Origin of the sequence: Pedobacter sp. MR2016-19, assembly GCF_014947265.1 — a bacterium.
In the GTDB taxonomy this organism is placed as follows: domain Bacteria; phylum Bacteroidota; class Bacteroidia; order Sphingobacteriales; family Sphingobacteriaceae; genus Pedobacter.
The window spans coordinates 57,672-115,342 of the sequence record NZ_JADCNK010000009.1; the positions used below are offsets into that span (position 1 = coordinate 57,672).

At 38.2% G+C, this 57,671-nt stretch carries 51 protein-coding genes (2 of these 51 cut by a window edge); 17 read left to right on the forward strand and 34 right to left on the reverse strand.

Annotated elements, in window-relative coordinates; genetic code table 11:
* On the reverse strand, window positions 1-118 hold the beginning of the coding sequence (locus tag IM793_RS25060) for a helix-turn-helix domain-containing protein (protein WP_193422127.1). The gene continues 2,162 nt to the left of window position 1, outside the view; 118 of the gene's 2,280 nt are visible here — the first part of the coding sequence; its start codon is at window positions 116-118; its stop codon lies off the left edge, out of view.
* A gap of 390 nt (window positions 119-508) precedes the next feature.
* On the opposite strand from IM793_RS25060, the gene IM793_RS13370 reads away from it, so the two are divergent.
* Together IM793_RS13370 and IM793_RS13375 are read left to right on the forward strand one after the other, a co-directional pair.
* On the forward strand, window positions 509-2,092 hold the full coding sequence (locus IM793_RS13370) for a peptide chain release factor 3 (protein WP_121287591.1): 1,584 nt from the start codon (window positions 509-511) through the stop codon (window positions 2,090-2,092).
* A gap of 160 nt (window positions 2,093-2,252) precedes the next feature.
* Complete coding sequence (locus IM793_RS13375) at window positions 2,253-3,233, forward strand: thiol-activated cytolysin family protein (protein ID WP_193422129.1); 981 nt, start codon at window positions 2,253-2,255, stop codon at window positions 3,231-3,233.
* Between the two features lie 17 nt (window positions 3,234-3,250).
* Here the strand turns inward: IM793_RS13375 and IM793_RS13380 are convergent, their stop codons facing one another.
* Window positions 3,251-4,297, reverse strand: coding sequence for a YafY family protein (locus tag IM793_RS13380; protein WP_193422131.1), 1,047 nt, complete (start codon window positions 4,295-4,297; stop codon window positions 3,251-3,253).
* Between the two features lie 1,068 nt (window positions 4,298-5,365).
* On the opposite strand from IM793_RS13380, the gene IM793_RS13385 reads away from it, so the two are divergent.
* The 4 genes from IM793_RS13385 to IM793_RS13400 all read left to right on the forward strand — a co-directional run bounded on the left by IM793_RS13385 (window position 5,366) and on the right by IM793_RS13400 (window position 9,775).
* Window positions 5,366-6,463 carry a slipin family protein gene (locus IM793_RS13385; protein WP_193422133.1) on the forward strand — a complete coding sequence of 366 codons (1,098 nt, stop codon included), beginning with the start codon at window positions 5,366-5,368 and terminating at the stop codon, window positions 6,461-6,463.
* 62 nt (window positions 6,464-6,525) lie between these two features.
* Entirely contained in the window at window positions 6,526-7,287 is a 762-nt protein-coding gene (locus tag IM793_RS13390; protein WP_193422135.1) for a nucleotidyltransferase domain-containing protein, read from the forward strand.
* On the forward strand, window positions 7,277-8,338 hold the full coding sequence (locus tag IM793_RS13395; RefSeq protein ID WP_193422137.1) for a DNA polymerase beta superfamily protein: 1,062 nt from the start codon (window positions 7,277-7,279) through the stop codon (window positions 8,336-8,338). Before IM793_RS13390 ends, IM793_RS13395 begins: the two co-directional genes overlap by 11 nt.
* Window positions 8,339-8,350: 12 nt before the next feature.
* Entirely contained in the window at window positions 8,351-9,775 is a 1,425-nt protein-coding gene (locus IM793_RS13400) for an RtcB family protein (protein WP_193422139.1), read from the forward strand.
* A 404-nt stretch (window positions 9,776-10,179) separates the two neighbouring features.
* On the opposite strand, the gene IM793_RS13405 is transcribed toward IM793_RS13400, so the two are convergent.
* From IM793_RS13405 to IM793_RS13490, 18 genes are all read right to left on the reverse strand, one after another.
* Window positions 10,180-10,386 (reverse strand): DUF2683 family protein, encoded by a 207-nt coding sequence (locus tag IM793_RS13405; protein ID WP_193422141.1) that lies wholly within the window; start codon window positions 10,384-10,386, stop codon window positions 10,180-10,182.
* A 185-nt stretch (window positions 10,387-10,571) separates the two neighbouring features.
* Complete coding sequence (locus IM793_RS13410; RefSeq protein ID WP_193422143.1) at window positions 10,572-11,423, reverse strand: hypothetical protein; 852 nt, start codon at window positions 11,421-11,423, stop codon at window positions 10,572-10,574.
* A gap of 70 nt (window positions 11,424-11,493) precedes the next feature.
* Entirely contained in the window at window positions 11,494-12,747 is a 1,254-nt protein-coding gene (locus tag IM793_RS13415) for a pyridoxal phosphate-dependent aminotransferase (protein ID WP_193422145.1), read from the reverse strand.
* Between the two features lie 265 nt (window positions 12,748-13,012).
* Window positions 13,013-13,186, reverse strand: coding sequence for a hypothetical protein (locus IM793_RS24810; protein ID WP_227256250.1), 174 nt, complete (start codon window positions 13,184-13,186; stop codon window positions 13,013-13,015).
* Window positions 13,186-13,374, reverse strand: a complete 189-nt coding sequence (locus IM793_RS13425; protein WP_193422146.1) for a hypothetical protein — start codon at window positions 13,372-13,374, stop codon at window positions 13,186-13,188. The genes IM793_RS24810 and IM793_RS13425 overlap by 1 nt, the downstream gene beginning before the upstream one ends.
* Window positions 13,375-13,394: 20 nt before the next feature.
* Window positions 13,395-14,726 (reverse strand): argininosuccinate lyase, encoded by a 1,332-nt coding sequence (argH, locus tag IM793_RS13430; protein WP_193422147.1) that lies wholly within the window; start codon window positions 14,724-14,726, stop codon window positions 13,395-13,397.
* Between the two features lie 217 nt (window positions 14,727-14,943).
* Window positions 14,944-16,020 (reverse strand): M20 family metallo-hydrolase, encoded by a 1,077-nt coding sequence (locus IM793_RS13435; protein ID WP_193422148.1) that lies wholly within the window; start codon window positions 16,018-16,020, stop codon window positions 14,944-14,946.
* Between the two features lie 118 nt (window positions 16,021-16,138).
* Complete coding sequence (proC, locus tag IM793_RS13440) at window positions 16,139-16,951, reverse strand: pyrroline-5-carboxylate reductase (protein ID WP_193422149.1); 813 nt, start codon at window positions 16,949-16,951, stop codon at window positions 16,139-16,141.
* Window positions 16,952-17,378: 427 nt separating this feature from the next.
* On the reverse strand, window positions 17,379-18,209 hold the full coding sequence (argB, locus tag IM793_RS13445; RefSeq protein WP_193422150.1) for an acetylglutamate kinase: 831 nt from the start codon (window positions 18,207-18,209) through the stop codon (window positions 17,379-17,381).
* 94 nt (window positions 18,210-18,303) lie between these two features.
* Entirely contained in the window at window positions 18,304-19,275 is a 972-nt protein-coding gene (locus IM793_RS13450; protein WP_193422151.1) for an acetylornithine carbamoyltransferase, read from the reverse strand.
* Between the two features lie 85 nt (window positions 19,276-19,360).
* Entirely contained in the window at window positions 19,361-20,491 is a 1,131-nt protein-coding gene (locus IM793_RS13455) for an aspartate aminotransferase family protein (protein WP_193422153.1), read from the reverse strand.
* Window positions 20,492-20,522: 31 nt separating this feature from the next.
* Window positions 20,523-20,894: a four helix bundle protein gene (locus tag IM793_RS13460; protein ID WP_183767535.1), complete on the reverse strand. Its 372-nt coding sequence runs from the start codon at window positions 20,892-20,894 to the stop codon at window positions 20,523-20,525.
* Window positions 20,895-20,935: 41 nt separating this feature from the next.
* The gene (gene argC / locus IM793_RS13465; RefSeq protein ID WP_193422155.1) at window positions 20,936-21,919 is read right to left on the reverse strand and encodes an N-acetyl-gamma-glutamyl-phosphate reductase; all 984 of its coding nucleotides are present in this window, start codon (window positions 21,917-21,919) and stop codon (window positions 20,936-20,938) included.
* A gap of 2 nt (window positions 21,920-21,921) precedes the next feature.
* Window positions 21,922-22,449: an N-acetyltransferase gene (locus tag IM793_RS13470; RefSeq protein WP_193422157.1), complete on the reverse strand. Its 528-nt coding sequence runs from the start codon at window positions 22,447-22,449 to the stop codon at window positions 21,922-21,924.
* Window positions 22,385-22,735 (reverse strand): cupin domain-containing protein, encoded by a 351-nt coding sequence (locus tag IM793_RS13475; protein ID WP_193422159.1) that lies wholly within the window; start codon window positions 22,733-22,735, stop codon window positions 22,385-22,387. Before IM793_RS13475 ends, IM793_RS13470 begins: the two co-directional genes overlap by 65 nt.
* Window positions 22,736-22,829: 94 nt before the next feature.
* Window positions 22,830-24,020, reverse strand: a complete 1,191-nt coding sequence (gene argG / locus IM793_RS13480) for an argininosuccinate synthase (protein WP_193422161.1) — start codon at window positions 24,018-24,020, stop codon at window positions 22,830-22,832.
* Between the two features lies 1 nt (window position 24,021).
* Window positions 24,022-24,723, reverse strand: coding sequence for a GNAT family N-acetyltransferase (locus IM793_RS13485; protein WP_121287544.1), 702 nt, complete (start codon window positions 24,721-24,723; stop codon window positions 24,022-24,024).
* 364 nt (window positions 24,724-25,087) lie between these two features.
* Window positions 25,088-25,630: a hypothetical protein gene (locus tag IM793_RS13490; RefSeq protein WP_193422163.1), complete on the reverse strand. Its 543-nt coding sequence runs from the start codon at window positions 25,628-25,630 to the stop codon at window positions 25,088-25,090.
* Window positions 25,631-25,902: 272 nt separating this feature from the next.
* Between IM793_RS13490 and IM793_RS13495 the strand changes: the two genes are divergently transcribed.
* Entirely contained in the window at window positions 25,903-26,604 is a 702-nt protein-coding gene (locus IM793_RS13495; RefSeq protein WP_193422164.1) for a DUF4397 domain-containing protein, read from the forward strand.
* Between the two features lie 119 nt (window positions 26,605-26,723).
* On the opposite strand, the gene IM793_RS13500 is transcribed toward IM793_RS13495, so the two are convergent.
* From IM793_RS13500 to IM793_RS13515, 4 genes are read right to left on the reverse strand one after another with little or no spacing between them, the layout of a single operon-like run.
* The gene (locus tag IM793_RS13500) at window positions 26,724-27,707 is read right to left on the reverse strand and encodes a DUF5007 domain-containing protein (RefSeq protein WP_193422166.1); all 984 of its coding nucleotides are present in this window, start codon (window positions 27,705-27,707) and stop codon (window positions 26,724-26,726) included.
* A gap of 17 nt (window positions 27,708-27,724) precedes the next feature.
* Entirely contained in the window at window positions 27,725-28,411 is a 687-nt protein-coding gene (locus tag IM793_RS13505; protein WP_193422168.1) for a hypothetical protein, read from the reverse strand.
* A gap of 27 nt (window positions 28,412-28,438) precedes the next feature.
* Window positions 28,439-29,956, reverse strand: coding sequence for a RagB/SusD family nutrient uptake outer membrane protein (locus IM793_RS13510; protein WP_193422170.1), 1,518 nt, complete (start codon window positions 29,954-29,956; stop codon window positions 28,439-28,441).
* Between the two features lie 12 nt (window positions 29,957-29,968).
* Window positions 29,969-33,178 carry a SusC/RagA family TonB-linked outer membrane protein gene (locus tag IM793_RS13515; RefSeq protein WP_193422172.1) on the reverse strand — a complete coding sequence of 1,070 codons (3,210 nt, stop codon included), beginning with the start codon at window positions 33,176-33,178 and terminating at the stop codon, window positions 29,969-29,971.
* A 479-nt stretch (window positions 33,179-33,657) separates the two neighbouring features.
* Between IM793_RS13515 and IM793_RS13520 the strand changes: the two genes are divergently transcribed.
* The 5 genes from IM793_RS13520 to IM793_RS13540 all read left to right on the forward strand — a co-directional run bounded on the left by IM793_RS13520 (window position 33,658) and on the right by IM793_RS13540 (window position 40,459).
* The gene (locus IM793_RS13520) at window positions 33,658-36,075 is read left to right on the forward strand and encodes a TonB-dependent receptor (RefSeq protein WP_193422174.1); all 2,418 of its coding nucleotides are present in this window, start codon (window positions 33,658-33,660) and stop codon (window positions 36,073-36,075) included.
* Between the two features lie 66 nt (window positions 36,076-36,141).
* The gene (locus IM793_RS13525; protein ID WP_193422176.1) at window positions 36,142-36,852 is read left to right on the forward strand and encodes a DUF4198 domain-containing protein; all 711 of its coding nucleotides are present in this window, start codon (window positions 36,142-36,144) and stop codon (window positions 36,850-36,852) included.
* Between the two features lie 76 nt (window positions 36,853-36,928).
* Window positions 36,929-38,134 (forward strand): PepSY domain-containing protein, encoded by a 1,206-nt coding sequence (locus IM793_RS13530; RefSeq protein WP_193422178.1) that lies wholly within the window; start codon window positions 36,929-36,931, stop codon window positions 38,132-38,134.
* A gap of 23 nt (window positions 38,135-38,157) precedes the next feature.
* The gene (locus IM793_RS13535) at window positions 38,158-39,096 is read left to right on the forward strand and encodes a DUF6607 family protein (RefSeq protein ID WP_193422180.1); all 939 of its coding nucleotides are present in this window, start codon (window positions 38,158-38,160) and stop codon (window positions 39,094-39,096) included.
* Window positions 39,097-39,319: 223 nt separating this feature from the next.
* Window positions 39,320-40,459, forward strand: coding sequence for a M28 family metallopeptidase (locus tag IM793_RS13540; protein WP_193422182.1), 1,140 nt, complete (start codon window positions 39,320-39,322; stop codon window positions 40,457-40,459).
* Between the two features lie 89 nt (window positions 40,460-40,548).
* Here IM793_RS13540 and IM793_RS13545 read toward each other — a convergent pair whose 3' ends face one another.
* From IM793_RS13545 to IM793_RS13555, 3 genes are all read right to left on the reverse strand, one after another.
* Entirely contained in the window at window positions 40,549-41,235 is a 687-nt protein-coding gene (locus IM793_RS13545) for a bifunctional 2-polyprenyl-6-hydroxyphenol methylase/3-demethylubiquinol 3-O-methyltransferase UbiG (protein ID WP_193422184.1), read from the reverse strand.
* A gap of 173 nt (window positions 41,236-41,408) precedes the next feature.
* A complete protein-coding gene (locus IM793_RS13550; protein WP_193422186.1) occupies window positions 41,409-42,809 on the reverse strand; it encodes an MBL fold metallo-hydrolase RNA specificity domain-containing protein in 1,401 nt (466 codons plus the stop codon).
* Between the two features lie 63 nt (window positions 42,810-42,872).
* Entirely contained in the window at window positions 42,873-43,100 is a 228-nt protein-coding gene (locus tag IM793_RS13555) for a YtxH domain-containing protein (RefSeq protein ID WP_121287508.1), read from the reverse strand.
* 79 nt (window positions 43,101-43,179) lie between these two features.
* Between IM793_RS13555 and IM793_RS13560 the strand changes: the two genes are divergently transcribed.
* Window positions 43,180-43,806: an HAD family hydrolase gene (locus IM793_RS13560; protein ID WP_193422188.1), complete on the forward strand. Its 627-nt coding sequence runs from the start codon at window positions 43,180-43,182 to the stop codon at window positions 43,804-43,806.
* A 276-nt stretch (window positions 43,807-44,082) separates the two neighbouring features.
* Here the strand turns inward: IM793_RS13560 and IM793_RS13565 are convergent, their stop codons facing one another.
* Window positions 44,083-45,696 (reverse strand): DUF6600 domain-containing protein, encoded by a 1,614-nt coding sequence (locus IM793_RS13565; protein ID WP_193422190.1) that lies wholly within the window; start codon window positions 45,694-45,696, stop codon window positions 44,083-44,085.
* A gap of 278 nt (window positions 45,697-45,974) precedes the next feature.
* Here IM793_RS13565 and IM793_RS13570 point away from each other — a divergent pair, with 278 nt between their 5' ends.
* Both IM793_RS13570 and IM793_RS13575 read left to right on the forward strand, forming a co-directional pair.
* Window positions 45,975-46,676, forward strand: coding sequence for an SAM-dependent methyltransferase (locus IM793_RS13570; protein WP_193422192.1), 702 nt, complete (start codon window positions 45,975-45,977; stop codon window positions 46,674-46,676).
* A 256-nt stretch (window positions 46,677-46,932) separates the two neighbouring features.
* A complete protein-coding gene (locus IM793_RS13575) occupies window positions 46,933-47,112 on the forward strand; it encodes a hypothetical protein (protein ID WP_090765130.1) in 180 nt (59 codons plus the stop codon).
* A 180-nt stretch (window positions 47,113-47,292) separates the two neighbouring features.
* On the opposite strand, the gene IM793_RS13580 is transcribed toward IM793_RS13575, so the two are convergent.
* Complete coding sequence (locus IM793_RS13580; RefSeq protein ID WP_193422194.1) at window positions 47,293-47,610, reverse strand: hypothetical protein; 318 nt, start codon at window positions 47,608-47,610, stop codon at window positions 47,293-47,295.
* Between the two features lie 306 nt (window positions 47,611-47,916).
* Between IM793_RS13580 and IM793_RS13585 the strand changes: the two genes are divergently transcribed.
* Window positions 47,917-48,675 (forward strand): M57 family metalloprotease, encoded by a 759-nt coding sequence (locus IM793_RS13585; protein WP_193422196.1) that lies wholly within the window; start codon window positions 47,917-47,919, stop codon window positions 48,673-48,675.
* Between the two features lie 71 nt (window positions 48,676-48,746).
* Here IM793_RS13585 and IM793_RS13590 read toward each other — a convergent pair whose 3' ends face one another.
* The gene (locus IM793_RS13590) at window positions 48,747-49,436 is read right to left on the reverse strand and encodes an NAD-dependent epimerase/dehydratase family protein (protein WP_193422198.1); all 690 of its coding nucleotides are present in this window, start codon (window positions 49,434-49,436) and stop codon (window positions 48,747-48,749) included.
* 139 nt (window positions 49,437-49,575) lie between these two features.
* Between IM793_RS13590 and treF the strand changes: the two genes are divergently transcribed.
* Entirely contained in the window at window positions 49,576-51,150 is a 1,575-nt protein-coding gene (treF, locus tag IM793_RS13595) for an alpha,alpha-trehalase TreF (protein WP_193422200.1), read from the forward strand.
* A gap of 130 nt (window positions 51,151-51,280) precedes the next feature.
* Here treF and IM793_RS13600 read toward each other — a convergent pair whose 3' ends face one another.
* The 4 genes from IM793_RS13600 to IM793_RS13615 all read right to left on the reverse strand — a co-directional run.
* Entirely contained in the window at window positions 51,281-52,789 is a 1,509-nt protein-coding gene (locus IM793_RS13600; protein ID WP_193422202.1) for a RagB/SusD family nutrient uptake outer membrane protein, read from the reverse strand.
* An 18-nt stretch (window positions 52,790-52,807) separates the two neighbouring features.
* A complete protein-coding gene (locus IM793_RS13605) occupies window positions 52,808-55,834 on the reverse strand; it encodes a SusC/RagA family TonB-linked outer membrane protein (RefSeq protein ID WP_227256251.1) in 3,027 nt (1,008 codons plus the stop codon).
* 109 nt (window positions 55,835-55,943) lie between these two features.
* Window positions 55,944-56,309, reverse strand: coding sequence for a hypothetical protein (locus IM793_RS13610; protein WP_193422204.1), 366 nt, complete (start codon window positions 56,307-56,309; stop codon window positions 55,944-55,946).
* A 557-nt stretch (window positions 56,310-56,866) separates the two neighbouring features.
* Window positions 56,867-57,671: the 3' portion of a S9 family peptidase gene (locus tag IM793_RS13615; protein ID WP_227256252.1), read on the reverse strand. 1,331 nt of this gene lie beyond the right edge of the window; 805 of the gene's 2,136 nt are visible here — the last part of the coding sequence; its start codon lies off the right edge, out of view — the gene reads right to left on this strand; its stop codon occupies window positions 56,867-56,869.

Here is a 57,671-nt window from a genome sequence, read left to right on the forward strand (position 1 = left end):
GCAAAAAAGTTGTTTTACCTGTTCCGGCTTTTCCGGTCAAGAAAACGTGTTTTGAGGTATAATTAACAAATTTAGCCGCAATTTCTGCGGGCATAGAAGTTTCTTCCAAAGTAGGCATCGGCAGTAAAATTTTAGTTAGCAATAAACGGAGGGATGAATAAAGCTAAACATTTTAGCACAAAACTAAAGAATGATTGATGATAAATTTTAATTTTTGGTCGATAATTTTTAAGTTTAAGCCAACAGCTTCACCAAAGAAGTCAAGTTTTAAAAACTTGACTTCTTTAAATTTCAGGCTATGGCAGGACTGCAATAACAAAAGAAGCGCTACAACTGCTTTTCAAAAAAACATATATCCAACCCAACAATAAAACAATACAACAACCTAACAATTAATGATAAAGCTTTTTATTATCTTTGCGTCCTGATGAAACAACAATATTCAAATCTTATCGCTGTTAAATTCCTTTAACCAGGTTTCATCATCTTTTACACCCAAAATTTTATTATGCTTAACCCTGAAATAGAAAAACGTAAAACCTTTGCCATTATTAGTCACCCCGATGCAGGTAAAACCACGCTGACAGAAAAGTTTCTGCTTTTTGGTGGTGCCATTAACACTGCAGGTGCGGTAAAAAGAAATAAGGCGAACCAGAGCAATACCTCCGATTTTATGGAGATTGAAAAACAGCGTGGTATCTCGGTTGCGACTTCGGTAATGGGTTTCGAATACAGCGGTAAACGTATCAATATTCTGGATACACCTGGTCACAAAGATTTCGCGGAAGATACTTACAGAACTTTATCGGCTGTGGATAGTGTGATTTTGGTGGTAGATTGTGTAAAAGGTGTGGAGGAACAGACTGAAAAACTGATGTCGGTTTGCCGTATGCGTAATACTCCGGTAATCATTTTTATCAACAAAATGGACCGTGAAGGTAAAGAGGCTTATGATTTATTGGATGAAATTGAAGAAAAATTAAATATCAGCCTATGCCCGCTTTCATGGCCTATTGGCCAGGGACATACCTTTAAAGGCGTTTACAGCATTTACAACAAACATTTAAATTTATTCAATTCCGACAAAACTAAAGTAACCGATTCGGTTGTGGCGGCAAGCGATTTAAATGACCCTTCTTTATTAAATTACCTGAAAGAAAACGAAATCAATACGTTGAAAGATGATGTTGAATTAGTTGACGGTATCTACGGCAAAATTGATAAAGATTTATATACCGATGGTTTGGTTGCACCAGTATTTTTTGGCAGTGCGATTAACAACTTCGGGATCAAAGAACTTTTAGATACATTTATCGATATTGCGCCAAGCCCACGTCATAGAGAAGCGGAAGAACGTGATGTATTGGTAGATGAGAAAAATTTTAGTGGCTTTGTGTTTAAGATCCACGCCAATTTAGACCCAAAACACCGCGACAGGATTGCTTTCTTAAGGATCTGTTCCGGCAAGTTTGAACGCAATAAATTCTATTATCACACCCGTCAGGATAAGAAATTAAAATTCTCTAACCCGATGGATTTTATGGCCAATGAGAAAAGTATTGTTGAAGAGGCCTGGCCGGGCGACGTAGTGGGTTTATACGATAGTGGCAACTTTAAAATTGGCGATACTTTAACCGAAGGTGAAAAACTGCAGTTTAAAGGCATCCCTAGTTTCTCTCCATCTATCTTCAAAGAGGTAGAAAATATGGACCCAATGCGCACCAAACAATTGGAAAAGGGTATTGAACAGCTAACCGATGAAGGAGTTGCACAGTTATTTGTGATGCAACCTGGAAACAGGAAAGTAATCGGTGCAGTTGGTGAACTTCAGTTTGAGGTAATCAATTTCAGGTTAGAGCACGAATATGGTGCAAAATGTCGTTTCCGTACCTTGAGCTATACCCGTTCGAGCTGGGTAACATCTACAGACAGAAAGAAACTGGATGAATTTGTAAAACGTAAACAACAGCACATCGGTTTCGATAAAGAAGCCAACCCGGTTTATCTGGCCGATAGTGAGTATATGATTAATTTAACAAAACAGGATTATCCTGATATCGAATTCCATAAAACGAGCGAGTTTAAAAGCTAATTCAAGATTGCCGGAAGAGCTTTTAATAACAACATAAACCTTGCTGGTTTTTCAAAACCTGCGAGGTTTATTTGTTTACGCAATGGCAACACAATCATAACCTAAAAACAACTTCCCGAACCTAAAAACTGTGTAGATTCGGGCGTTTACACTTAGCTTGATGAAAAATAAAATAAATTACTTTTTGGCTGTATCTATGCTTTTATTTGCTGTTTCCTGTAAGAAAACTAACGATACAATTCCTGCTCCTGTTCCCGATCCTGTCATCCCTACCGAAATAGACAAAACAGAAAGTTTAACCTGGGAGTTCAATTCTTTTATTGTTGATGACAGTAATGTAGCACAGATATTTCCCGGGGCAATATTTAACATCAAAAAAAACGGGAACGATCTTCAATTCGTTTCCCTAAAAGATAAATATACTCAATTACCCATAACGGCATCAACCTCAATTACTGGCACGGCAAACAAATTCTTTAACGATATTCCGTCTGCCGAAAAGATTTCTGCTTATACAAAAAATCTGGTCTTCAAAAATACCTCTGAAAGCCAGGCTTATTCGGAACAAGAATTTAAGGATTATAATGTAGTAAAATACTTCCTTTCAAACAATGAAGATGTAAAAGCAATCTTTGAAAAAATCGGAATCACTACATCCACCAGGATCGCCAAAAAGCATGCTACTTATTTTTTCTCCAATAATGGGAAATTTTCGCTTGATATGAACCTTCCCGGTAAAACAGAATTGTTATCTGTAGAAGATGCAGCCAAAATTAATGAAACAAACAATGCGTATTACATTAATAGTGTTGTATATGGCAATAACACCTTGATTTTAGCAGAAGCCGATGCCGATTTTGCCGCATTGAAAACTGCACTAAAAGCCGTGCTTTTAAAACAGGAGTTAACATCCGCACAAATTCAATCTTTAAGCACAGCAAAAGTTACTTTTTATGCCAGGGGAGGAAGCGAAAAGTCTTTTATCAGGATTGCTAAAAATCTGAACGAGATCAAAGCACTGGTGCAGGAATTTGAGGCATTTAACAATACAGCTATTGCTTATCCCGTATCTTATTCATTACACTCGGTGAAGGATTTTACCTTGTTTAAACATCAGATTACGGTTAACATTATTAATTAACGGTTAATGTCCGAATCTTAGGGGTTCAATATTTCGGCATTTGTACTTTCTTTCATTGCGTATTGCTTATAAGTTTGCGCCAATCTTCTTTTAATTTTCGAAATCAACAATCTTGGGGAAAGCACCTTAACACACTCACCAAAGCCCAGAATTTCACGCTCCAGTTCGTAGTTCAAAACCACATCAATCCTAAACGTTGTTGTTTTGTCGTTTTTACTTAACACCACCTGCGAAGAATGTAAAGGCTTGGTAACCACATAAGGCGCATGGTCATTGGTAAATTCCAGGATGACCTTTTGAGCCCGGTCGCTTTCATTTTTGGTTACCCCGATTAAATCATCGTAATAGCGGTCGAAATCTACCCCTCTGTAAGCAATGAATTCTTCATTGGGCAGTTCCTGAAATTCTATGATTCGATCTAGAGCTAAGTTTAAGATTCCTGATCTTTTTTTTGCTTTACAGATCAAAAACCATCTGTTTCTGTACTCTTTTAACAGATACGGAAAATAAATCCCCTGTTGCGATTGTTGCGCCTTGAACGATTTATATTCAATCAATAACGAACGTTTATTTAAAACTGCCTGGTAAAGTGGTGGAATACATTCCAATCCTTTTACCAACTTATTACTCTCCAACTGGATGTTATTACCGCTTTGTTTGGTTGATTTATAAAGGTTATTTTCCAAACGGGCAATCATATCGCTCATTTCGTCGAAATAATTAAAAGCATTAAATTGTTTCAGTACACCAACAATTTCTTTCATCTTATCTACATCAGCGTTATTGATCGGCGCTTTGGTAATACTGAAACCAGCATCCTCGTAAGCATAAAAGCGTTTATCCTTCACTACTATTGGTGCATTGTAGCCCAACTTATCGCTTCGCATCAGTTGGATATCCGCCTGGATGGTCCGCTTGCTTACTCCTGAGGTAATGCCTTCGAGTTCGTAGAGGGTTGTGGACACCTTTTCTATAAGGTCCTCCAACGTCCATTTACGAAAACGGTTTTTCAAACAATCGTCGATGGTTTTATACCGGATAAGTGCTAATTTATTTACTGCCATTTTTAATCAATTTGAGTTTCAAGCTAAAAATCTGATCGGAAAACTTAACTAAATATAGCAAAGCATTTATCATCTACGCAATACAACTGCGTAATTGGAGGATAAAAGAAATAATATAATGGAAAAATTAAATTTATCGCCCTAATTATCAAACAATTGATCCATTCAAGGCAAAATAAATTTTACTACGCAAATCAGCCGCGTAGTGGTAGTGGCATCTTTGTAATGTCGCCAGTCGATAATAAAGTTCTTTGAAAAATATTAATAATAAATAACTGATTTACAATACAATTAAACTGTTTCAATAATACGCGCTCTCCGCCATGCTGATCAATTAGAACAGCAAAACATGAAGCCCCTGTTCCGGATATGCGGAACAGGATTAACGGCGGCAATTAAATAGTTTAGGTAAATCAGTATATATAAAGAAATTCCGATGAATAATCGGAATGGCAATACTAAATAAAACTTATCCATTGTTGTGGGTTTCAAAATAGCCCCAAAGTATTCGGGCAATTTGCGTAGAATATGCTGACAAGAATTATGATAGACTGTCTAAACACGTTGTGTGTCGTGGGTTCGAATCCCACTTCCGAGCAATCGGAATAATTCAGGGGTAGAATAACAACACCAAAATGCAGGTTCGAATCCTGCTTCCAAATATCACTTGGAATAGCAAAATGGTAATGCAATGGACTTAGGATCCATCTAAAAAGAAGGGTAACTTTTCAAACCGCCCACCAGAATAAGCGTTGTGCAACCGCATTTGGCTTTATGATTTTTAGAAATCCAAAAAGCAAATCTGCATTTGCTCAGTGAGAATCAGTGCAACAAGAAGAGATTTAAAAATCAAACGGGTTAAATCGAGAAGGAAAAATGCTCCAAGGGAGTATAAAACCGATAAGACAAGCCTCCTTTCATTTTTCAACAAAGCTTGATAAACTTTTACTTCCGCAAAAAACAGGTAAATGTTCTTGTGCAACGCTTTTGAAAGAATAAATAATTAAACATACTCATTTAAGTCCTCCCTTTTAGGAAAGGATTTAGGTGGAACTAAAACCATAAAACATGAAAAGAGTAACCATTAACACCAATTATGTTGGATTGGTGTTTAAAAAAGGAAAATTAAAAAACGTTTTAACCGCAGGAACTTACTGGTTAGGTTTTGGCGAAAGCATGACATTGTACGATATGGCTAAAGAGTACTATTACTCAATTGCCGAATTGGATATTTTGCTGGAAAATGCAGACTTTGTGAATTTGATTCACTTAGTAAGCGTTGCCGACAACGAATTGGTCTTGGTTTACCAAAACAAAAACTTTAAATCTGTTTTAACCGCTGGCAGACATTCCATCTGGAAAGGTTTATCAGAATATACCTTCGTTAAGGTAGACATCAGTAACATCAAAATTGATGAAAACATTGATAAAAATTTATTAGAGAAAGCGCCATTATTAAATTACATCAGAGCCTATAAGGTAGAATCTTTCGAAAAGGCCTTGTTATTTATCGATGGTAAATTTGAAAGCGTATTGGAAGCCGGAAACTATGTTTACTGGAAAAACAGTACCACCATTCAAGTTTTGAAAACCGATATGAGGCAATTAAATATGGAGATTATCGGACAAGAAATCTTAACAAAGGATAAAGCACAATTGAGGGTGAATTTCAGCACTCAATATAAAGTTGATGACATCATCAAAGCCTTATTGGAGAACAAAGAATTCGAAAAACAATTGTATATCACCATGCAATTGGCATTAAGAGAATCTATTGGCCTTATGACTTTTGACGAATTGATGGAAAGCAAAGAAAAAATTGCAGAAATGGTAATGGCCATCACTTTGGATAAGGTTGAAAACTTAGGTGTAAAATTAACGAACTGTGGTGTTAAAGATATTGTTTTACCTGGTGACGTTAAGGAGATTATGAACCAGGTTTTAGTTGCCGAAAAAAGGGCACAAGCCAATATCATTACCCGAAGAGAAGAAACGGCCTCGACCAGAAGTTTGCTGAATACTGCTAAATTGATGGAAGACAATAACATGTTGTATAAGTTGAAAGAGATGGAATACGTGGAGAAAATCGCGGAGAAAATCAATAACATCAGCTTATCGGGCAGTGGACAAATTGTAGATCAATTGAAACAGATCTTCGTAAAATAAATTAAATTTAGAAACCCCTCGGTTAGGTGAATGTTGCCTGCCGGGGATTAATTAAGAATGAAATGAAAACTACCATAATAAACAGGCTTGCAGAAATCGAACGATCAAATGATATCAAAATATTATTTGCCTGCGAATCGGGAAGTCGCGGATGGGAATTTCCATCACCAGACAGCGATTTTGATGTTCGCTTTATTTATGTTCGCCCGCTTAACTACTATCTTTCTGTTTCAGAAAAGGATGATCAATTGGGTTTTCCGATCAACGACGAACTTGATATTTACGGTTGGGATATAAAAAAGGTACTTAAACTTATCCGGAAATCGAACACTACTCCTTTCGAATGGCTGCAATCGCCTATTATATACGGAGAACAAGATGATTTTAGAAACGAACTATGGACATTGTGCCAGTCTTATTTTTATAGAAAAACGAATATTAATCATTATTTAGGAATAGCACATAGTGCATTGGATACGATAATAAATGGTGACGAAATTAAGATCAAAAAACTTTTTTATGTGCTGCGACCTTTACTTTCGGCAAAGTGGTGTTTAGAGAAAAATGCGATTGCTCCAATGACCATTGGTCCACTTTTAACCTTAATGCCAGAGTATCTTCAATCATCGGTTAAAGATCTGATTGTACTAAAATCTACTTCTGCAGAGGGATTTATCATCCAAATAGACCCCAACTTGCGCAGTTATATTGATGATGAATTTAAAAGCTGTACTGAAGGGGCTAAAGATCTGCCAAAAGAAAGTTTTGATACCGAAATGCTCGATACCTTTTTTAGAAATACAATAAGCCGTTATGACGATTAAAGATTTAAAGGATCAGAACCTACTTTTGTTTGAATGTTTAAGCGGTAGCAAAGCTTACGGATTGGATACGCCACAGTCAGACACTGATATTAAAGGAATATATTATATGCCAAAAGACATGTTTTTTGGATTGAGATATATCCCTCAAATCAGCAATGAAAGCAACGACGAAGTATATTATGAAATCGGTCGGTTTGTTGAGTTATTGATCAAGAACAACCCGAATATTGTGGAAATTTTAGCTACTCCAGAACAATGCATTTTATATAAGCATCCCATAATGAATAGACTAAATATCGATATGATTTTGTCGAAACTATGCAAAGATACCTTTGGTGGATATGCTTTAACACAGATCAGAAAAGCAAAAGGACTTAATAAAAAAATTTTAAATCCAATGCCAAAAACGAGAAAAACGGTCTTGGATTTTTGTTTCATTACAGAGAATTATTCATCGGTTAAAGCGAATACATGGCTTAAAAAACACAATATTTCTAAAGCGGATTGCGGCTTATCGAAAATTCCAAATGCGAAAAACCTTTATGCACTATTTTATGATGCAGAAAATAAATTTGGCTACAAAGGGATTGCAAATAAGGAGACGGCTAGTGATGTATCAGTATCCTCTATACCTAACGGAGAAAAAGAAATTGGGTATTTGTTTTTCAATCAGGATAGTTATTCCTCCTATTGCAAGGAACATAACGAATATTGGGAATGGGTAGAAAAGCGGAATGAAGAACGCTATAAGTTAAATAAGACACATGGCAAAGATTATGACGCGAAAAACATGATGCATACCATAAGGCTTTTGCAAGTGGCACTAGAAATTGTGCGTGATGGAAAACTTACTGTGAAACGACAAAACAGAGATGAACTTCTTTCGATAAAAAGAGGAGATTTTGATTATGATGAAGTATTAAAAATGGCAGAAAAACTGATGCTACAAATTGAGCAAGAAACGTTTACAAGTAAACTTCAGGATAAACCAGATGAGCGACAAATTGAATGTTTACTTGTAGAAATGCGAGGAGCACTTTATGCCAATTAAAAAAACAAAACAATGAACAACAACATAACAGGCAATAACCTGATCGAAATAGGTTATACCGAAGGAAAAATAGTAGGCCTGGCTTTAGCTATCGTGAAAGAAAATTTTGCGGATATTGAAGAAAAAGAATTATTGGCCTTATTTAAAAAAGTAAAAGATTATCCGGAAAGTTTTTTGGATGACGAAGTATTAAACCCACTTGCTACTGCTGTGATTGAAGAAACCAATGCACCAAAAGATGAAACTATCAAACTGGTAAACCATGTGAAACCCTACGCGGTATTTGGCCCTGATTACATTGAAGAAGGCGCAAGAAACCAAATGGATATTGCCATGAAATTACCGGTTACGGTAGCAGGTGCATTAATGCCTGATGCCCACCAAGGTTATGGTTTGCCCATCGGCGGCGTATTGGCTACCAGAAATGCGATTATCCCCTACGGTGTTGGAGTAGATATCGGTTGCCGAATGGCTTTGAGTATTTTCGATATTCCAGAGAAACATTATTTCGGGAAGGATGCAATGTACAAACGAGAATTGATTGCTTTTACGAAATTTGGTGCAGGACAAAACTATAAAGGAACTGAAAAAGCAGACCATGATGTTTTAGAAAACGAAGCTTTCAATTCCACTCCTTTTCTTAAAAACTTACACGGAAAAGCCTGGGCTCAATTGGGAACCTCTGGCGGGGGTAACCACTTTGTAGAATGGGGAATTATTGATTTTGCTGAACGCGATGAGATTTTAAATATTGATAAGGGCCGTTATGTGGCTTTATTAACCCACTCTGGTTCCCGTGGATTTGGTGCGACTGTTGCAGGACATTATACCAAACTGGCAAAAGATATCTGTAAACTTCCTAAAGAGGCTGCAAACCTGGCTTATTTGGATTTAAATTCTGCAGAAGGACAAGAGTATTGGATTGCCATGAATTTAGCCGGTGATTATGCTTCTGCCTGTCATGAAGTGATCCATAAAAGGTTGACTAAAGCCATTGGTGCTAAAGTTTTGGCCAAAGTAGAAAACCATCATAATTTTGCCTGGAAAGAAATGCTTGATGGCGAAGAAGTGATTGTTCACCGTAAAGGTGCTACACCAGCTGGTAAAGGCGTAATGGGGATTATTCCAGGGAGTATGACCGCACCAGGATTTCTGGTTAGGGGAAAAGGCGAAATGAATGCAATCAATTCAGCATCACATGGTGCGGGGAGACAAATGAGCCGAACAAAAGCGATTCAATCGATTACGAAATCGGATATGAAAGCCATTTTAAAAGATCATAATGTTACTTTAATTGGAGCCGGCTTAGATGAGGCACCAATGGCTTATAAAGACATCCACCAAGTAATGGCCGCACAAACTGAACTTGTTGATGTTGTGGCGAAATTTGAGCCTAAAATGGTAAGGATGGCTGATGATGGAAGCAGGGAGGATTAGTTTGGAGTCCTTAGTCCTTAGTCCTTAGTCCTTAGTCCTTAGTCAAAATTCTAATTTAACCTCGTTGGTTTTAAAACCTGCGAGGTTTTTGTCTTATTTTAAATAAAAATTTAGAAGAACATTGGTTCTTGCCTATTGTCCCAAAAGAAAAGAACTTCAATTCTATCGGGTTTAACCTCATAAAATACAGAAGAAAGCTTTTTAATTAATCCTTGTCGGATATTAGGATCAAATTCAGTCTCTTTATAGATGAATGGCGAATTGCCAATTAACTCCAATGTTTTAATGGTATTCTTTTTAAAATCACTTAATACTTTTTGCCCCTAGTCTTTCATTTATCTGAGCACATATTGACTCAAAAGTTTTTAATGCTGTTTCTGATATGACTACAGGCAGGGGCGCCATTAGATTGTAGAGATTTTCTCTTTAAATTCTGCTAAAGAAAAGCTTTTTCCTGCTTTGATATCATCTTGTCCTTGCCTTATTCCTGACTTAACATGCTCAGGCAAGGCATCGTTCTTTTTTATTTCATAAGGAACATCAAAAGCTTTAAGAAATGCCTTTAAAGCCTTTTCTTGTATTTTATCCGGGCGTACAAGGTAAGTTTCCATATCAATGTGATTTTAAACTAATATACAAATTTAAAGATTATTAAATAAACGTATCGAACTTAAATAGTCGCTGTCAGAGGATTCAAAATAAATTATGCTGTCTCAAAGTCATTTTTGATAAAAAAGAAAAAGACTGAAATTTAATTCTGTTTGAGAATTATGGTTTTGACCTGAAATAGCCTTGTTTAAATATTCGCATTCTGAAGCGGATAATATTTAACTACATTTTTCACTTTTTTATCTTTTGGTTTACCGGTTAGGTTGGTCACGTTAATTATATTGATATACTTTGTCGAATCTCCTGTTGATTCGAAAATAATTACTTCTGCATAATTTGTTTCACTATGCAAGGAAGGATGATCATTCAAGACCGTAAAATCTCTTTTACCAAGCTCATTTAAAATCTCTTCTTTATTTACAACTACAGGAATACGGTTATGGATTTTACGCCTTTTCATCCACTGGTCATTTATTTCCGAGTATGGCATGCTTGCCTGATCATTGAGAACGGCAAAAATGGCGCCCCCAAGAATAACGACAAACTCTCCAGCCCAAATAATCCACAACAATACGCCACTAATGGTACCTGTACTTTCGATGCGAAATGTACCTATTTTATTCAGATTAATAATTTCCTGAATCAAAATATTAGGATGGGTAAAAAGGAAAAAGAAATCAGAAGCCAAAATCTTTAAATCTGCACTATCCAGGTTAAAGGTAAAACCCTTATTACTGTAGGCTAAAGTATCGAAGAATACCCATTGAATATAAAAGGCGAATAGTCCACAGAAGATAGCAATGATGGTAACGATCTTTTTATTCCTGAGCTTTCCGATTCTGACACCAATATCAATACTAAAACCCAATCCCATTCCCAAAAACACAGCGATAATAGCGATGAACCAAATATTGGGAATCAGCCTGCCAAGAATAATATAAAAAAGAGGCAGAATAAAAGATGCCAAAATACCGATGGCAAGTGAGGTAAGAATAGCTGATGGGGAAGCGTATCCTTGAGGCGTGTATTTGGGTTCCATAAAGCGTAAAATGAGATTTTTATTTGAACACCCATCTCCCGCAATTGTTTGAATGGGTGTCCAATTTTATCTATTTTAACTTGCTTAATGCTTTTTTAATCCTTGGCAACATATCTTTAATATCTTGTAAAGTACAAGCCCCTACTGATGCCCTGAACCAAGGCATACTATCTTCATTCCCAAATGCAGAGAATGGAACTAAAGCTGCCCCAGCTTCTTTAATCAGATAGAAATTCACATCTGCACTGTCTTTTAAAACTTGACCATCTTCAGTAGTCTTTCCGATATAATCGATTTTAATAGTCAGATAAATAGCGCCCATTGGCTCAACAGCATCAACATTAAAACCCTCCGCTTTTAATTCGTTAAAACCATTATACAGTGCATTTAAGCTATCTTGAATTTGACCTTTAAAACTAGTTAAGAAAGTATCAACCTGCGCTTTATCGTTAAAATAATTAGACATGGCCACTTGCTCGGCTTTTGGCGCCCAGGCCCCCATGTGGCCAACCAAAGCTTTCATTCTATTGATAATATCTTCCGGACCAAAACCCCATCCTACACGCACACCGGTTGCCGCTAAACATTTCGAACTGCCATCAACAAAAACGGTAAATGGTCTCATTTCCGGGCGCAAAGAAACTGGATTTACATGCTCTTTTCCGAAAGTTAAAAGCGAATAAATCTGATCGTACATCATGTACAATGGCTTTTCGTCGGCACCCCGTGAAGCATTTTCTTCTAATACAGCATCACAGATTTCAGCCAGCGAATCTGCATCGAACATGGTTCCGGTTGGATTTAATGGCGAACATAAAGCCAATAAAGTTGCTCCCTTTAAATGCGGTTTCAATTGCGCAGCTGTTGGCATAAAATTATGCGCAGCATCGGTTTCTACTGCGATGGTTTTAGCAGATGTTAAATGAGAATAATGATTGTTGTTCCAGGATGGAGCAGGGAAAACCACGGTATCTCCCGGATCAACCAACGCCAGATAAGTAGCATAAATTAAAGGGCGCGAACCACCAGAAACTAAAATGCTATTGGTGCTGTACTCCAATCCAAATCTATCCTTCAATAATTCTGACACCGTTTCGCGTAAAGGCAAAACTCCGTCAGCTGGTGGATAATTAGTTTGGTTGGCATTGTATGCATCAACGATTCCAGCCTTTAATTCGGTTGGGATCGGATAAATATTTGCATCAAAATCGCCGATGGTTAAGTTGGCGATTGAAGCGCCTTTGCGTTTCATTTCGTTAACCTCGTTTCCAATTTTTATAATTTCTGAGCCGATTAATGAACTGGCCAATACTGAAACTTTCATTTGTTTATAGTTTATTTATCTGGTGATGAAACGATCATGATTTGTAAATTATTCCTTGTGGAAATCATGATGGTTTCATGTATATTAAAACTGCTATTAGGAGATTTATAATGCTTTAATTATTTTCTGAAGTTCTTTTTTATCAATAGTACTTTCTTCTGATTTATCATATAGGGTAAGCATATTGATAATGACGCCATCTGCCATATTTGAAACTAGATAAGTTATTATCCTAAATCCACCACTTTTGCCTTTACCCTTACTTTTATACGGCTAGCCTGATTTTGTACAGCCCTGCGCCCAGATCATTTCCCTGTTCAGGATTTTCCAAAAGTTTTTCTTCTAGTTCGTAGAGATCGTCTACTAAAGAGATATATTTCTTTTTATAGACTTTGGCTTTTTTGATAAAAACGTCTGAATAAATAAATTCATTAGCCATTAAATATCTTTTAGGCTTAAAGGCTTACGTTTTCCTTGCTGCATTTCCTTAATTTCTTTTAAAGCCTGAGCAATTTCAGAAGTAATCTGACTTGCTGGTTCCGATTTAACTTTAGCACCAATCTTGCTCAAGAACTCTTTTACGAAACCTGCGTCCTTATCCTTAATTTCTATTGTTAAAGTTGTCATAATTACAAAATTAGCAAAATTTATTTAACCAAATCTTCTATTGCTTTATTCACCTTTGCGAAACCAAATTGCGATAAAACATCGTGCATTGCTGCAGTAATCTGCTCGTTACAAAGGTTGCCGATGCTTCCTTCGTGTGTATGATGTATCTGGCCAGAAGGTGCAAAAGTACCATTTTCTATCTGTTCGCCAACAATTTTATAAGCCTCTCTGAATGGAACACCTTGTAGCGCCAGGTCGTTCACCACTTCAACGCTAAACAGGTAGTCATATTTTTTATCTTTCAAAATATCATCCTTGATGGTGATGTTCTGGAACATAAAAGTGGCAATTTCCAGACATTCGTTTAAAGAAGTAATCGCCGGGAACAAATTTTCTTTTAACAGTTGTAAATCGCGGTGATAACCCGACGGTAAATTGGTAATCATCATGGCTATTTCATTTGGCAAAGCCTGAATTTTATTACAACGCGAACGGATCAGCTCGAAAACATCCGGATTTTTTTTGTGCGGCATAATGCTCGAACCTGTGGTTAGTTCTGCCGGAAAACTGATGAAGCCAAAATTCTGGTTGATGAATAAACAAACATCCATGGCCATTTTAGCCAGCGTTGCGGCCACAGCACTCATGGCCTGAGCCAAAATCCTTTCGGTTTTACCACGGCCCATCTGTGCATAAACCACATTGTAGTTTAAACTTTCAAAGCCCAATAATTCGGTTGTTAAAGTTCTGTTTAAAGGAAATGATGAGCCATAACCAGCTGCAGAACCCAAGGGATTTTTATTGGTGATTTTCCAGGCGGCAAGCATCAGTTCCATATCATCGGCAAGGCTTTCTGCATAGGCACCAAACCACAAACCGAAAGATGATGGCATCGCAATCTGTAAATGCGTATAACCTGGCACTAATTTGTCTTTATGCGTATTGCTCAGTTCGATCAATTGATTGAACAAAGTTGAAGTTTGGTTAACCATATCTTCAATACAAGCCCTGAAGAACAATTTTAAATCAACCAAAACCTGATCATTACGCGAACGGCCACTGTGAATTTTTTTGCCCGCTTCGCCAATGCGTTGGGTAAGCAGCCATTCTACCTGCGAGTGTACATCTTCTACACTGTCTTCGATGGTAAAATTTCCAGCTTCAACTTCAGCGTAAATATTTTTCAACTCTTGTTGAACAGTTTTCAATTCCTCAGCAGTTAGCAAATTTATGGTTTCGAGCATTTGGGTATGTGCTAAAGAGCCCAAAACATCAAATTTTGCCATTTGCAAATCCAGTTCGCGGTCTTTTCCTACCGTAAAACTTTCTACAAACTGATTAACATCTATATTTTTTTGCCAAATTTTCATTATAATCTATTTAACCGCGAAGGGCGCTAAGTTTTTCGCAAAGCACACAAAGCTATTTTATAATTTTACCACAGCGTTCACGGAGTTTTTCACAGAGAACACAAGGCTATTTTTACCACAAATACACTAAGCAAAGGTTTTTGAATCTTTTAAAAAATAAAGGGGCTTTTAAGTTAAACATCCGAACCTTCCGCCCTCAACCTTAAAACCCTCAACCTTAAAACCCTAAACCTTGAATAACCGGCTTGAGCATATTTATATATCCTTCTACACCTTCAGCTACTTCGCGTACATATAAAAACTCATCAGCCATGTGCGAGCGGCCAGAAAAACCCGGTCCACATTTTACTGAAGGAATATCCAACAAAGCTTGATCGGATGTAGTTGGTGAACCATAAGTGGTTCTTCCCAATGCAACACCAGCCTGAACAACCGGATGGTTTTTATCAATCGACGATGGTTTTAAACGGATAGAACGCGGGGTAACGTCGCAATCAACATTTGCCCGGATAATCTCTAAAACTTCTTCGTTGGTGTAAGCATCAGTTACACGTACATCAACTGTGAAAGTACAGTTTGCAGGTACAACATTATGCTGCGAACCTGCATTGATAATCGTTACCGTCATCTTCAACGGACCAAAAACCTCAGATACTTTAGGAAACTGATAATTTCTGAACCACTCAATATCTTTTAATGCTTTGTAAATGGCATTTTCTCCTTCTTCACGGGCAGCATGACCGGCTTTTCCATGCGATACACAGTCCAAGACCAGCAAACCCCGTTCAGCAATGGCTAAATTCATTTCTGTTGGTTCGCCTACTATGCCAAATTCCAGTTCGCCTAAATCGGGCAGCACCAGTTCCAAACCATTATTACCCGAAATCTCTTCTTCCGCTGTTGCGGCTAAACAGATATTATATTTTAAATTTTCCTGTTCGTAGTAATATAAAAACGTACCAATTAGCGAAACTAAACAACCACCTGCATCGTTACTGCCCAAACCAAACAGTTTGTCTCCTTCAATTGCCGCATCATAAGGATCGCGGGTATAACCAGAATTTGGCTTAACCGTATCATGATGAGAGTTTAAAAGTAAAGTTGGTTTAGCTGCATCGAAATGTTTGTTGTAAGCCCAAACATTGTTCATTTTACGCTGGGTCTTAACCCCTCTCTCCTCCAAAAACTGGGCAATTAAATTCGCCGTCCTATCTTCTTCTTTACTGAAAGACTGGATGCGGATCAACTGTCGCAATAAATCCAGGCTTTCTTTTTGTATATTTTCTAGTAACATAGTATCAAGTAATTGGTAGCAAGTATCATGAATAACCTCATCTTTAAACTTTCTACCTTTTATTTTGCTTTCAATTTTATGTTTGCGATTAAGACCTTATGCCCTAAACCTTACACCTCTAACCTTCTTTAGTGTATAAATTTCCTGCTTTTAAAGCTGAAAGTTTAATACCCTTTATTAAGGAAGAACTAAAACCATTGTGTTCCATTTCGTTTAAACCGGCAATGGTGCAACCTTTCGGCGAAGTTACCTTATCTATTTCTGATTCCGGGTGTGTTCCGTGCAATAAAAGCAAATCGGCTGCTCCTTTAGCCGTTTGAACGGCCATTTTCAAAGCCTCATCGGCATGGAAACCAATTTCAACGCCACCTTGCGATGCTGCTCTGATTGCCCTTAAGAAAAACGCGATCCCACAAGCGCATAATGCCGTTGCAGAAGTCATTAAATCTTCATTAATTTTAACAACAGAACCAACCGTTTCAAACATTTTCGTCACATCTGCAATGTGCTCTGCTGAAGCATTATCGCTGGCCATACAGGTCATGGATTGCCCGATGGCAATTGCCGTATTCGGCATTACACGAATCACTTCAACATTTTCGCCCAATTTTTCTCTAACTGCAGCGCAACTTACACCCGAAATTACCGAAATAACCAGATGTTTAGCTGGAATAATTGAAGCCTGGATTTCATCTAAAACCGTATTTAATTGTTGGGGTAGAACGGCTAAAATTACAACATCAGCATCAACAACCGCTTGTTTATTGTTATTGCTGATATTAAAACCAGCTTCTGCAAATGATTTTAAATGATCGGTATTTCTACGGGTAAGCGTAATGTCGCCTGCCTGAGCAAAGTCGGCCTTCACCAGACCTTTTGCTAAAGATAAACCAATATTTCCGCTACCAATTATGGCTATTTTTTTTGTCATGATTACTAATTTTCCTGCGGTTTGATTGCACAGATTACTTGATTACACAGATTTATATTTCTTTCTTCGGTTTTTGAAAAGCAATTTCAGTAATTCTATTGATGTTCAGTCCTGCTATCCACTTCAATCTTTTTTAACTTCAGCCATTCCAACCATTTATCGTCATTGCGAGGAGGAACAACGTGGCAATCTTTCTCGTTTTGAACACAAAAAGTATTTCCGTTTCTATCAGGTTTAGCTGGCAAAAGCCGTGGTTAATTGGTTTCTCCCCCCCTCTAAATGCCTATATAATCTATTACCAGAAAGCGAAAACTAAAGAATTATAAATAAACTTAGTGCCTTTGTGTCCTAGTGGTAATTTTTTTTAAGCATTAAGTTTATGCCACTCGCCAAAACCTTCCGCCATCAACCTTCCTGCCTTCTCCCTTTACTTCAGCATCTTGGTTCCAAATGTGCCTTCTGCAAGTTCAGAAAGTTCATCTGCTTTACCGATGTATACTGCTGAAACTCCTTTTTTAATTGCTTCAAAAGCGTTATGTAATTTGGGGATCATTCCACCCTGCACCGTTCCATCTGCTTTTAAACCTTCAAACTCATTAGCTTTGATTTCTCTCACTACAGAACCGTCATCATTCACATCTTTAAGTACACCTTTTTTCTCAAAGCAATATACCAAACGTGTTTCATATAAAGCAGACATGGCCACCGCAACAGAAGATGCAATAGTATCAGCATTGGTATTTAAAAGCTGTGTAGCACCGTCGTGTGTAATGGCACATAAAACAGGAACCAATCCGGCCTTCAGCAAACTATCTAAAGTTGTTGAAGAAACAGAATTTTCATCCAAATCGCCCACAAAGCCGTAATCAATTACGGCTCCTGCCATTGGTCCAGCATCTGCACCATAAGTTTTGGTACTAACCGGCCGTTTTTTTGCTTTGATCACATTACCATCAGCTCCGCTTAAACCAATAGCATTACTACCCTTGGCCTGTAGTTGGGCAACCATATTTTTATTGATCAGTCCGGCATAAACCATGGTCACAATCCGCAATGTTTCAATATCGGTAATTCTTCTACCCTCAACCATCTTTGCTTCAATGCCGAGCGATTCGCCTAATTCAGTTGCAATTTTACCACCACCATGAACCAGGATTTTATCTCCCGGCAATGCAGTAAAATCCAGCAAAAACTGATGAAGGTTTTCTGAGTTATCGATTACATTTCCACCGATTTTTATGATTGTGAGTTGTTTCATAATTTAGTCTTACCATGGTTCGTGTCTCCACGAACCTGTTAATAGTTAATAATTTCGGTTCATGAGGACACAAACCCAGGCAGAGGGACATCACTTATAATTTCTCCAACATTGATTTAATCACCGCCTGTGCTGCCCATAAACGGTTTCCGGCTTCATGTATTACTAAGGAGTTTGGTCCGTCCAAAATCTCTGATGATAATTCTAAATCACGACGAACCGGCAAACAGTGCATCACTTTAGCATCATTTGTGAATTTTAATTTTTCATTATTCATCATCCAGCCATCAGGATAAGTTAATACTTTTCCGTACTCTTTATAACTACTCCAGTTTTTCACATACACGTAATCCGCTCCAGCCAAAGCTTCTTCTAAATTATATTGAATATCGGCATTTGGTGTAAAATCTTCCGAAAGTTCATAACCTTCTGGCTGTGCGATTGTAAAATCGATCATACCTTCTGCCTGGGCTTTGCACATCCACTCTGCAAAAGAATTTGGCACCGCCTGAGGTAATGCCTTAACGTGGGGTGCCCAGGCTAAAACTACCTTAGGTTTTCGGCCATCGGGTTTCTTTGTCCAGGTTTCGTGAATGGTAATAATATCGGCGAAGCTTTGTAAAGGGTGACGTGTTGCGCTTTCTAAACTCACCACAGGTACTGCACAATATTTCACAAATTTATTGAAGAAATCTTCGCTATAATCCTCTTCACGGTTATTCAGTTTTGGAAAAGAACGCAAGCCCAAAATATCGCAATACTGACCCATTACCGCAGCAGCTTCACGAATATGCTCAACGGTAGAACCATTCATTACCACTCCATCCTGCGTTTCTAATGCCCAACCTTCTTTATCCATGTTCATTACCATCACATTCATACCTAAGTTTAAGGCCGCTTTTTGGGTACTTAAGCGGGTACGTAAACTAGGGTTCATAAAGACCAAACCTAAGGTTTTGTTCTTGCCTAAATTTTGGTACGCGTAAGGATTTGCTTTTAATGCAAGTGCATCATTTACAAACTGTTTGATGCTTGGAACATCGTGTACGGAAGTGAAAAGTTTCATTTTTAATATAAATTAATTTATCCCGATCGTCATGCTGATCCGATAGCTATCGGATCAGCATGACGATCGACCAGATACACAGTATTTATTTTACCAATTGTTTAAAAGCTGTTAAAAACTCGTCAGCATGCACTTTCGTTAAATTTAATGCCGGCAATAAACGGATTACATTGGGTTTTGCCTCCCCGGTAAAAATAAAATGCTTAAACAAAAGTTCCTTTTTAACATGGGCAAGTTCTTCTGGCAATTCGATACCAATCATTAAGCCACGGCCACGAACTTCTTTCACCTGCTCAAATTTCTTTAATTCAGTGATGAGATAGTTCCCAACTTCTTCAGCATTTTTGATCAGGTTATCTTTTTCCATCACTTCCAAAACAGCTAAAGCCGCAGCGCAAGCTAAATGGTTACCACCAAAAGTTGTACCTAGCTCTCCATGCCAAGGTTTAAATTTTGGCGCAATTGAGATTCCTGCTACCGGAAATCCATTACCCATTCCTTTTGCCATGGTATACACATCTGCTTCTACACCTGAGTAATCATGCGAGTAAAACGAGCCTGTACGTCCGTAACCGCACTGCACACTATCAGCAATATAAACTGCATTATATTCATCACAAAGCGAACGTATTTTTTGCAAGAAACTTTTAGAGGCTTCTTTAATGCCGCCAACACCTTGGATACCTTCAATAATTATCGCTGAAATATCATTACCCTGTGATTTGAAAGTTTCTTCTAAAGCGACTTCATTATTGAAAGGCAAAAAGATTACATTTTCGGTCTGATTAACCGGTGCTACAATTTTAGGATTATCGGTTACGGCAACCGCTAAAGAGGTACGTCCGTGGAAAGCGCCTGTAAAAGCAATTACCTTTTTTCTTCCGTTATAAAATGAAGCCAGTTTTAAAGCGTTTTCATTTGCTTCGGCTCCGGAATTACATAGGAACAATTGGAAATCTTTTTTGCCTGATACTTCGCCCAGTTTCTCAGCAAGTTGAACCTGTAAAGGAATTTTCACCGAATTAGAGTAAAATCCAACTTTGTTCAACTGCTCAGTTAAACGGCTTACATAGTGCGGATGGGTATGACCAATTGAAATCACGGCATGACCGCCATATAAATCTAAATATTTTTGCTCATTGGCATCCCAAACATTGCTGCCGGCTGCTTTAGTAATTTCTATATCATTAAGTGGGTAAACGTCGAATAGTTGCATTTTTTGAGGTATAAGGTTTGAGGTGTAGGGTTTAAGGTTTTTTCCCTCCACTTCTCAAAAATTTTAAAAATGAAATTAGCATAGCCCTAACTTCGTTAATTGATTGGTTCACTTTTAAATAATCATCTTCACTTATATACTTTAATTCAGAAGCACATAAACAACAATAATCTATCTCGTTGGCAGAACCTAAAGCATTATCAAGAAAATGCGCAAAATCTTTATCTGTAAATCTTCCGCATCCCTCAACAATATTCAAAGGAATGGATAAGGAAGCTCGGGTAAGTTGTGAGGTTAGCTCAAATCGCTCTTCTTTTGGAAATTGAGTCGCAATATTCTTTTTGATGAACATATTCAACTCATGTGCTTTTTTCCAAACGTCAAGTTTTTTGTAATCTCTCATTGTTTTACCTTACGCCTTAAACCCTACACCCTTTACCTTCATTAAAAATTCGCGGCTTTTAACTTAAGTCCCGCTGTTTCATCTAAGCCGAACATTAAGTTCATATTCTGAACCGCTTGTCCGCTGGCACCTTTTAACAGGTTATCAATAATGCTGATGATAAATAATTTGCCATCATGTTTTTCTACATGAACCAAGGCTTTATTGGTATTAACCACCTGTTTTAAATCGATATTTTTTCGGCTAACATGCGTAAAAGGATGCGTGCTGTAATAATCTTCGTAAATGGCTTGAGCTTCTTCTAAACTTAAATCACTTTCCAGGTACATGGCAGCTAAAATACCTCTGGTAAATGCACCACGCTGTGGGATAAAATTTAAAGCTTCAGATAGTGAGGGTTGCAACTGCAACAAACTCTCGCTGATTTCGTTTAAATGCTGATGCTCAAAAGCTTTATAAATGGAAAGGTTATTATTTCTCCAGCTAAAGTGCGAAGTAGTAGATAAACTCTGTCCCGCACCGGTAGATCCGGTAGTAGCATTGATGTGAACCTCATTTCGAATCAAGCCTTTAGCGGCCAATGGCAACAAGCCCAATTGGATACAAGTTGCAAAACAACCCGGGTTTGCAATATTTTTAGCTGCTTTAATTTTATCATGGTTCAGTTCTGGCAATCCATAAACAAATTCGCGGTTTTCGAATTTAGCTTTTTCATGTAACCTAAAGTCCTGAGATAAATCTATAATTTTAATGCTTTCGTTGATTGGGTTAGCAGCCAAAAATTTCTTAGCATCACCATGGCCAACGCATAAAAATAATACGTCAATATCTTGTGGAATATCGCTTACAAATTTTAAATCTGTATCACCGATCAGATCAGTATGTACATCTGAGATCAGGTTTCCGGCGTTACTGGTACTATTTACGAAAGCAATTTCAACATTTGGATGGTTAACCAAAATGCGCAGCATTTCGCCGCCAGTGTAACCCGCTCCGCCAATTATTCCTGCTTTAATTTTATTCATCTCTATGAGTTTAATGCTATTTTATAAAGAAAAAATTCTTCGTCATTGCCTTGTTTTTCAAAGCCTATGTTTTCGTATAAGTGCTGTGCGGTGTAATTATCTACAGCAGTTTCCAGTTGTATAAATGTAGCACCAGTGGTTTTGGCAAACTCCCTGGCGGTTTTAATCAATTTTTCGCCGATTCCATGCTTGCGGTAAACCTCATCAACATACAGATCGTTCAGAATCCAGTTTTTACTTAATTTTACCGACGAGAATTTCGGGTATAACTGCGTGAAACCCGCTGGTTTTTTAGTATCCACGTCTATCGCCACAAAAATGACCGATTCGTTATGTTCCAAACGTTCATCAATGAAAGCTTTAGCCATTCCGATATCCGAAAACTGCCTATAAAACATGCGATACTGGTTAAACAGGCCAACTACAAGATGGGCTTCTGTTAATCCTATTTGTTTTATCGTTATATTATTCACAATCAGTTCTGTCGTCTTGGGTTGATGGATAGGAAAAAAGAATAAATTCCAGGTCATCTAACCCGTTGTTTATAATTTTATGTTTGTCACCGGGTTTAATCTGTAAACCTTTGTTGGCATCAACAGTAAATGTTTCACCTTCAATTAAAAATGTAGCCTGCCCTTTCAATATGAAGAAAAATTGTTCTGCATAGCTATGAAAATGTAATTTCTCAGCAGTTTGAGGCGGCATTAATTCTTGTTTAATTGCGGCATCTGGCTTGCTTACAAAATTCCATCCATCACAATTATCGCCCCATTTATAGTGGCTTAAACAATTTTCTTTTGAAAGGATTTCGCTCATTTTTTAAGTATCAAGTAGTTAGTACCAAGTATCAAGAGAGGATATGGATTTACATTTTACCTCTTCCATCATACATCATACATCTTACATAAAACTAGGCTTCTTCGCCATTCACCTTGTGCCAGATCATTACCTGGTTACCAAATATTTTAGAGAAACCTTTAACGTCTTCTCCGCTCCAGGCATTGTTCATTTCACCGTAGCTACCAAATTTATTGCTCATTAAATCGTGGTTAGATTCAATACCAATAATCTGGAAACGGTATGGCAACAATTCAACAAACACTTTACCGCTCACAAATTTCTGGGTATCAGCTAAAAAAGCCTCAATATTCCGCATAATCGGATCGTGAAACTGACCTTCGTGCAACCAGTTGCCATAGAAAGATGATAATTGTTCTTTCCAGCTTAACTGCCATTTGGTTAAGGTATGTTTTTCTAACGTATGGTGTGCTTTGATAATGATAATAGGACCAGCAGCCTCAAAACCTACGCGACCTTTAATACCAATGATGGTATCACCCACGTGGATATCACGGCCAATGCCAAAAGGCTGAGCAATGGCCTGTAATTTTTGAATTGCCCTTACAGGCGCTAATGTTTCACCATCAATCGCTACCAGTTCACCTTTTTCGAAAGTCAATTCAACTTTACGCGGTTCCGTTTCTGAAACCTGGGTTGGCCAGGCGCTTTCCGGCAATGTTTCGTGGGAAGTTAAAGTTTCCTTTCCTCCTACTGAAGTTCCCCATAAACCTTTATTGATCGAGTATCTTGCTTTTTCAGCACTATATTCTACACCATGTTGTGCTAAATATTCAATTTCCGCTTCGCGGGATAATTTTAAATCTCTGATTGGCGTAATGATTTCAACCTCTGGAATAAGGATATTGAAAATCATATCGAAACGTACCTGGTCGTTACCTGCACCGGTACTTCCGTGAGCCACATAATCTGCACCGATTTTTTTCACGTAGTTGGCAATTGCAGTAGCCTGACTTACGCGCTCTGCACTAACAGATAATGGATAAGTTGCATTTTTTAGTACGTTACCAAAAACCAGGTATTTAATACAACCTTCATAATAACTTTCAGTTTCATCTACAACAGCATGCGATTTTACGCCCAAAGCATATGCTCTTTTCTCAATTTCCTGCAATTCTTCGTCAGAGAAACCACCAGTATTTACAATTACCGAGTGAACTTCTAATCCACGGTCTTGTGCAAGGTGAATACAACAAAATGAGGTATCTAAGCCTCCGCTAAATGCTAAAACAACTTTTTTCATGCTATTTATTAAATAAAAAGGTAAATAAAAATAAAAGGGCTTTTAAGCCTGTTTTGGGCTTAGGTTTAACAACTAAACGTTGTTTAATGCGCATAAAGCGCTCGTATAACTTGGGTTTCTTTTGCAGTTCTTCAGCAAATTGTTTGGCTACTTCGTGTTTTTTCTCAGCCGGATCGTAAAGCATGGCTGTACACATGCAGTTTTTACGTTCCTTCATTTTTAAAATTTCGAAGTTTACGCAGCTCTGGCAGCCTTTCCAAAATTCTTCATCCTGGGTAAGTTCGCTGTAAGTTACTGGTTCGTAACCTAGGTCTGAATTTATTTTCATTACCGCTAAACCAGTTGTTAAACCAAAGATTTTTGCCTTGGGATACAACTTTCTCGATAAACCGAAAATTTCATTTTTAATGGCCTTTGCTAATCCGGCTTTACGGTATTTAGGGCTTACTACCAAACCACTATTGGCTACAAACTGGCCGTGGCTCCAGGTTTCGATATAGCAAAATCCTGCCCATGAACCATCTTTGTTGAAAGCAATAACCGATTTACCTTCTTGCATTTTATTGGAAATGTATTCAGGCGAACGCTTAGCAATGCCCGTTCCACGAGCTTTTGCCGATTCGGCCATCTCGGTTACTATTTCTTCTGCAAATACACGATGTTCAGGAAGTGCAACCTGCACTATAAATTCGTTAATATCCATTCGTTTTCTAACGAAAAATTATAAGTATTCTTGTTAATTGGGTTTTTAGAGAGGATCAATTCCTCGTTACGTTTAGTGTAGGTACTAAATACGTGGAGTGAAATTTTGCCGGCTTGTGGGACAATAAAATACGGGTTGAAAATGATTAATAAACAAACCTTTCCCAGACACCATTTGTGTTGAGAAAACTGAAAGTTTATGTAAAATCTGTTTAATCATTTCTTGCGTATTAAAACGGCTTTAACTCTATTGAGGTGCAAAGGTTTAAATAAAAATCGAGTTACACAATATTTTTTAACTTTTTTACACTTTTATAATTATTACGGGAAAAGAAAAAGCCCCGAAATTTCGGGGCTTGGATCTGTTATTTTTTGGATAGGCCGACTGAAACCCTTGTTCCGTCTAAAAAGAAATTTAATTTTTTAGGGCTGGAATTTGGCGGAAGCTGAAACGACCATACCGCTTGTGATGATGCTTCAGGTTCAGGATTGGTACTTCCTGAACGCTCTGTTCCCGTTATTGAAGTTCCATTATCCAATTCTAATCTTGCATCAGAGCTCGATACGGCAAAAAATTTCTTAGCTTCTAAAGTGCTTTTATTTGTTACCTGCAAGTTAATTGTCAACTCTGCACCTGTAGCTTTGCCTTCTGCATCCTTTAAATCAATAGATGATGCAGAAGTAACCTTAACTAAGGCCTCTTTTGATTTACCTAATATTGCGCTATCAGGAGAAACAGTGAATTCAGTACCGTCAGGCGCATTTTCTTCTTTTGCCGGAATACTAACTGTTGTTTCTGTCTTGGTAATGGTTGTGTCCGCCGGTTTATCTTTTGACGAATTGCTGCAAGAAGAAAATGCAAATACGCCAGCAGAGATGATTGCTAATTTTGAGATGTTCTTTATCATTTTTAAAAGGTTTAGTGGTTAATCAAAATTAAACTTATAAGTGTTATTTAACATTAAAATTATTAAACGTTTATGTAAACTCCATATGAACAGTTAATTCCATTTTTTGTTTTCATCTCCCCTTCATCATTCCGTTAATAATTTTAACATCTGTTTAACAACATTTAACATCCTTCTATGCTGCTTAAATCCAATATTTACATGCTTGTAGCGAATGCGGTCTGACCATCGTTTTATGGGTACTCCTTAAATATTAAATAAAATTTAAACCAATGAAGAATTTTACCACATTTCATTTCAAACCGATCACTTTATTTGTTCTAATTGCTTTCACAGCACTAACTTCATGTAAAAAAACCGAAACTGCCGATCCTACCATCTCTTATTTAAGGATAATCAATGCATCACCATCTTTGGCAACATACAATGCTTACTTTAACGGTAATATGGTTAATTCAGCAGCTTTACCATTTGGAGGCGCTGTTAATTATCTTTCCTACGTAGCTGAAGCTTACAGTTTAAAATTTACAACGGCCAGCAGTGCGGAGAGTTTGCTAACCAAAACCATTACTTTGAATGCAAGCACCTATTACTCGTCTTATTTGATTAATAAACCTGTTGCATTAGATGTTTATACCATTGGTGATGATCTTTCCACTCCATCAACTGATAAAGCTTACGTCCGTTTTATTAACTTATCGCCTGATGCCCCTGCTCTGGATCTGGCAAAAACCAGCGCAACTACCATGCTGGTTACCAATAAAGCTTACAAAAATGCAAGCGGTTTCGTTGCTGTAGATGCCGGAACTTACACATTGGATGCAAAAGAAACTTCATCGGGAGCAGTTAAAGCTACTTCCGAGAGTACCAGTTTTACAGCAGGGTATCATTATGACATTATTTGTGGTGGTTTGGTAGCACCTGCAAATGATACAGAACGACCACTAAGTTTACAGGTTATTCCGATCAAATAAGAATGATTTCTGTAGTATTCGCCTTCATAAAAACGGCAATTTTCGATATGAAAATTGCCGTTTTTTAGTTTGTATTTAACAGGAAGCTATCTTCCTATCAGGAAAAATGATATTCTTCTCTATTTTTTAGTTACATCAGGGAATTTAACCTCTATAACATAAGTACCTTCCAATTTGAGTCTCCAAGACCACCTTGGGTTTACAGAGAAACCTGGAGATGATGGAAAGCCATCTATTGATTTTATAAAGGTACTCGGTATTCTGTAATACATTAAGAAACCCCAGTCGGTAGTTGGTGTAACATATTTCGTTAAAGGAAACGGTGCTAGCTCAAAATCGCAGATCATGGCTGTATCAGTTTGAATAACCGGGTTGAATTTAGCATAGTTTTCAAAAATTGGCCTATCTCCCCTTGCTATAATTTCTTTTGCTTTCGGATTAAATACTTTTCCGTTTTTATCTACCATTTTCAATATAGCCCTTGCACCTGCAGATGAAATTTTTGTACAGGTAATGGTTGGCCTTTTCATGGGTGTCGCTACGCCAGTATCATCATTAAATGCATTAGCTACATTATCAGTAATCTCGAATAGATCATCTATTGTTGGATCCACCACATTAATAGTCGCTAACTTAGGAAATAGCTTAGTACCAGTACCATTGGTCATTTCTACATCATAAACATATCTTCCCAGAGGTAAGAAACCAGATGCTTTGTTAAAGGTAAGCTGACCGCTCAATTCATTAAACTCCATTGGTTTCTTTTTAACCACCTCCCTTTTCTTATTCAGCAACTCCAGGGTTACATCTGTTTCAGGATCAAAATTGGCACCAGTTTTAAAAACAGTGATTTCATATTCTTTAGAGAACTCTGCAGGTGCAGGTGAACCATCTTCTTTTCTCAAATTGAGCAATTTATAGGTAAAAGGTGGCGTAGAACCATCTGCATTAATTCTATCTGATTGAAAAAGAGGCAAACCTCTTTTCGCATAAATATTATTGTCTTTATATCGAATGGTATCACTTAGAAAGCCATTTTGTATTTTTTTACATGCTACTACGCCTAACAAGAGTAATAAGCCTAAAATATATTTAATTTTCATAATTAATTGCGATTAAATTAATTGCCCAACGATTGCGCATTAAAAAACAACCTGTGGTATCCATTTAATACATGGACGATACCATTAGTAGTGACGATTCCTGATGTTTGGCAATCCACAGCCTTGTCTTTTTCTGAGTCGGGAATAGCACTTTGATCCGTTTCCTTATCATCACGGGTTCCGATTACTTTAGTATAAGTTACATAATCTACATAATTAACAATCTGTGTGTAGTCGTAAGAACGTCTCAATTTAATCATGTATTGAACATTTGGAATAGCACCCAATAAACTATTATAAAGTTTACCACCAACTGTCATCTGTTCTCTGTTGATCTTGCCCGCAAATAAATAGGTCTTTAACGAATCATTCAGTTCCTGTACCGGAATGTCTTTGATGCCAAAATCAAAATTTTCCTCTCCAAGTTCGATCGATTTCTGATATTTTTTGGCTTTTACATACTCTGCTATTCCATAATTTGTTGTTGCAAAAAAGGTTACATCACCATTTACAGCGTCTTTTAAACCTGCCCTGTCTATCACTTTCACTAATGAATCAAAATTGCGGTTAGACTTTAAGTAATCGTAAGTACTTAAGTTTACTTTGGGATCACTTGGGCCACCATCCCTTTTATAATCATTTTTTTTACAAGCCGTTAGCGCCAGTAATAGTAATGAAAGATATACTAATATATTATTTTTCATATTTTTTAAATCTCTAATAAAAACAACTTATACTTTCCCCAACCAATATGGTGTTTGTTTCAATAAGGTATTGTTTCTAAACAATGCGGGATCTACAGGCCAATAAAAACCTTCTCTTCTGAACCTGCTTTCTGTAAGCCAATCCACAATGAGGGTATATCTTCTAGTCCTAAGCAAATCATAAAACAAATGTCCCTCCAGGTACATTTCTTTACCACGCTCATAGGCATATTCATCCATTACCTGATCTACAGAGCTTCCTGCCGGAATTAATACCGGATCTGGATCATTTCTTTTTCTAAAATCATTGATAATACTGGTTGCTGTAGCCGCATCCTTTTTGTAAAGCGCAATCTCTGCCTTAAGCAGTTTCATATCACTCAATCTGAAAATGATAATATTATTACTCAGATAGGGGTTTAACTTCTGACCAGGATTTCTATATGTTACATTACTGTATTTTATACTCATTGGCTTATCTGGTTGAGTTAAGTCAAAGCCTTTTTTGTAACGTATATCGGTAGTGGTTTCGAAATGATCTTTAAGATACGAAGGATTGGTATAAAAACGTGGGTTGTTTCCATAACCTTTAATGTAATTCTCATTTAAAAAATACGACCCTATAGAACTATTAGAACCTTCTAATGTATTCTCACTAATGTTAATTTCAAATATTCCTTCTGAAGATCGACCAATAAAAGTATTTTTATAATTAGCCGTATCTGTTAAAGCATAACCTCCCTTGCTAATTAATGTATTTATCGTCGTATCAGCATTATTTACATCAGTCAAATTAGGGGCATCAACTGAAACATCAGACATTGTTGCTCTCCAAAGGTACAAATGCGCTAAAAGGGCATATACCGAACCTTTATTTGCAGTAACTTTTGCATCTCCGCTATTCTCATAATTCCAGCTTAATAGATTAATAGCTTTGTGGCAATCATTTTCAATCAATTTCATGATCTCAGCTTTCGGACTTCTTGGCAATTGAGGCGCATTGATCGGATCTTCATAAGCCTCTGTAACCAATGGTACATCACCCCATACCCTTACCATCATAAAGTAACTTAATGCACGAAGGAAATATGCCTGACCAATTGCCGAATTTCGGAATTGAGCAGGATCGCCTTCAGTTGACAATTGCGCATCGCTCATGGCATTAACTTTCTTCAAAATCAGATTAGACATGGCAATACTTTTATAGTACAAGGTATAATTTGCCAGCGTATTGATATTGTATTGAAAGGTAAAATCTCCGCCCTGAATCCCTTCTAAGCCGTCTCCTCCATATTGTATCGTAAAATAGTTTTTGGCAACAGCATCACCATACATAAAATAACGATTGTTTTTGTAGGTAATAGCACTACGCATTAGTGCATAATTACCGGCGATGGCACTTCTTACATCCCTGGATGATTGCCAGAATGTTTGCTCATAAGGTGCATCTTTAGGTTCTTCATACAATAACTTTTTACAGGAACTTACGGTAACCATCGTAGCTATTGTAATCAGTACACCGATTTTTGTGATTATATTTTTCATTTATTGACGATATTAAAATTGAACTTGTACACCTAAAGTATATTTTCTTGGAATAGGATATCCGGTTCCATTATACTCCCCATATCCGCTAACAGCTTCTGCATCTGGTAATTTTTTTGATTGCTGGAACATATATACGTTATCAGCAATAGCGTATAATTTCAGCTGACTTAAGCCTAATTTTCTTACGATTTTAGGGCTGAAATCATAACCAAGATTGATACTTCTGATCCTTGCATAGCCACCTTTTTCGAGGAAAAAGGATTGTGCAGCCGTATAATAATATCGATAGGATCCCAAATCGAGTTTTGCATATTCAGCCTGATCTCCAGGGTTTCTCCAGATGTTAAGGCGACTTAGATCCGGTGAAGAGACACTGGCAAAATTATATACCGCATTAGCATCAGTTGCGTTCGTAAAACGATCTGAATCAAATAGATTTAGTACGTCACGCTTGAGAGTGAATGTTACGAAAATCCCCAAAGAGAAATTTTTGTAAGAAAAGTTATTGGTAAAACCACCGGTAAAACGTGGGTTAGGATCGCCAATTGGAGCTTTATCCGGATTGATACCATCATTAAAAACATCTATAAAATAATCTCCATCCAAATCTGCCAGATAAAAATCACCTGCATTATACGTTCCGTTACTATTTCTATACCTTTCTCCGGTATAAGGATTCTGGGGAATATCTGCTGAAGTAGAAAATACGCCTTTTGTACGGTATAAATAGAACGCATTGATTGGACTACCTACAGAAAGCACGTGGTTTTTATCAAAACGATCTCCACTCAAAATAATATCACGGCCACCATTCGGCAAACTCATGATCTGATTTTTGTTATAAGAGATATTAAAAGAGCTATTCCACTTAAATTCCTTACGGATTGGATTTGCAGTTAAAGTCAACTCCAAACCTGCATTACGTACTGCAAAAGCATTGGTATAGGCACTGTTATAACCTGATGTAACCGGCAAATCAATATTAAAAAGCTTTTGTTTTACTTCTTTATTGTACACATCAAACGAAATGGCATATCTACCGTTATCAATTTCCATATCGGTACCGATATTCCATTGGGTCGATTTCTCCCAGCTTAAATCCTTTTGTGCTACACCATTTACAAAATTAGGAGTGATAGCGGTAACACCGTTGTAAGAAGTAGCTCCCGTAATGCCATAGAACACACCGTTAGCAATCCCGTTTCCCTCAAATCCACCATTATTTACAAGATAGCGGTTGTATTGTACATAAGCATTTCTGCGATCTTCGTTACCTGTGGCCCCATAACTTCCTCTAATTTTAATTAGCGTAAAAGGGTTATTGGATAAGTTTTTCATAAAATTTTCTTCTGAAAGAAGCCAGCCTGCTGAAATGGAAGGAAACACCCCATATTTATTATTTTCACCAAAGCCAGATGAACCATCCGTCCTTATTGTTCCGGATAAAAGATACTTGCCATCATAATCATAATTAAAACGACCATAATAAGCTACCAGTCCATGTGCCGCATAACTTGAAAATCCGAAAATATTCTCCTGTTTAAAACCCGTAACCGTCTGAATATTATCTGATGCACCACCAAAGCCAATGGCCTGGGTAGTTTGAAACAGATTATACTCAATGTCCTGACCCGCTACCGCACTAAAAGAATGTTTTTTGATCGAACCATTATAAGCGAGATAATTCGATGTTCTTAAGCCCATTGCACTCGAAGAGAAACTGGAAGAACTGTTGCCAAAACCACTGTTTAGCACATTACTCATGCTCACATCTCTTCGGGTGTTGTCATTAGTATAAGAAGATTGTGAGTTTAGAGTGAAATTTTTGTTAAACTCATAGGATAAATTCAGATTTACACCAAACTGGTTTGCCACATTTTTATTTAGGTTTTCACCATCTTTACTTACATAATAATCCAATTTTTCCGGAGATATATTGAAGAGCGAGGAAGGTAAATTCCCCGAACCAATTTTAGTGGGCTTGGAAGGATCGTTTGGATCTTCGTTGCCTCTACCCCTGCTGGAACTTGAATAATAAAATATTGGGTTGATCATCAATTTTTTATTCATTGCTCTTGAGGTAAGGTTTAAGCGTGTAGTGTAACGTTTATAGCCCGTTCCTTTTACAATACCATCTTCATCATAATAACCACCACTAAAGCGATAAGTTGTTCCATTATCGCTACCACCGCTTATACTCAGGTTATTATCGTTGATTTTACCCGTCTGATAAAATAAATCCTGCCAATCGGTATGACCATTAAAAGCCGGATTTAAGCTATCTGTGAGTATATAAGGCAGTTGTACACGCTGATCGTAACTAAGCTGTCTTTGAAGCACCTCCATTTTTTGCCTGCGTTCTGTAGTTCCCATGGTAGCCTGCCTTAAGTTAGGACGTTGCACCATACCGTAATAAGAGTTAAAGCTTACTTTCGTATCACCTCCAACACCTTTTTTTGTAGTAATTAAAATTACACCATTGGCCGCTCTTGAACCATAAATAGCTGCTGCTGAAGCATCTTTTAATACGTCAATAGATTCAATGTCACTCGGATTGAGTCCGGCCATGTAGTTGGTTCCTGTACCGGTTCCTGGTGGAACATACTCGTCAGATGATTGAGGAACACCATCTACCACATAAAGTGGTGATCTCACTACATTAAACTGATCATAACTTGTACTACCTGTAGAGTTACCCCTTACAGATACTGTAGGTGCCACACCCGGCTGACCAGTAAAGTTTTGAACGTTTACACCGGATAAACGACCTTGCAGCAACTGATCAAAACTTGCCGCAGGTAAGTTAGCCAGCTCTTTACCTGAAATGCTGGAAATCGCAGCTGTACTTTTCTTCCTGGTAATTTTTTGATAACCGATCGTAACCACTTCATTCAGTGTATTATTATCCTCTTCCAAAGAAAAGTTTAATGTACCACTTGCAGATACTGGTTTTTCGAGTGAACGATAACCTACAATCCTGGCTGTGATAATTGCATTATCTTTTTGTACTGTTAAGCTGAACTTCCCATCAGCATTAGTAGCAGTACCGTTCTTGGTACCCTTTTCGATGATCGAAACCCCTGGTAAGGGTTTGTTAGCTTGATCTACAACTGTTCCCTTAATTGTTTTTTGGGCGAAGGCCAGCCAGGGGATAAGTAGATAAAATAATGTTGCCGTTAAAAATTTCACATAGCAATGTTTTGTAGAAGTTTTTTCCATTGATGATTAGTTAGTGGTTAGTTAGTTTGATTATAACCTAAAAGTATCAACATTTTTACTTCGTATTTAGCTACTTTTTAGCTAACTAAAACCATATTTTAACTTAAAAAATTAACATTAATTAACATTAATTAACATTTAACTCTTCAACACCTGACTTTTGCAATTTAAAATATGGCGTTATTGCATCAAACGGCATATTTAAATCAAATAAAGTCACATTTTCAGGCATTTTTAGAACAGGGAGAGCTAATTACTTAGCAGATAGATTTTAATAAAGAAAATATCAAGAAAATCTGCGGGGGAATAGCAGCTAAAACGTTAAACTGTTTTTTTAACACAAAAAAGTTCCAAAAACTAAAAATTCCCATAAACACCTACTATTTCACCCTATTTAGAATAGTTCAAAATAATTTGGATTATACAATTTTCTAACGTTATTTTGCATCTGTTTAGAATTAATCCAAATAAATATTATCATGTTTAAAATCAAACTATCCAGTTTAACATTTCTATTAACCTTTATTAGCATAATTTCTTTCGCCCAGCAGTTTTCGACCATTAGGGGTACGATTACCACTTCTAACGGAAAACCAGCGCCCTATATTTCAATTGGATTAAAGGGCAAGGGTCAGGGCACTATATCAGATGATAATGGTTTATACACCATAAACCGCATTAAAGCCGGCACTTATATAATTAAAGCTTCAGCAGTTGGTATCGATGCCTCAGAAAAAAGTGTTACGATCGCTGCAGGAGAAACGAAAGTTATCAATTTCGTATTAAAAGAAAATGATCAGGTGCTGGAGGAAATTACAATAGCAGGTATTAATCAAAAATACAAAGTTAGTTTACCTTCTGCTACACTTAGGTTAAACGAACCATTATTGGAGGCGCCACAAAACATTCAAATCGTAAGTAATCAAATCCTTAAAGACCAGCAGATCATTAGCATGAGTGATGGGTTGATCAGAAATGTAAGTGGTGCAGTTCGCCTTGAACACTGGGGAGATATGTACACCAATATTTTAATGCGCGGATCGCAAATTCAGGCCATGCGTAATGGTTTTAATGTAGTTTCTTCTTCCTGGGGACCATTGACGGAAGACATGAGCTTTGTTGACCATATTGAGTTTGTTAAAGGTCCTGCCGGATTTATGCTGGGCAACGGCGATCCAAGTGGAATGTATAATGTGGTAACCAAAAAGCCTACTGGTTTAAACCAGGGAGAGGTTTCGTTTACTGCCGGAAGCTTCGATTTATACCGTACAACAATTGATCTTGACCATAAGCTAACAGCAGATGGTAAATTCTTATTCCGGTTAAACGCTGCGGCGCAAAACAAAGCTTCATTTAGACCATACGAAAAAAATGACCGTTACAGTTTTGCACCTGTACTGAGCTATCAGATCACGCCAAGCACTAAGCTAACAGCAGAATATACTTTGCAGAATGCAAAAATGACCGAAGTGGGTTCTTATTACATTTTTAATACCGCCGGGTATGCGAGTTTACCAAGAGAATTTACATTAACGCAACCTGGGGTACAGCCTACCCGAATCAACGATCATAGTATAACATTGAACCTAACACAACAACTAGGTCAAAATTGGAAATTAACTGCTCAGGCAGCTTATTATAAATATTTACAAAATGGTTCAAGCTCATGGCCATCGGCGGTAGATCCAAATGGCACCATCATTCGGAATGTTGGGATATGGGATGCCGAAAGCAGCATGAAATTAGCGCAGTTGTTTGTGAACGGAACAGTTAAAACCGGAGGTATTGTACACCGGATTTTAGCTGGTTTTGATGGGGGTAAGAAAAATTATATAGCCGATTGGGGTCAATCTCATGATTTAGATCTGGCCGGTTCTCCATTTAATTTATACAACCCTGATTATGGCTTCCCATCAAACGGTTACCCAAATTTCGACCGTGTTACTCCGTTAGAAGAAAGGGCAATTGCAGCAGGCGGTTTAATGGATCAAAAATACCTGAGTGGTTATGTGCAGGATGAATTAGGATTTTTCGATAATATTGTTCGTTTAACCCTTGCCGGCCGTTATACCTATGTTAACCAATCGGCATACGGAAGCCCGGCAGATAAAGCAAAGCATGTTACCCCAAGGGTAGGTTTAAGTGTATCAGTTGACAAAAACACCTCTGTTTACGCGGTTTATGACGAAGCCTTTACTCCACAAACCGGCTTTTTCCGCGATGGTGGTACCGCAAAACCCATTACCGGTAACAATAAAGAATTTGGCATCAAAAAAGACTGGTTTGATGGCCGTTGGAACACCACCCTATCCCTTTACAGGATTACCAAACAAAACGAGATTACCGGGGATCCTACCAATAAGGCAGGAGAAACTTTTAGCATCGTAATTGGCGAAAAAAGAGCACAGGGCTTAGAGTTTGATATTCGTGGCGAATTGGCTAAAGGATTAAACTTAATTGCAAACTATGCCTATACCGATGCGAAAGTAACAAAGGTAGCAGATGGAGTTGAAGGCGTTTTTGTTGGTCAGGTGGTACCGGGTTTTTCAAAACATACCACTAACGCATGGTTAACCTACTCATTACAGAACGGAGCGCTTAAAGGATTCGGCATCTCAGGAGGCTTCACCTATCTTGTCGACAGGGCTGTTGGCACCTATAGTGGTGAAAATGCAAATGAAAATCTTCCCGACTATTTTAAACTTGACGGAGGTTTATTCTGGTCGAATAAAAAAATAAAAGTCACTGCAAATGTATTTAACATTTTGGATAAGTATTTATACAGCGGTGCGTATTACACCAACTATTGGAACGCGCCAACTTATAACCAACCTGTTTACTCATGGCAGGCCGAAGCACCAAGAAACTACAGAGTAAGTGTAGCCTATAAATTTTAAATTAAATTAATCAGGAGAAGCTGGATCAGATCAATTTCTCCTGGTTTTAAAACCCAACCAGAAAACATGAAAACTAAAATCTCATTACTATTTTTATTTCTAGCCCTTAGCATTTCGAGTGCATTTGCACATGCTTTATGGATAGAAACAGCTTCAACAGGCAAAAAAGGGCAGGTACAGGAAGTGAAAGTTTTTTTCGGAGAATACGAAAGCAACGAACCTGATTCTGCCGCAAAATGGTTTAGCAACTTAAAAGAATTTAAACTGGTTCTAACTGCTCCAAACGGAACAACGAAAGTTTTAGCTACTGCTGCCGATGTAAGTTTCTTTAAAGCAAGCTTCACTCCAGATCAGGAAGGCACTTATAAACTTTCTGTGGTTCATGAAGTTGCTGACATTTATGAGAAAGCTAAAATTGAATATTATGCTTTTGCAGATGTTGCCGTAGGAAACGCAAAAATTAACACCGCTTTCCCAGCTACCGCAGCACTAACCATCAGACCAGATAAACATGCTTTAAGTGTAGGCGAAATATCAATTCATCAGGTAATTTACAACAAAACACCTTTTGCAAAGCAGAAGTTAACGGTTGTAAATGCTGAAAGAAAAGCACAGCCTACCGAAACCGATGCAGAAGGAAAATTCACTTTCAAGCCAGAACAAAAAGGAAACTATTTCCTGGAAGCCTTTACAGAAGATAAAACACCTGGAAAATTAAATGGAAAAGATTACGACAAAGTTTGGCATTTAGTAACCTATACTACTGAGGTTAAGTAGTCGTAAATTTTACAAAAAATTTAAAGCTAATTTTCGTCTCGAAAAAGCCTAATTGGTTCTTTTATTCAGCTTGCTAATGACACTAACAAAAATATCAATAAAATCAAAAAACAAAAAATCGCGACTACGACGGATTAGTGACTGGCTGCACCTGTGGTTAGGTATCGTATCGGGTCTGATCGTATTGATGTTGGGCATTACCGGATGTATATATGTTTTTCAAAAGGAAATTACTGAGCTGATCCACCGCAAAGCATATTTTGTTGATTTTCCATCAAACCCTAAAACCCTGCCATTAAGTTTGCTGCAAACCAATGCCGAAAAAGCATTGGGAAATAAAAAGAAAATTAATTTTATTTCTACCTATAAAGCGCCGGAGCGGGCATGGGAATTTGGCACTTATAAAGCTGGTGATGCTAAAGCCTTCTGGTACTTCGACTCAGTTGATTATTACGATCTGGTACTGGTAAACCCATACACAGGAAAAGTAACCCTGGTGGCCGATCATAAATATGAGTTTTTTGCAGTGGTTAAAATGATTCATTGGAGTTTGCTGATCAATCATCCCATTGGTCAACAGATTATCGGTTGGTCTACTTTTATTTTTGTGTTCCTGCTCATTTCAGGCATGGTGATGTGGTGGCCTAAAAATCTCAAAAAATCAAACTTTGATAAGAGTTTTAAAGTAAAGTGGAAAGCCAAATTTAAACGTATTAATTACGACATGCACAATGTACTGGGCTTTTATGTCATGATCATATGCCTGATGCTGGCTTTAACTGGCTTGGTGTGGGCATTTCAATGGTTTCAGGGAGCAGTTTATGTTGTCGCATCAGGAACCACTACCCCGCCAAAAGTGGTAGAAATAAAATCTGACTCAACAAAAACCAGTAATGCTGTTCCATTTGATATTGCCTTTGATCAGGCCAAAAAGATTTTTAAAAACGAAGATCGTATTGGTATGTCGCCGACGGGAGGCGGTACAGCAACTATTTATGCCACAGGTTACCGTGGTGAAGAAACTTACTGGAATTATGATATTTTACAGTTCGATCAGTACTCGGGCAAATTATTACATAGAACAAACCAATCAGAAAAAAACGGAGGTGAAACTGTAATTGGCATGAACTACGATATCCACGTTGGAGCTATTTTAGGCCTTCCCGGAAAAATAATGGCATTTTTTGCCAGTCTTATTGCAGCAAGTTTACCTATAACCGGATTTATTATCTGGTGGGGAAAAGGAAAAAAGAAAAAAAATCCCGCAATGGCGGAAAAATAAGTACATCCTAATTAATAATAAACATGAAATTTTTAAATCTATTTTTAGTCTTAAGCGGTTTAATTACCCTTAATGCTAATGCGCAAACAAAAGTTGACTCGCCTGAAGAAATGTTGGAAAAGGATCGGAAAGCAATAAAATCTTTAGCCGGTTTCTATGAAGTGAATTTCAATTATGGCGAAGTAACCGCACCTGATCCAAATTACAAATTTAGCAAACCTTACGAAAGCCATGGTAACGAATGGGCCGAAATTATTGTTGACGAACCTAAAAAAATTGTGATACAACATATGCTGGCCATTAACGATACTACGGTTATTAAACACTGGCGCCAGGACTGGACTTATGAAGATACCGACATTATGCTTTATACAGAAGGTAATGCATGGAAAAAAGGCAATTTAACACCAGCAGATGTAAAAGGCAAATGGACCCAAAAAGTTTATCAGGTTGATGATAGTCCACGTTACCAGGGCTATGGAACATGGAGCCATGTTGGTGGTCACGATTCCTGGTCTAGTGAAACCGATTCTCCACTTCCAAGAAGAGAATCTACCGTACGTAAAGATTACAATGTGTTAAACCGCGGCAGCAGAATAACGATTACCAAAGATGGTTGGATGTTTGAGCAGGACAATAAAAAAATTGTGCGCTCTGCCAGTGGCGATAAACTTTTAGCCGTTGAAAAAGGTTATGAGGAATTTACGAAAATAGACCCTAAAACTTTTGCCAATGCACAAAAATGGTGGAACAGCCAAAAATCTTACTGGGCTGATGTACGTGGCGTTTGGGCCGATATCATCGGATCTCAAAACACCTTCAAAGTACAGACCATGGCCAATGGCAAATTGCTTTACGAAACACTTTTTAGCTTGGGCGATCAATCTATTAAAGAAAAATGGTCAGCAAATCAGAACAAAGAAAAAATTAAAACCGCTTTACAGCCTTATCTGGTAAAGTAAAGCAGTCAAATTATAATGAATGGTTGATGGTTAATGGCAATGGTCTATTAACTGTCAGCCATTTTTTTTGTTAAACGATGCCGTATCACTTGGGTTTGTAGTTCTTTGGATTAAAGGCCAAACGTAATGTTAGTCGAGATTTGTAATCTCGACCGGATGAATTTTTTCAAAATCGGGATTACAAATCCCGACTAACAACTACTTTATTTTATTAAATTTCGGGATGAAAAAATTTGGCTTCATTTTCTTTTTATTTCTAACCGTTAACAGCTTCGCTCAAGATTCTACCTATACCAGAAATGTAGTAAATACCCTTACCTCAAAAGAATTTTGGGGTAGAGGTTATACCAATAACGGGATGAAAAAATCTGCAGATTACCTCGTAGCGGCTTATCAAAAAATTGGACTGTTACCGATGGGTACAGCATATAAACAAGTTTTTAATTTTCCTGTAAATACTTTCCCAGGAAAAATGATGGTAGCCATCAATGGACAAAAACTTGTTCCGGGTAAAGATTTCATTGTAAATAATGAGAGTCCGGGTATTAAACAAGTAGCAAATTTAACTCCAAATGATAGCCTTAATTATCGGGCTTCGTCATCACTACAAGTTTCACGAAAAGATAAATTAACCTGGTCTGTAGCTACTGAAGTTGGAGAAGTAACCACCATCCAGCTCAATAAAAAGAATTTTACCGCAATACCAAAAAAAATCAGTGTTGATATTGAAAACAAATTCATTCCAAACTTTGAGGCGGCAAACGTTTGCGGTTTAGTAAAGGGTACTAAATTTCCCGATTCCATATTAATCATTACCGCACATTACGACCACCTGGGCGGAATGGGTGCTAATACCTTTTTCCCTGGCGCAAATGATAACGCGGCTGGCGTGGCTACCTTATTGAGTTTAGCCAAATATTATGCTGCCCATCCTCAACCCTACTCCATTGGCTTCATCTGTTTTGCAGCTGAAGAAGCCGGATTATTAGGATCAAGATATTTTGTAGAGAACCCTTTGGTTCCCTTAAATAATATAAAATTCCTCCTTAACCTCGATCTGGTTGGAACTGGCGAAGCTGGGATGACCGTGGTTAATGCATCTGTTTACCCTAAAGCATTTGCTATGCTCAACGCCATTAACAATAAAAATCAGTATCTCTCAAAAATAAACCAGAGAGGTAAAGCAGCCAACAGTGATCATTATTTCTTTACTGAAAAAGGTGTTCCTGCATTTTTCATTTATACCCAGGGCGGCCCTTCAGCCTATCATGATATATTCGACAAACCCGAAACCCTGCCCCTTACCAAGTACAAAGATCTGTTCAAATTAATTGTTGGATTTAATCAAAAACTGATGGAATAACTGCTTCTTTATTAATCAAATGTAATTTTCCTTTAGTATTTGCAGAAGCATTTGAATCAGACTATTTCAGCCTAAAAATTAGTTTTTGATTATGCCTTTAGCGTTAGTTTTACCAAATACTGATCTTCTCCATCATCAAAAATCAATTCAGCATTCCATCCCGTTTCGTTTGCAGTACGTTTAATGGTTTCTTCATCTATATAAATCCAGTTGAACCAATTTCCTTTTTCGCCCTTATATTCATACTGGTAAGATACCTCACCATAGTATTGGTTTTGCGGCTTGGGCATATCTTCATATAAATAAGCAATATCAGAAGAATCGAAAATAACCTGTCCATTAGGGTTGATAAGGTCTTTTAACTTGATCAGAAAATTTTTAAAACCAGGCAAATTTCCTGTTAAACCGATACCGTTCATCAGCATAATAATGGTATCGAATTTCTCCTGATAGGTAAAAACATCCTGAATGAATGCTTTTTTCACACCGCGGTCTTTCATAATGTTCACTGCTGCTTCAGAAATATCAATAGCCGTAACATCAATATTAAATGCCTGTAGAAGCAATGCATGACTACCTACACCAGCACCAATATCTAACACCTTGCCACTGCACATGTGCAAAGCCTGAAGTTCTAAAACAGGCATATCTTCATCATCACGAAAGAAAAATTCTAAAGGCATTTCTTCTGGCTCACCATACGAATTGTGCAGCCAAAGAGTTTCTGCCTCTCCCGTTCTATAAATATCTGTTAGCGCTTTACCAAAAACATCCATGGGGCAAAGATAGGGAAAATGGAAGAGGTATGAGGGAAGATGGAAAATTGCCATGCTGTGCATTGTCCGCAGTTGGTCGGGATTTGTAATCCCGACTAGGAGATTTGTTACCCTTATAAAATCAGATTGAAAGCAAACGGTCTGGATTATAAATCCAGACCAACGATTAATAGTTACTCAATTTCAAACACCTGATGGTATTCTGGTATGGCTACATGTTTAAAACCATTATCTTTTAACCTCGTGGCGAAATGCTGTTGTACCTCATACTCCCCATGAACCAGAAACAATTGTTTCACTTTCGACGGATCCTGGCAAGATAAAAAGTGTAATAAATCTTCATAATCGCCATGTGCGCTCATCGATTTTATCGATTGTACTTCAGCTTTCACTTCGTATTCATCACGGAAAATTTCAACTACTTTTTGTCCGGCGATTAACCTGCCGCCAAGTGAATTTGGCTCACAATAACCCACCATTAAAATCGTATTTTTCTGGTTACCAATATTGTTTCTAATGTGGTGTTTTACGCGACCAGCCTCTGCCATGCCCGATGCCGAAATAATTACACATGGCCTTGGATCTTCATTTAAAGCTTTCGATTCCTCCACACTCTCAATAAAGCGCAAGCCCTTAAATCCGAATACATCATGGTCTATTTTTAAGGTTTCTTTAACCCCATTATTATACACTTCTGGGTGATTCCTAAGAATTTCGGTTGCTTTTGACGATAACGGACTATCTACATAGTAAGGAACATCAGGTAATTTGCCTTTTAATTCCAATCCGTTTAAAGCATAAAGCAATTCCTGTGTGCGGCCTACGGCGAATGCCGGAATAATTACTTTACCTTTTTTTACTTTGCAGGTATTGTTGATGATCTCCAACAGCAGATCTTCGATCGGATCGAGATCTTTATGCAGTGAATCGCCATAAGTAGATTCCATTAAAATATAATCGGCCTGATCAAACTGCTGGGGATTTTTTAAAAGCAGATCACCATAACGGCCAACATCGCCCGAAAAGGTAATGCGGGTTGGTTTGCCATCTTCGGTAATCGTAAGATGGACTGCAGCACTACCTAAAATATGACCAGCATCCGTAAATTTCAAGCGTATCCCCTGTTCAATTTCAAAATCTTCTTCATACTCCACAATCTTCATCAGACTAAGTGTTTTGATAACATCTTCTTCTGTATAAAGTGCTTCTTCCATTTCTTCGCCGTGGCGGAGGTGGCGGTTTGCATATTCAGCGTCCTGCATCTGGATTTTGGCAGAATCCATCATTAAAATGCGGGCGAGATCCATAGTGGCCGGGGTACAGAAAATCTTACCGTCAAAACCTTCGGCAACCAATTTGGGTAATAAACCGCAATGATCAATATGGGCGTGTGATAAAACGAGATAGGTAACTTTTTTGGCATCGAAACCAAAGTAATCGTTTAATTTATCGGTAACATGACCCATTCCCTGGAATAAGCCACAATCTAATAATATCTGGGTACCGTTTTTTAAGGTAATAAGGTGCTTACTCCCCGTAACCGTACGGGCGGCACCATGAAAAGCAATGTTCATCAAGATGTTGGTTAGAAAATATATAGAATAAAAATGCCGGATATTTCCGGCACTTCCAATTCTTTACGCATTTATTTCTGCTACTTTATCTTTAACCTTATCTGCAACGCTTGTGGCTTTATCTGCCAAACCTGCTAATTTATCTTTAGAAGCATCTAAAAGATCAGCAAAAAAATCTGATACTTTACTTTTCAGATCGCTGGTCGAATCTGATGATAATGCCAATGCGATGGTTGCTCCTAATGCTGCTCCGGCTAATACGCCTACTATAATTTTTGTCTCTTTTTTCATGATCTTAGTGATTTACTTATTAAACATATTTAACCCACAGGTGTTTTTATTTTTTTCATCTTACAAAAACCAATCCACAATGAAGCGCATATTTTTTATAGACCTGGACAATACCATTTATTTTACCAAAGCGAACGAAGAACAGTTGATGGGCGAATTATACCGTTTATTGGAAAGTGTGGATTTAGGGATCAGCAAAGAAGATTTTCAACTTGCCAAACAGGAAATGTTAAAAACGCCTTTTCTAAAAGTGGCAAAAAAATACGGTTTTAAAGAAGAAGTAATGCCTGATGTGATTTCTTATCTCCAAAACAGAGAAGTAACAAAGCCTTTAAAGCCGAGCAACGATTATCACCAAATCAAAAGTTTAATCGGACGGAAATTTATTGTAACGGCCGGTTTTCCAAAACAACAGCTTTCAAAAGTAAAGATGCTGGGCATCGCAGATGATTTTGAAGAAGTACATGTGGTAGATGTTTCTACTACCAATAAGAAGAAAACTTTTGAAATGTTGATTGATCTACATCACTTTAACAAAGAGGATATTTTAATTATTGGCGATGATGCCGAATCGGAAATTAAATTCGGACTGGAACTGGGAATCAGCACTTTTTTACTCGATCCGGAAAACCTGCATCCTAATGCCGAAAGCACTTTTAGGGGGAATGATTTGAGTAATTTACATGCAGCGGCAGTGCAAGCTTAGTTACGTCATTTCGAGCGGAGTGCAACGTAGCCGAGAAATCTAAATATCGAAACTAACTTACATAGATCTCTCTATTCCGCCGTACTCTAAGGATGATGATCGCACTTAAAACTTAAATGTTCTAAGGTGACTCAGGTGGTCAACATAAAATGAGATGGTTAAAAACCAGATGTTACTAAAAAAGTTTCTAATTGTCATGACAACCTAAGTCACCTAAGCACACCTTAGAAAAGCTCATCAATAAAAAAGTTCCGACTTTCATCGGAACTTTTCATTTTATCCTCTGCCACCTCTTGATGGTCTTCCACTTTCACCGCCACCTCTTTGTTGTTGAGGCGGAGCTTCTCTTCTTTGTTCTTGTCTTTGTTGCTGCTGTTGAGCTCTTTGTTGTTGAGCCTGAGCATCACGTTGTGCACGCTCTTGTTGCTGTTGTTGCGCTTGCTGGGCACGTTGCTGTTGTGCCTGTTCATTACGTTGTTGTTGAGCCTGTGCATCGCGTTGTGCTCTTTCTTGTTGTTGCTGCTGGGCTTGTTGCGCACGCTGCTGTTGCATTTGCTCATTACGTTGTTGCTGAGCCTGAGCATCGCGTTGAGTCCTTTCTTGCTGTTGCTGCTGTACTTGTTGTGCACGTTGCTGTTGCACCTGTTCATTACGTTGTGCCCTTTGTTGATCCATTTGAGCACGTTGTTGATCATTCTGACCTTGCTGCTGTGGCTGCATATTACGTTGGTTACGTTGTTGATCGACGCTCATGCGGTCTTGATTACGCTGCTGTCTGATCTGATCTAAACGTTGTTGATCCTGGCCACGATTTGCATTATTCTGCCTGTTCCCATTATCAATTCCGTTAGTGCCACCACGACTAATACGTCCGTTTGCATCCCTGCTATAAGCTTCGCCCCTGTTATTTGGCTGATTGTTATCTCTGCCTACAGTGCCATTATTTCTATCTGGTTGTGTAGAAGTACGGTTATCTCTTGATCCAAAACGGTTATCGTTATTGCCCAGGTTACCGCCTCTTTGATCGCGATTGGTATACCCTTCGTTTCTTCCGCCTCTGCCAATACCAGCATTACCTTGTTCAAATCTTCTTGGTGCAGCATTACGATTATCTACCGCATTACGTTCAGGTCTTGGTCTGTAAATAGAAACCTCTCTGCCACCAACCCTGCTTGCGCCCGGTCTTGAACTTTGTGCATAACGATAAACTGTTACATCTCTATTGGTTGCACGTCTGATATCTTCAACCCTAGGACCGCCATAATAAGTTCTTCTGTTATATACATAAGTATTATTGATGATGGTGGTGTTGCGGATATATACATTATTGCGACCGTAATCATATCTTGGGAAAGTATTGATATAAATATTACGCTGTGGAATAAAGTTCCAGCAGAATTCCGGTACCGCATAACGGCGGCCAAAGCTTAAATTAATGCTGATACTTGGTGCCATTGGCGCCCATCCGTAATAACCATCGCCACTTCTCCAATCTACCCAGGCTGGTCCCCAATTGGTATCAGGTAACCAGATCCATTGCCTGTAACTGTTAATTACCCAACGGCCATAGTGGAAAGGTGCCCAGCCCCAATCGTAATTAGAAACCCAGGTATTGCCATATTCTGTCATTGCCCAACGCCCGTTTGTGTAATATGGACGAAAATCGCTTTGATTTACATCCGGACGCCAAACATAACCATATTGTGGATCCTGAATCCAGGTACCATAAGGGGAAAGCTCATCGTAAAAAGTCTGTAAAGAGATATTGCCAGTACTGTAACCATCATTCTGGTAATCGTTTTGATAGTCTTGTGCCCTGACAAGGGTTGTGGTTCCGGCAAGGAGCGCAAAGAGCCCCAGCACAAGTGCCGTAGATTTCAGTGTTTTCATTTGTGTGTTTATTTTAATAACCTAATGTGTGTGTATCAATTAGAGAACCAAAATTAAAGAAGGTTTAATATGCAAGCATAGTTTTAGCGTTTTCCTTCAAATATTGCGTTGCAGGGCATATTTAACTAATATTTAACGTTTTAAGTGAAGTTTAATTGTGCAGAAAATTAGTCAGTTAGAAATAAAATTTGCTACACCTTTGCTTACAAAAGAGATTATATTGCTAATACAACAAACTTTAGAACTTAAATTCTATTTATTGTGAGTATTTTTGTAGCATGCAAAAAGGCACTTTATACCTTATTCCCGTACCATTGGCTGAAGAGGTAGCACACAAAACGTTTACTCCTTATTTGGTTGATACCATTAACCAGATTGATACCTACATTGTTGAAAACAGTAAAACAGCCCGTAAGTTTTTAAAGGAGGCTGGATTAAAAACCCCTCAAAAAGATCTGATCGTACACGATTACGGTAAACATAACCGCACCGATTTAGGTCAGTTTTTTGTAGAGCTTAATGCGGGTAAAGATGTAGGCTTGATGAGCGAAGCGGGTTGCCCTGGCATTGCCGATCCAGGAGCCGATATTGTTGCCGAAGCACATAAACGCGGGATTAAAGTGGTACCATTAGTAGGGCCTAGCTCGATTTTACTTGCCTTAATGGCATCGGGTTTTAACGGACAAAGTTTCGCCTTTTGGGGTTATTTGCCAATCGATAAAGAGCAGCGCACCAAAAGGATTAAAGATTTAGATTTATCGGCCAGCCGCTACAAACAAACACAGATATTCATCGAAACACCTTTCCGCAATAACCAGCTTTTTGAAGAAGTGCTGAAAAGCTGCAAGCCCAATACACAGGTATGTGTAGCCAGCAACCTTACTGCTACAGATGAGTTTATTAAAACCCAAAGTGTTTACAACTGGCGAAAAGAAGAAATAGACCTGCATAAACAGCCAACTATATTTTTGTTGTACTAAGTTGTTCATTCGTTCAGTAGCCATTGGCTTATTGGTGATTGACATTGGTCACATATGCCTTTCACATCGTCGTCATCTCGATTGAAGCGTAGCGAAATGGAGAGATCCATTCTTCTTAGATTTCTCGGCTGCAATGCATTCTGTTCGAAATGATGATTAATCGAAGTATAATAACTCAAAAAAATCAAAACATATCCCGCACCAGATTGGTTGTTAATTTAGCGTTCTGTAATATTATTCACTAAATTTTATAATTATGAAAAATACGGGCACACCAAAAAACAACCCCACAGTTCAGGGCAGTTCAATAGCAGATCGGGCAAATCATGATGTTAAAACCGATAAAAAAATCCAGGGCATTACCAACGGTGGCGGACAACGATCTGATCAGACTTCGAACAAGGACAATCAGCGGAAATACGATAATAAGAAATAATGAAAAAAGGTGATGGTCTTGCAAGATCATCACCTTTTTCATTATTCATAAATCTCTAATCCATGGGATGTCCGGGATAATAGCCCTCTGTAGCAATGATATATATTGCACCTTCTACCGACGGAAGTTTAGGCAGGACAAAATTCGACCTGCCATAATTTACTTTGCGCAATACCAATCTTATCTAATCACCCTGTCAGGAGAAAAGGCAATAAAATATTCAGACCCGGCTTGGATACTAACATTAAGATTGGGCACATTAACTTTGGGCTGCTCTTTAAGCTGCGATAATACACTCGCTGTAAAATCGTGTATCTTTTTGGGATCTATATGACAGGAAACTGTAGGGAAGAAATCGTGCTCTATTGCGGCCTTTCCCTCCTCACTCACCTGGCTAAATTTCCACGATTCTGTAGCCCGAAAACCATTCTCGTTGTTAGCGTTATTTAAATGGTATAAAAACACTTTCGCCTGTAAGGCTATACTCTCATTTTGCATACTATAAAATTTGGGCCTTCCTGGCCATAATTTGGTAAGGTAAGAAGAATAAACTGGTAGTACCCTTTTTAATTGGTGAGCGACATGGAATTAACTATGTTTTTTCTTCAAAACTCTTATTTAAATAAAAAAACACCCATAAAACAGACTGTTCGTGTAAATTTTTAAATACAAATACAACTTTAAAACATTACAAAGCATATTAGTTAAGTCTTGGTGTAAAATTATCCTACAGGTAAAAAATAATGTAACACGTTGGGTTACATTTGTTTCATCAGCTCTTAAGGATTAACTAACCTATATCCCATGAAAAAAAACCTAAAAAGAATCGCGATCGTAGCGATGGTTGCAGTGGTAATTGCAGCATGTAAAAAAAACCAGGAAACATTAACACCAGAACCACAAGAAACTGTAAAAAATACCGATAAGGTTTTACAGCACATTAAAAATTTAGGCTTCCCTGAATCGAGTATTGTTGATAATGGAAATGAATATGTTGTTGAGGAAGATATTATATTTCCTAAAAACATGGAAATTCCTGCTAATACGGGGCTAAAAACCGAACAGTATTATACCGGAAGTATCGTAAATGCAACGAAAAAATTGAATATCAGGATTTTTGTAGATGCATCTATGACCTCTATGAGCAGTGAGATCAATAGTGCTATTGCGCAATGGAATGCTGTTCCAAATTCGACCTTACGCTTTAGCGTTGTAACAACAGCACCTTATGACATTCTGATCAAAAATGAAAATTTAGGAAATGGTGTTTGCGGCCAGGGACAGTTCCCTTCGGGAGGAAGTGCAGGTGCTTTGATTAAAATCAATAAAAATTACATTGCCGGTAACTCTTTTGCACAACGTGCCAGAACAATTTGTCACGAGTTTGGTCACTGTATCTCATTCAGACATACTAACTGGGCTGCTATCGGTGAATCAAGTGCAACAAATGTACCTGGCGTAACCGGAACCGATGCATCATCGATCATGAATGGTGGCCAATGCGGATCAGGCGCCACAGTATTATCACAAAAAGATAAAGATGCTACTGCTGTATTATATTAATATTTGCTAAAAAACAACTAAACAAACCTAAACTAGTCTTTAAGGAGCTGATCATTAATAAGCCCGGGTGCTCATTGTAGCACCCGGGCTTGTTCTTTTGATAAGGCAATAATGTCTTTCCCTTCTAAAATCCGCCGCTCATTAGTGTGGCTCAAAGTATTGATCATCGCATCGCCCAGTTCAGCCATCGTGCAAAATCCACCCGGATAAATAGCCCTTCCAAGCGGAAATAACCAATTGATATAGGTATAAAATTTATGTGCATATTTCTGGCCTGGCAATGGCTTGATAAAACCCGGGCGAAAATTAAACACCTGTTCAAAAGGTAATTTTGTTAAATCACTTTCCGTTTTGCCTTTTACCTGTGCCCATTTCAAACGGCTATGCGCATTGGTTCCTCCACCAGAAACATAACAAAAAGTCATATCGCTATTGAGTTTGCTCAATGTTTCCGCAACATGCATGGTAAGTGTATAAGTCATTTTATAATAGGTTTCCTGATCAGCGCCCACTGAAGTAATACCTAAACAGAAGAAACAGGCATTATAACCAATTAGCTGACTTTCTATCGCCGAGAAATCGAAAAAATCAGCGTGGATAATCTCTTTCAGCTTTGCATGGCTATAACCAGAAGGTTTGCGATTGATGACTAAAACCCTATCTATTTCAGGGCTATTTAAGCATTGCATCAATACCCCTTCTCCAACCATCCCAGTAGCACCGGTAATAATAACATTATTTTGATCTCTGGTTTTTCCCATGGAAGTCTGTTTAATAATTAAAACGAATGTAAGTTAATCTTTGTTTGCTAATAAGATCCAGATAGATTCTTTTCACCTGATTATGCCAAAAAAGAGATATTTTTATGATAAATTAATTCTTATTAAGAACACCAGCCATATGAAGAGTCAGAACCTGCCGTGCATTAAAATAATGGTGCTTACCTGCTTATTATTTATTTCCTGTCAGTTATTTGCACAGCAGGAATTGAGTCCGAGGCAAACCTATCCTAATTTATTTGAGCAAGTTCAGATGGCAGGAATTTATCCTGATAGTAAATCTTTCGTGGATGCGATCCCAAAAAGGAAGCCTTCAGAAATCATGAACGCTTATATTACGCACAAAAATGACAAAAATTTTGATTTAAAGGCATTTGTAAGTGAATACTTTAACCTGCCTGAAAACCATCACGCAGCGTACCATTCGGATATCAATGCAGGTATCGAAAAACATTTAGACACGCTGTGGACGGTTTTAAAAAGAAATCCGGATACGGTTTCCACTTTTCAAACTTCGTTACTTCCATTACCAAAATCTTACATTGTTCCGGGTGGCCGTTTTAGGGAGGTTTATTATTGGGATTCTTATTTCACCATGTTGGGTCTGCAAAAGGCAGATAAAACAGAAACCATAAAAGATATGGTTGATAATTTTGCTTTCCTCATCAATAAATATGGTTTTATCCCAAATGGGAACCGCACGTATTACTTAACACGCTCGCAACCCCCATTTTTTGCTGCTATGGTTCAACTGCTAGCCCAGCATAGTAAGGATGTAAAACTTGGGGATTATAGGGATGCATTGGAGAAAGAGTACAATTTCTGGATGAAAGGTGCCGGAGCGATAGGTAATGGAAAAGCCATTAACCATGTCGTAAAATTAACAGATGGCACCATTTTAAACCGCTATTACGATGCCGGCGATCAGCCACGTGAAGAATCGTACAGGGAAGATTTTGAAGCAGCAAAATCAACAAAGCAAGCTCCATCCACATTTCTGAGAAATGTACGTTCTGCTGCAGAATCGGGTTGGGATTTTAGCAGCAGGTGGTTTGCCGACGGTAAAAACTATAGCCAGATTATTACTACAGATCTGCTTCCAGTTGATTTAAATACATTGTTGTACAATCTGGAAACTACAATTTCGGCAGCAAACAGAGAGGCTGGCAATAATACAAAGGCTGCTGTATTTGCTAAAAAGGCGGTTAAGCGTAAGGCAGCTATCCTTAAATATTTCTGGAACAAAAACCATGGCTTTTTTACCGACTATAACTGGAAAAAACGCTCTTTATCCAATCAGCTTACGCTTGCAGCAGCTTTCCCTCTTTATTTTAAGCTGGCAACAAACGCACAGGCGAAAGCTGTTAAAGAGAAGTTAGCAAAGGATTTTTTTAAAACCGGCGGTTTAATTACAACTTTAACCACAACAAAACAACAGTGGGATGCGCCAAATGCTTGGGCACCGCTACAATATATCAGCATTATGGGGTTGCGCAATTATGGCTATGATAAACTGGCCGATACCATTAGTACAAGGTGGATAAGCCTTAATATTTCGGTATTTAAAGAAACCGGAAAATTAATGGAAAAGTATAATGTGGTAGAAACGAACAGTAAGGGTGGTGGTGGCGAATATCCACTACAGGATGGTTTTGGCTGGACAAATGGTGTACTTTTAAAACTGATGAAAAAATAAGTATTGAGATGAGAATTCCTATTCTCATCCATTTTGATGAAATACAATCGGTTTTAATAAAAAAGAGGCCGAACCCTTAACAGAAATAATTAGCCTGTTAACGGTTCGGCCCCTCGGTGTCTGCTAAATTTTAATATCCTGGATTTTGTATAAGATTTGGATTACCAATTTGATTATCGGGGATAGGAAAAAGTAGGTATTTAGCCTCACTTGCCGGCTTTTCCTGCCATGCAGCAAGGAATTTACCAAAACGGATTAAATCCTGTCTCCTAAAACTTTCCCAATATAACTCACGGCCACGCTCATCCAATAATATATCCAATGTTAAACTTGGCAAAATTGAAGCACCTCTAACCGTTCTGATCGAATTTACAATGGTTAAGGCAGCTGCTGGCTGCGATGTTCTTAACAGGGCTTCGGCTTTCATCAATAATACGTCGGCATAACGGAAATAAACCCAGTCGTTATCAGGTTTTTTAGATCCGGAGTTGGCATAATCAATCGGATATTTAATCACACGGATACCTGCCACTTCCAAATGGTTGGGGTCTCTTTCTATAATACTTACCTCTGGCGTAAAGGCCAATGGATTGCCTTTTCTATCTTTTAAGGCAACCCCATTCTGGTTTACCTGTTGACCAACTAAAAACCCTACCCTAACACCTGCAACATTGGTTTGGCCAGCATAAGATCCCCCTCTTCGTTTATCAGCAGCTTCAAATTTTGCATAGAAGTTTGATAGGGTCGAAAAACCGTTGTAACCACTCGGGTCCTGGTTATAGTGTGTGGTACATTTCCACTGACCATCCAGATCGCTGCCATTTACACCACCTAAATTTTGTGCGGTAAAAATGTTTTCGGTTGAAAGCACATCATTTGTTGGGGCAAAATTATCAAAGTAGTTTGCCGTGAGTACATAACCTCCGGCTGCTATTTCATCGGCAAGCGAAATTACCCTGGCCATATCTGCAGCATCAAAAGTTGGTGTATTGCGGTTCAGGAAAGCTCCTTTGTTAAGGTAAAGTTTCATTAAAAGTGTTCTGGCCGCATTTTTATTGGCAACATTTGCGGGTCCGGCAGGCAGATCTGGAATTATTGCCGTTAACTCACTAATGAGGTAGGTAATTTCATCTGCTGCATTTCTTACACGGGATGGTTTGGTAACGCCTTCACCGGGATCCCTATAAGGCACCTGCCCCCAGCCATCCAGCACAGAAAACTGGGCAAATGCACGTAAAAAACGCGCCTGCGCAGCCTGCCCTGCATTTGGACTTGCATTTAAAACACTTGTAGCCACATAAGAAATACTATTTAAATCCCTGAACACATCCGAGATCCGGGTATGATCTGGTGCCCATTTATGTAAATGTAATGCGCGCCATGCACCATTGTCATCCCAATCGCCTGCACGTGTGGGCACTATAATTTCGTCAGACGTTACTTCCTGCAGAGCGGCCCAATTCCATGGTGCCTGGTAAGGACCGATCATTGCGGCGTATGTGGCACCCAATACCCCGGCAACATTATTTGAGGATACTGCTCCACTACCAACCTGGCCATTCAGGTTTTCATCCAGCTTGGTACAGCCTGAAAAACTTAAGGCAACCACAGCGAAATTGAAAATATATTTATTTTTCATGTTATTATAGTTAAAAGATTAAAGGGAAAAATTAACACCAAAATTGAAGGTCCTTGCTGTTGGATAAGCCGTATAATCTATCCCGGCAGAAGGAACCCCGCTAACACCTTTGTTTACATTCACCTCTGGATCAAAACCGGTGTATTTTGTAATTACAAATAGGTTCTGTCCGTTAACATAAACGTTTAAAGATTTTATTGATTTACCGATATTCCCGATATTGTAGTTAAGGGTGGCATTGGCCAACTTTAGGTAATTACCTTTTTCGATATACCTTGATGAAGCCGCAATTGGATTTGCAAGCGACTCTTGAATAGGTGAGTTAACCAAGGCGGCAGAAATATTCCGCTGGGCACCCAGGTTGGAAATGGCCAATACAGAATTTGCGGTGTTGTTATAAATATCCTGGCCAAATGAACCATTAAAGTTTGCCGTGAACGAGAATTTCTTATACCTTAAATTGGTACTTAAACCTAAAATCACTTTCGGATTGGGATTACCTACATAATAAGCGGTAAAGCCATCATCGGTATATTGCGAAAAGCCACTCGCATCCAAACCATTATACTGGCGGGTAACCATGGCAAAAAGTGGTAAACCATTTTGGATCACTTCGGTTGTGACACCACTTAAACCCTGGCCATTTAGCGAACCTGTTTTAATAATGCCATTTATGTTCTGAACTTTATTGTTGATAAAAGTAGCATTACCTCCTAAAGACCATGTAAAGTTATCTTTATCGATAATTGTACCATTTAACGTTAACTCCAATCCCTTATTGATGATCTGGCCTGGTAAATTTACCCAGGTAGGCACATTACCACCAACTGCCGGAGAAAATGCAATTTGCGGGAACAATAAATCGTTGGTTTTTTTATTAAAATAATCTATTGATCCCGTTAACCTGTTTTTAAACAGTCCGAAGTCGATACCCACGTTGGCCTGTTTATCCGATTGCCACTTTAAATCGGCATTTTCATTATTGATCGGCGTTAGGATAGGCGAACCGTTCGCATTTCCAAAATCGTAACGGAGCTGGGCAGAACCAGATGGAAAATCCTGATTACCTGTTTTACCATAACCTAACCGTAATTTTAACTGATCTAACCATTGGATATCAGACATGAAACTTTCTTTTCTGATGTCCCAGGCGGCGGCAAAAGAAGGAAAATAACCATAACGGTTAGATTTACCAAATTTGGTAGAACCATCTGCCCTGAAAGTGGCTGTTAAGATATACCTGTTATCATAATTAAAAATTGCCCTTGCAAAATAAGATTGTAATTCTGTTGTAGGGTTATTAAAGGTAGAAAATGTACGGTTAGCTGGTGCCGTGGTTTGAAAAGCATCCGTATAATCGGCAGCGATATCGCCAAAACCGGTTGCGGTATTGGTTGCCCCTTTGTTGATAAAGTTTGAATACTCATAACCTAAAATTGCGTTCAGGTTTAGCTTGCTTGCAATTTCTTTATTAAAGTTTAAGGTATTGGTAAACTGCTGGGTAATCAATTCGTTGTTGGAGTAGCTGGCATAACCACCAAGAAAAGTTCCGGATGGCTGGATGCCCTGCAGGTTTAAAGTGCTCCTGGTAGATGCCCTTCTGATACCCGTGCTATAATTTACACTGGCAAGCATGCGGTACTCTAACCAGGGCGTAATTTTGTAATATGGAGAAACGCTGCCCAAAATGGTAGACACTTTCGATTTATCGTTATTTGCAGCCAGGGCAGCTAAAGGATTGATGGTGGTAGAACCGTAATCTATAAATAAACTACCATCGGGATTATAGAAAGATTGGGTGGGATTCCACGATAATGCCTGCGAAATTAAACTTCCTGTAAACCCCGCATCGGTCGTAATTGGTGCTACACTTTCCAGGTACTGGTTACTGATCATGTTAATATCCACTCCCAGCTTTTTACTTTCCAGAAATTTGAAATTACCATTAAAGCCAGCACTGTATTTTTTAAAATCGGTCGTTTTGATGATTCCCTGTTGATCCTGGTAGCCAAGTGAAACACGGAAGGTATTACCATTGGTGCCGCCGCTAATACCAATTGAGTAATTTTGGTTATATGCTGTTCTGGTAATCGCATCCAAAGCGTCAACACTGCTCCCGAAATTACCGGTTGTAAGGCTGTATTTCTGCAGTGCTGCACGGTATTCGTCGCCCGTTAAAACATCAACCCGCCTTGCAATGTTACTTACGCCTGCAGATGCACTTACATCGATTTTGGTCTCCCCGGATTTTCCTCTTTTAGTAGTAATTAAAACCACACCATAGGCAGCACGCGAACCGTAAATTGCCGTAGCCGATGCATCTTTCAATATCTCCATCGACTCGATATCGGCCGGATTGATAAAGTTTAAAGGATTGCCATCTGGCGCTGTACCGATACCGGCGCTTGTTGATGGCCTGGCCGATCTTCCGTCCAGTGCTACCCCATCTACTACATAAAGGGGCTGCCCTGTTCCGGTAATGGCAGAATTACCCCTTATCCGAACAGTAGAGGCGCCACCCGGTTGTCCACTGTTATTGATCATCTGTACACCTGCAACTTTACCCTGTATCAATTGATCGGGCGCATTTAGCGGGCCTTTATTAAAATCTTTGGCTGATACGGTTGTTGCGGCACCTGTTAAATCATTTTTTCTTACGGATGCATAACCGATAACCACAACAGCTTCGAGGTTATTGAGCGAACTTAAGGTAATGTTAAGCAGGATTTGATTGTTGATACTTACCGTTTGCGATTCGTAACCTACAAAGCTTACCGTTAGCCGGCTTGTTCCGTTTGGGGCAGTGATCTGATACTTACCCTCTGCATCGCTTTGTGTTCTGGTATTTGTACCCGTTATTTGTATGGTTGCGCCAGCTAAAGGCGTTTTATCGGTATCGTATATAATACCTTTTACAGTGATCTGGGCAAAAGCTGCCGTACTGGATAAAAGAATTAAGAGACTTAAACTGATGAGTTTCTTTAGTGAATACAATTTCTGTTTCAAAGACAAAACAGACCAATTGCCTGGTAAAGTGATGTTCATAGCGATTTATTATAATTGGTTAGAAATTAGGTTTTTAAGCGATTTTAGTACTGGAATTTAGGGCGGACTCTTTTTCATGGTTTTCGGTTTTATATTCATATTTAATTGATTATACTGCTATTGATAACTGGTACCAATGAATAACTCCATTGATAAATGCCCGCTCCTGATTGGGCAATTCAAAATCTCTGGGATCGTTCCCGACATTTATGACATCAAAACAATAAGCTGTTTTTAACTCATATCGGTCCCTATTTATGGGCGAATAGGATTCCGCGAGCACATTTTGGTAATCGTTAACACCATTTCGATGGACTTTAAAACTTATCTTGTTAAGGCAATAAATTACGGCATCTTTCTGCCAGGCTGGTATTTTTGTTTTTGGATATACTATATTTTTGGCTATGGCTTGCAGCTGGCCTATAATGACATATAATGGGGGATATAAAATGATAAACAGTTCTTGTTGTCCCATAATTTTTTGATACAATAAGTCCGGTCCATATAATGGCTCCAAAGCTATTGTCATTTAGTTTAGTACTAGGTTAGTGTAATGATTAATCGTCAAAAGCGAGCAGTTAAACCTACCCGAAATATCAAATTTATAGTATGAATATAACTCATAAATCATATAAAACCATAAAAATGAAATTATTTGTAGCTATAAATGGTATAATGTATCCTTTACGGCCCGCAAGAAACTGATTTAGGGATTGAAACACGTTGCCTGTTTTTGGCCAACAACAGTTAAACGATACGGATAGAACTGTTTACAAATTGAGAAATATCTATTAAAAGCTTAATAGATGATTGGGAAAGGAGAGTATTGGCCAATTAGCCTGTTGAGGAGATTTGGGATAACATCTTTAATTGTACATTTAAATTATAAATGGCCCTTTAAAAGGCGATGGTTATATTTCAGAAAATTCTGTTTCATGAAAAATAACCGAAGAATCTATTTTAATGGAGAGCGGATTTGGGTGATGTTAAAAACATTGAGGCTATATGTAGTTACATACAGCCTCAAAAAAATTATCTTGCTGTTGGGCCTTTCATCTGGTAATCTTTAGGTGGTTCTGCACCTAAAAGGTTCTGTACAAAGTAATCCCAGCGGCGGCGCATCATATAAGGCGAGTAAGCACCGTAACTATGTGCACTGTTTGGAAAAATAACGAGATCGAATGATTTGTTTGCTTTTTCAAGCGCCTCTACTACCAATAACGTATTGTATGGTGGCACATTATCATCCATCAAGCCGTGAACCAGCATCAATTTACCTTTTAAATTTTTAGCATAATTTTGATTCGCCTGAACTTCGTAATCTGAATTTTCTACCAGGCCGTTATAGCGTTCGCCCCAATCGTCCTCGTAATTTCTGTTGTCGTGGTTTCCTGATTCAGAAATACCCACTTTAAAGAAATCCGGATAACGGAACATTGCCGCAGCAGTAGCAAAACCACCACCAGAATGCCCCCAAATACCTACTTTTGTCGTGTCGATAGGATATTTTGCAGAAAGTTGTCTGATGGCCGCAATCTGATCAGGCAAGGTGTTCTCGGCCATGTTGCCGTAGCTCATATCGTGAAAACTTTTAGAGCGGTCGGGGTTACTGGTTCCTTCTATTACCACAACAATAAAACCCAGTTCGGCCAAGGCCTGATTATCGCCACGCGAAGCTGCAAATGCCCAGCTGCCTACACTACCACCCTGTGGCCCAGGATAAATATAATCGATAACAGGATATTTCTGGTTGGCATCCATTGTTGTTGGTGTAAAAACCAGACCATAGATATCTGTTTTACCATCTTTGGCTTTCACCGAAACCGGAATGGGCGCT

Coding starts and splice junctions, on each gene's coding strand:
- IM793_RS13415 (WP_193422145.1), bottom strand. CDS start 12,747: ATGAAAGTTTCAGTATTGGCCAGTTCATTAATCGGCTCAGAAATTATA.
- IM793_RS13405 (WP_193422141.1), bottom strand. CDS start 10,386: ATGGAAACTTACCTTGTACGCCCGGATAAAATACAAGAAAAGGCTTTA.
- IM793_RS13525 (WP_193422176.1), top strand. CDS start 36,142: ATGAAAACTAAAATCTCATTACTATTTTTATTTCTAGCCCTTAGCATT.
- IM793_RS13455 (WP_193422153.1), bottom strand. CDS start 20,491: ATGCAACTATTCGACGTTTACCCACTTAATGATATAGAAATTACTAAA.
- IM793_RS13550 (WP_193422186.1), bottom strand. CDS start 42,809: ATGAACATTGCTTTTCATGGTGCCGCCCGTACGGTTACGGGGAGTAAG.
- IM793_RS13570 (WP_193422192.1), top strand. CDS start 45,975: ATGCAAAAAGGCACTTTATACCTTATTCCCGTACCATTGGCTGAAGAG.
- IM793_RS24810 (WP_227256250.1), bottom strand. CDS start 13,186: ATGGCTAATGAATTTATTTATTCAGACGTTTTTATCAAAAAAGCCAAA.
- argG (WP_193422161.1), bottom strand. CDS start 24,020: ATGAAAAAAGTTGTTTTAGCATTTAGCGGAGGCTTAGATACCTCATTT.
- IM793_RS13400 (WP_193422139.1), top strand. CDS start 8,351: ATGAACAACAACATAACAGGCAATAACCTGATCGAAATAGGTTATACC.
- IM793_RS13375 (WP_193422129.1), top strand. CDS start 2,253: ATGAAAAATAAAATAAATTACTTTTTGGCTGTATCTATGCTTTTATTT.
- IM793_RS13500 (WP_193422166.1), bottom strand. CDS start 27,707: ATGAAAATTAAATATATTTTAGGCTTATTACTCTTGTTAGGCGTAGTA.
- IM793_RS13575 (WP_090765130.1), top strand. CDS start 46,933: ATGAAAAATACGGGCACACCAAAAAACAACCCCACAGTTCAGGGCAGT.
- IM793_RS13485 (WP_121287544.1), bottom strand. CDS start 24,723: ATGGATATTAACGAATTTATAGTGCAGGTTGCACTTCCTGAACATCGT.
- IM793_RS13555 (WP_121287508.1), bottom strand. CDS start 43,100: ATGAAAAAAGAGACAAAAATTATAGTAGGCGTATTAGCCGGAGCAGCA.
- argB (WP_193422150.1), bottom strand. CDS start 18,209: ATGAAACAACTCACAATCATAAAAATCGGTGGAAATGTAATCGATAAC.
- IM793_RS13605 (WP_227256251.1), bottom strand. CDS start 55,834: ATGAACATCACTTTACCAGGCAATTGGTCTGTTTTGTCTTTGAAACAG.
- IM793_RS13395 (WP_193422137.1), top strand. CDS start 7,277: ATGACGATTAAAGATTTAAAGGATCAGAACCTACTTTTGTTTGAATGT.
- IM793_RS13535 (WP_193422180.1), top strand. CDS start 38,158: ATGAAATTTTTAAATCTATTTTTAGTCTTAAGCGGTTTAATTACCCTT.
- IM793_RS13580 (WP_193422194.1), bottom strand. CDS start 47,610: ATGCAAAATGAGAGTATAGCCTTACAGGCGAAAGTGTTTTTATACCAT.
- IM793_RS13490 (WP_193422163.1), bottom strand. CDS start 25,630: ATGATAAAGAACATCTCAAAATTAGCAATCATCTCTGCTGGCGTATTT.
- IM793_RS13410 (WP_193422143.1), bottom strand. CDS start 11,423: ATGGAACCCAAATACACGCCTCAAGGATACGCTTCCCCATCAGCTATT.
- IM793_RS13585 (WP_193422196.1), top strand. CDS start 47,917: ATGAAAAAAAACCTAAAAAGAATCGCGATCGTAGCGATGGTTGCAGTG.
- IM793_RS13450 (WP_193422151.1), bottom strand. CDS start 19,275: ATGAAACTTTTCACTTCCGTACACGATGTTCCAAGCATCAAACAGTTT.
- IM793_RS13510 (WP_193422170.1), bottom strand. CDS start 29,956: ATGAAAAATATAATCACAAAAATCGGTGTACTGATTACAATAGCTACG.
- argH (WP_193422147.1), bottom strand. CDS start 14,726: ATGAAAATTTGGCAAAAAAATATAGATGTTAATCAGTTTGTAGAAAGT.
- proC (WP_193422149.1), bottom strand. CDS start 16,951: ATGACAAAAAAAATAGCCATAATTGGTAGCGGAAATATTGGTTTATCT.
- IM793_RS13435 (WP_193422148.1), bottom strand. CDS start 16,020: ATGTTACTAGAAAATATACAAAAAGAAAGCCTGGATTTATTGCGACAG.
- IM793_RS13470 (WP_193422157.1), bottom strand. CDS start 22,449: ATGACCTGGAATTTATTCTTTTTTCCTATCCATCAACCCAAGACGACA.
- IM793_RS13600 (WP_193422202.1), bottom strand. CDS start 52,789: ATGAAAAATAAATATATTTTCAATTTCGCTGTGGTTGCCTTAAGTTTT.
- IM793_RS13390 (WP_193422135.1), top strand. CDS start 6,526: ATGAAAACTACCATAATAAACAGGCTTGCAGAAATCGAACGATCAAAT.
- IM793_RS13425 (WP_193422146.1), bottom strand. CDS start 13,374: ATGACAACTTTAACAATAGAAATTAAGGATAAGGACGCAGGTTTCGTA.
- IM793_RS13545 (WP_193422184.1), bottom strand. CDS start 41,235: ATGGATGTTTTTGGTAAAGCGCTAACAGATATTTATAGAACGGGAGAG.
- argC (WP_193422155.1), bottom strand. CDS start 21,919: ATGAATAAAATTAAAGCAGGAATAATTGGCGGAGCGGGTTACACTGGC.
- IM793_RS13520 (WP_193422174.1), top strand. CDS start 33,658: ATGTTTAAAATCAAACTATCCAGTTTAACATTTCTATTAACCTTTATT.
- IM793_RS13460 (WP_183767535.1), bottom strand. CDS start 20,894: ATGAGAGATTACAAAAAACTTGACGTTTGGAAAAAAGCACATGAGTTG.
- IM793_RS13590 (WP_193422198.1), bottom strand. CDS start 49,436: ATGGGAAAAACCAGAGATCAAAATAATGTTATTATTACCGGTGCTACT.
- IM793_RS13540 (WP_193422182.1), top strand. CDS start 39,320: ATGAAAAAATTTGGCTTCATTTTCTTTTTATTTCTAACCGTTAACAGC.
- IM793_RS13610 (WP_193422204.1), bottom strand. CDS start 56,309: ATGGGACAACAAGAACTGTTTATCATTTTATATCCCCCATTATATGTC.
- IM793_RS13385 (WP_193422133.1), top strand. CDS start 5,366: ATGAAAAGAGTAACCATTAACACCAATTATGTTGGATTGGTGTTTAAA.
- IM793_RS13515 (WP_193422172.1), bottom strand. CDS start 33,178: ATGGAAAAAACTTCTACAAAACATTGCTATGTGAAATTTTTAACGGCA.
- IM793_RS13495 (WP_193422164.1), top strand. CDS start 25,903: ATGAAGAATTTTACCACATTTCATTTCAAACCGATCACTTTATTTGTT.
- IM793_RS13505 (WP_193422168.1), bottom strand. CDS start 28,411: ATGAAAAATAATATATTAGTATATCTTTCATTACTATTACTGGCGCTA.
- IM793_RS13475 (WP_193422159.1), bottom strand. CDS start 22,735: ATGAGCGAAATCCTTTCAAAAGAAAATTGTTTAAGCCACTATAAATGG.
- treF (WP_193422200.1), top strand. CDS start 49,576: ATGAAGAGTCAGAACCTGCCGTGCATTAAAATAATGGTGCTTACCTGC.
- IM793_RS13565 (WP_193422190.1), bottom strand. CDS start 45,696: ATGAAAACACTGAAATCTACGGCACTTGTGCTGGGGCTCTTTGCGCTC.
- IM793_RS13370 (WP_121287591.1), top strand. CDS start 509: ATGCTTAACCCTGAAATAGAAAAACGTAAAACCTTTGCCATTATTAGT.
- IM793_RS13560 (WP_193422188.1), top strand. CDS start 43,180: ATGAAGCGCATATTTTTTATAGACCTGGACAATACCATTTATTTTACC.
- IM793_RS13380 (WP_193422131.1), bottom strand. CDS start 4,297: ATGGCAGTAAATAAATTAGCACTTATCCGGTATAAAACCATCGACGAT.
- IM793_RS13530 (WP_193422178.1), top strand. CDS start 36,929: ATGACACTAACAAAAATATCAATAAAATCAAAAAACAAAAAATCGCGA.